Consider the following 57,671-nt stretch of genomic DNA (forward strand, 5'->3'; position numbering starts at 1 on the left):
ATCTCCAAGCATTAAAACGGTTCGACCATTGAGCTCTTCGACATCAAGAAACTCCAACCCAGCCCACTCGTGATCACTCGGTACCGCGAGCGTTAGTGGCTCATCATAGAGCTCTATTTCTTTAAACGGTGCTGTCTCTGCTACCGAGGCTAATACTAAGCAGTCTAGTTTGCCATCTTGCAGCTTTCTCACCAAATCATGGGTTTGAGATTCATGCAAATACATCTCAAGCTCTGGATAGGTGGCTTTTAACTCGGGAATAATTCTCGGCAGTATGTAGGGGCCAATGGTTGGAATGAAGCCGATTTGCATTGGGCCAACCATTTCACCACTTTGCCCGCTGGCCATATCTTTGAAGCGCTTCACTTCCGAAAGAATCACTCTTGCTTGCTCTACCAGCTGCAAGCCAGATTCAGTAAACAGCACTTTACGACTATTTCGCTCTAACAGCGCACTGCCTATCTCTTCTTCCAGTTTACGTATTTGTCCACTCAATGTTGGCTGGCTAACAAAGCAAGACTCTGCCGCTTTGCGAAAATGCTGGTGCTCAGCCAGTGCTACCAAATATTCTAAATCACGAATGTTCATATCTGCTATTACTCAGTTCAAATTGAAAGACATAACACCTTCAATAGTCCTATTTGTTCTAATAGAACGTACCTATTGAAACGATAGCACCAAACGATTATCCCTATCAAAGGAAATTGACAATAATGGCTACAACAAAACAGAGCACAGCTTCACACTGATAAGACTCATGCCATATTCAAAGCTTAAAGGTAGGAAATAATTATGTTTGCATCTAAAGAAGGTCAAAATGTACCACAAGTCACTTTCCCTACTCGTCAAGGTGATGCTTGGGTAAACGTAACGACTGAAGAGCTTTTTAAAGGCAAAACAGTCATTGTATTTAGCTTGCCTGGTGCGTTCACACCAACGTGCTCTTCAAGCCATCTGCCACGTTACAACGAACTATTTCCTGTATTTCAAGAACATGGAGTTGATGAAATTCTATGTGTGTCCGTCAACGATACGTTTGTAATGAATGCTTGGAAAAATGACCAAGAAGCCGACAACATCACCTTTATTCCTGATGGTAACACGGAGTTTACCGATGGCATGGGTATGCTTGTTGACAAAAACGACCTAGGCTTTGGCAAACGTTCATGGCGCTACAGCATGCTGGTGAAAGATGGCGTCGTCGAGAAGATGTTCATTGAAGCTAACGAGCCAGGCGACCCGTTCAAAGTGTCTGACGCTGACACTATGATGAACTACATTGCGCCTGACTATAAAACGCAAGAGTCAATCACTGTATTTACTAAACCGGGTTGTCCGTTCTGTGTGAAAGCGAAGCAAACACTTATTGACCACGGTTTGAATTACGAAGAAGTCATGCTAGGTAAAGATGCAACGACGGTAAGCTTACGAGCAGTAACAGGCAAGTCGACCGTTCCACAAGTCTTCATCGGTGGTAAGCACATCGGTGGCAGTGAAGAACTGGAAACTTACTTGGCTTAATTCCTTAGTCGTCTTCCAAAACCATAGTTAATTTCCGAAACCTTAATCAATTTCTGAAATAAGCTACCTAGTGTGTCGGGCGCTAGCTAGCTTTCTCGACGTCTACTGCTCAAGTGATAAGCCAAATTACTTCTCAGCGGCTACCACAGAGATTTCAACCAATAGCGCTTCACGCGCCATATCACCAGTTACACATGCGCGAGCAGGTGCATGACCTTCAGGTACCCATGCATCCCACACTGCATTCATCGCTTGGAAGTCTTGCATATCTTTAAGGTAAATTGTCGCTGAAAGCATATGCTCTTTATCACTTCCTGCTTCAAGTAGCAGAGCTTCAACTTTATCCAGCATGGTTTGAGTTTGTTCTGTAATACCTTGCTCTGCATCTGCGCAAACTTGACCACAAAGGTAAATTACACCGTTATGTTTTACGATGCGGCTCATGCGTTGCTTAGTTTGTTGACGTTCAATCATTTTGCTCACTTTCATCTTTAATTGCGATATTCTATAAGGGTGTATATTACCCAATAAGCAACTTTCATGACATGTAAAACGTGTGATAAATCGGGCTGGTTTTGGAAAAAAATCGGTCGCTGCAAACGCTGTATGGATCAACTCACATCGCTATCTGTTTTATGTGGCGTGGTGTGGTGGTTCACCTGTCGTGATACTCCATTGAGCATTGAATCCATTGCATTAATCATGGCTGGCTTTGCTTTTAATGGCCTGCTATTTCTGCACCTTTTGATGAAATTCATCGTAATTCCTTTTCAGCAAAACCAACTTGGTGAGAAAGAAGGCAAAAAAAACTCCAGCACTTCAGGCAAGCACTAGAGTTTTATCGTCAGCCCAATAAAATTAGCCAAGCTATGTAGCAGTTTGATGACGGCTTATTGAAGCTTTTTTGACGAAGCTGTTCTTAAGCACGAAACTTTGATGTAAGACTCAGAACAATAAACAAGAATGATAAAAAGAAAAAAGCCCCGCAGCCAATGTCGGTTGCGGGGCCTTCTTAGATTCTTCTAAGAAAAAGCAGTGGTACTAATTATGACTACCGCTTTTCTTATTAGTTCCTTAAAAACAGGATCTTTTTTTAAGTTTATTTTTTTAACCACTTATTCAATCGCTTACATAATGAACACATTGAATTTAGGCGACGTTTACTTTCGCAATGATCTGTTCAACTAGGTTCACTTCCAGTGCGACTTCATCACACGCATGTTGACGAGGACACTGATCACAATCTTTCAGAACTTTCTCTGGCAGCAGCGACTTCGACGTTGGAATAAAGCTGTGCTTCATAAAGAACTCAGGGGTACGCGTTAGGACAAAGACTTTCTTAATGGCCATTTGTCGTGCTTTCTCAACTAAGTGTTGAACAATGGCTGTACCTTGACCTTGGCCTTGCCAACCTGCTTCGACACCAAGTGAACGTATTTCAGCTAAGCCGGAATCATAAACGTAAAGTGACGCACAACCTGTAACCTCACCATGGTGCTCGGCCACCGCAAACGAACCAATATCGCGCACCAGCTCATTACGTGAACGAGGTAGGTTTTCACCCATGTTCGCCCAGTAAGCGACCATACCCTCTAAGGATTCAATATCAGTCAAACGTGCCGCGCGCACTTTAACCGCTGACGTATCACGTTGAGCTAAACGTTTATCCGCTTGATCAACCGCGTAAGCCACTTGCTTAGGTGACACGCCACCCAATGCACTCCGTTTTTCCAAACAAGAATCAATGGTCAATATGTCATAAACATCTTCTTCTATTACATCAGAGAACTCTTTAAGTTCAGCTATTGAGAGCTCTTCCAGTGCACAACCTTTGGCAATCGCACCGACAACCGCTACACCCACGATATGGTGTGCTTCACGGAATGGAATATTCTTAGCAACCAAGTAATCCGCTAGCTCTGTAGAGTTTGCATAACCCTGTTTTGCAGCTTCTAGTGTACGCTCACCGTTGACTTTAATACCTTCAAAACATAACGCTGCCATTTCCATACAATCGTTCCAAGTATCAAGCGCATCAAATAGCCCTTCCTTGTCTTCTTGCATATCTTTGTTGTAAGCCAGTGGCAATGCTTTTACTGTCATCATCATTGAGGCTAATGAACCATATACACGGCCCGTTTTACCACGGATAAGCTCAAGCGCATCTGGGTTTTTCTTTTGTGGCATCAACGATGAACCTGATGTCACTGTGTCCGCTAACTCGATGAAATTTGACTCACCTGAGTTATAGAAAATCATATCTTCCGCTAAACGAGAAAGGTGAAGCATAGAGATAGAAGCAATCGACATCAGCTCCATCACATGATCACGGTCGGATACTGAATCAAGCGAGTTACGCGTTGCACGGCGGAACCCTAAATTATGAGCCAGCTCTTCACGATCCATAGGGTAAGCAGTACCAGCAAGTGCGCCTGAACCTAGCGGACAAGTATCAAGACGCTTAATCGCATCACTCAAACGAGAGTAATCACGCTCTAACATTTCAACATAAGCCAAGCACCAATGAGCAAACGTCACCGGTTGTGCACGTTGAAGGTGAGTGTAGCCAGGAAGAACGGTTCCTTGGTGCTCTCTCGCAACTTCGACCATTTTCGCTTGAAGACGATCGAGGCCAATAAGCAGTTGTTGACCCTGCTGACGACACCACAATTTCAGGTCTGTTGCGACTTGATCATTACGCGAACGGCCAGTGTGCAGCTTCTTACCTAAGTCACCCACTTTGCCAATCAGTTGCTGTTCAACCCATGAGTGAATGTCTTCCGCATCAGAACGTAGGATCTGATTGGGATCTTCCATCACTTCGAGTTTTAATTCGTTAAGCGCAAGCTCTAGTTTTTGCTGCTCTTCTTCACTCAGAACATCCACAGACTGCAGCGCTTTTGACCATGCAATCGAGCCAACAATGTCTTGCTCAGCCAATCGGTAATCAAAGCGAAGTGAATCGTTAAAGTCTTTGAACCTAGTGTCTGCTGCTTGGGTAAATCTACCGCCCCATAATGCCATTGTGTCTCTCCTAAATGCTCAGTATCTACTGCTTGTGCAACGATCGTCTCTGATTAAATTCAGCTTCTCTTTTTGTATGATTCAAAGTTACAGCAATTGAATATAAAAACAAGGTAAAAATGCAAATATTCCACATAATTATTCATTTATTTCGTATTTAAATGCGATAAAAGAAAAGCCCACCTGCTATAAGGTGGGCTTTATCAATAATCGTTACTTTCAAATAGCCTTCAAGCTGATTTAAAAACGACTCTCTAAGTTTGTTTACTTCGCTCTTTTCACTTCATTCAGCGCTTTAATTCTGCTTGAAAGCGAGTAAAGGCGGATGAAACCTTCCGCGTGGCTTTGGTCGTAAACTTCATCTTCACCAAAGGTTGCAAACTCTTCACAGTACAAGCTGTTTTCAGAACGTTTCTGAGTCACTGTTGCGTGACCTTTGTAGAGCTTAATCACGACTTCACCATTCACATCTTGTGCTAGCTCTTCTGTAGCTGCAAGAATAGATTTACAAAGTGGCGTGAACCAACGGCCATCGTAAACAAGGTGAGAGGCTTTAACACCAAGCTCTTCACGGAATTCAAATGCCGCTTTATCCAACACAAGCTGCTCTACCGCACGCAGTGCTTCCATCATGATGGTGCCACCCGGAGTTTCGTAGCAGCCACGTGATTTCATACCAACCAGACGGTTTTCAACGATATCAATACGGCCAACACCGTGCTTAGCGCCTTTTTCATTCAGATAAACCAACGCGTTGTATGGGGTCATCTCTTCACCGTCAACGGCTACAACTTCACCTTTTACAACTTTTAGTGTGACTGATTCTGATTCATTTGGTGCTTTTTCTGGATCAACCGTCCAATCCCAGCAATCATCATTTGGCGCATTCCATGTATCTTCTAGAACACCACCTTCGGTTGAGATGTGCCATGCGTTTGCATCACGAGAGTAGATTTTAGTCAGTGACGCAGTACAAGGAATATTACGCTCTGCAAGATAATCAAGACACTCTTCACGGCTCACTAGATCCCATTCACGCCAAGGAGCGATAACATGAAGATCCGGTGCGAGTGCAGCGAATGCGCCTTCAAAACGAACTTGGTCATTACCCTTACCTGTACAGCCATGACAAAGTGCATCTGCACCAACTTTACGTGCCACTTCAACTTGTGCTTTAGCAATGATTGGACGCGCCATTGATGTGCCTAGTAAGTATTTGCCTTCGTAATACGCGCCTGTTTTAAGTGTTGGGTAAATGTAATCCGCCACCATCTCTTCTTTCAGGTCTGCGATGTAACACTCAGATGCACCTGATGCTTTCGCTTTTTCTTCAATGCCTTCTAGCTCATGTGCACCTTGGCCAACATCTGCTACGAACGCGATAACTTCACAGTCGTAGTTCTCTTTAAGCCACGGGATAATCACTGAGGTATCTAGACCGCCAGAGTATGCGACAACTACTTTTTTAACTTGAACTTTGCTCATTTTCTTTCTCCAGTTTCCTTGCGCTGCGCTTGGCGGTCAGTGCTAAGGTTTCCATTTAAAATTGATAATCTCTATTCCCACGCTTATGCGTAAGATTATAATAAATTTAGTTATTTAGGTAAAAACAGGGTTCCTATACACTCTCCTGCAAATAATTTTGCAAGCTTCTCAGGGTATCGCCATGTCGCGACTTGAATAGAGCGACCTAAATCATTCGCCGCTTCCAGTGCCGCTTCTACTTTAACGATCATGCCATCAGTGATGACTTGCCCTTTAATCAGTGCCTCAGCTTGCTGTTCAGTTAGGCTTTCAATGAGATGACCTTTACCATCTAACACACCGCTCACATCAGAAAGAAGAACCAGTTCAGCATCAAGAGCGCCAGCAACCGCAACGGCTGCTTGGTCTGCATTTACATTCATTAACTGGCCTTGTTGAGTAAGACCAATAGAGCTAATAATGGGCAGTGCACCTGTATTTAAAATTGCTTGTAGCACCGTTGAATCACCAGGCACTGCTTTACCTACCGCCCCAAGTTCAGGGTTAAGCTCTTCAACCTGACATAATCCACCATCAGCCAAACTTAGACCGATAGCATTTAGACCATCTTTAATTGCCTGTCCTTGTAGCAATTTATTCGCAGTTCCAGCAAGAGCACCTGCAATCACAGGAATTTGCTCGTAAGGCGTAACACGTAGACCGTTCTTTTTAACCGTTTTCAGGTTCAACTGAGCCATTAAGTCATCCACCAAATAACCGCCACCATGAACAATAACGATTTGTCGTTGTGCTTGCTGCTGATAAGTTTCAATTGCGGCAAATAGCTGACTCAATGTATCACTGCACGATAACGCAGCTCCGCCTAACTTAATCACTAATGGCATCGTTTGGTTTACTGTCATGACTGTTCCTTACTGCGTCTGTCTTGTCTCGTTAACTTTCTATTTCAATGACCGCTACTTTAATCACTTTTGCATTAAAGTAAGGCCGTCAATTGATCAAATCCGTAGTGGATATTTAAGCACTGCATCGCCTGGCTCGACGCCCCTTTCAATAGGTTATCAATCGCGGATACGACGATGATATGCTCACCTTGAACCTTCCAACCTAAGTCGCAAAATGGGGTGAATTCTACGTTCTGTATTCTTGGCATCTGTTCATTAAGCAAACGTACTGCAGGCTTACCTTCATAAGCACTGCTGAAAGCTTGATTAACCTGCTCAGCAGTCACACCAGAAGCCAACTTCATGGTAGTGGTCGCTAAGATGCCACGTTTGAAATTACCTAGGTGTGGCGTGAAGATCACATCACGGCCTAAATGACTGGCAATTTCAGGTTGATGACGATGAGCAAACACCCCATAAGGCTGTAGGCTCACTTCGCAAAAGCTATTCACCATTGTTGCTTTACGCCCTGCCCCTGTCACACCACTGGTTGCGTTAATTACAGGCCATTGATTAAGGTCGAGTAATCCCGACTCAACTAAAGGTTTAATCGCTAACTGTGACGCTGTTGGGTAACACCCGGCGACTGCAACTAACTGAGCTTGCTTAATCGCCTCTTCATTCCACTCCGCTAAGCCATATGCCGCATTGTCTAGCCACGCTGCGTGCTGATGTTCAAATCCGTAATACTGTTGGTAAAAGCCTTCACCTTTCACTCTAAAGGCACCAGAAAGGTCAAACACTTGGCAGCCACTTTCTAGAAACACTGGGGCCAAGTCGTGGCTCACTTCATGAGCGGTTGCTAAGAAAACAACATCACATTCCGCCGCGGCTTGCTGCACATCCACTAAAGGCTGCACAGGCATATCAACAACGCCAGCGAGCTTACCGTGTAGCTCTGCAATATTTTTGCCTGCGTCAACACTGTTGGCGGAAACGTATAAACCTGATAGCGTAAGCTGTGGATGTTTTTGCACCATGACAGCCAGTTCCGCTCCGGTATAACCGCTTGCACCTATAATTGTGGTTTTTAGTATTTCAGTGTGTGACATCTACAACTTCCAAGTTAAGGCTCTAGTTCATACTTAAAGCAAATTGACTATTAATTTTAAAAAAACCGCTTTATTTGATTTTTTATTCATAAATAATGATTTAATATGTGTTTTACCCTCTTAACGTATTTCTGTCAACAGTAGAAGTGAAGATAATATGCAATTACCCAGTTTTCTTGAGGTCTATGAAGGCCTAATTTCAACCTCTTCAATCAGCTCAACCGATCCGAGCTGGGATGAAGGTAACAGTCAGGTAATTGAGAAGCTCGCCACGTGGCTCAAAGATATCGGCTTTGAAGTCACGGTGACTGAAGTCGAAAAAGGAAAGCACAACCTGATTGCTAAAAAAGGCACAGGGAAAGGTGGATTGCTGCTAGCAGGCCACAGCGATACTGTGCCATTCGACGATGGACGTTGGAACTTTGAGCCCCATGCACTGACTCAAGCTAACGATCGCTTTTACGGCTTAGGTACAGCTGATATGAAAGGCTTTTTTGCCTTCATTATAGAAGCGGTTAAAAAAGTGGATTGGAGTAAGCAAACTAAGCCTCTGTATGTCTTGGCGACCTGTGATGAAGAGACCACTATGCTTGGGGCACGTCACTTTACTGAAAACGCGCCTTTTAAACCTGATTACTGCATCATCGGTGAGCCAACAAGTTTAGTTCCGGTTCGAGGCCATAAAGGGCATGTCGCAAATGCAGTGCGCATTACCGGAAAATCGGGTCACTCTTCTGATCCCGCGCTTGGGGTTAATGCTATTGAGATCATGCATGAAGTGATGTTTGCGCTGATGCAACTGCGCGACCGATTGATCAAAGAGTATCACCACCCGGGGTTTGCTATCCCAAGCCCAACACTTAACCTTGGTCATATTCATGGTGGTGACAGTGCAAACCGTATCTGTGGCTGTTGTGAGCTTCACTACGATGTGCGTCCACTACCGGGGATCAGTCTAGATGGCCTTGATAACATGCTGCGCTCATCACTGAAAGAAGTGGAAGCGAAATGGCCAGGTAGAGTTGAAATAACACCACTGCATGAGCCAATTCCTGGCTATGAGTGTGAGCATGATCATCCATTCATTGCAGGCGTTGAGTCTATTTGTGAAACCCCATCTGAGACCGTAAACTACTGTACTGAAGCGCCTTTCTTGCAGGAACTTTGCCCGACGTTGGTATTAGGCCCAGGTTCCATCGATCAAGCCCACCAGCCCGATGAGTTCTTAGCGTTTGAATTTATCGATCCGACAATTAATATTCTGTCCAAATCTATGTACAAGTACTGCTTTTAACTCAAAGGGAACACACTTACTTGTCTAGAAATCGGCAAAACCGTGCGAGTTTTCAATCAACTAGCACGGTATCCCTGCCTAAAGTTGTAATAAAATTTCAGTAATTCATTTATCAATAGGGTTATTGCCTTGTTTACATTCACACACATAATAAATGCAAACTAATGCTGCAATGTTTGACTCTTACTAGCATTTTTCGCTAGATTATCTACTAATGAAGGAACACTGGATGTAATTTTTTTACAAGGCAGGATGAAAAATGAACGAAAAATACGCTGCACTCACAAGTAACGTAAGCATGCTAGGCCGCTTGCTTGGCAACACCATCAAGGATGCACATGGTGACGTTATCTTAGAGAAAGTTGAGACAATTCGTAAGCTTTCTAAATCAGCAAGTGCAGGCAATCAATCTGATCGTGACACTTTGATTGAAGAAATTAAAAGCCTACCTAATGAGCAACTCACACCTGTTGCACGCGCATTTAACCAATTTCTCAACCTGACTAATATGGCTGAGCAGTACCATACGATTTCACGTCACTGTGAAGAGCATGTCTGTGAACCTGATGTTCTTCAGAGCTTATTTTCTAAGCTTAGCCAAAACGAAATCAGCAAGCTTGACACTGCACAAGCGGTTCGCGATCTTAATATCGAACTCGTACTTACTGCTCACCCTACAGAAATCACCCGTCGCACCATGATCAACAAGCTGGTTAAGACGAACGAGTGCTTATCTAAACTAGAGCTAACCGACCTCTCTCATAAAGAGCGCCAGAAAACGGAACGTCGTTTAGAGCAGTTGATTGCGCAAGGCTGGCATTCCGATGTGATTCGTAAGCAGCGCCCTACACCACTTGATGAAGCAAAATGGGGCTTTGCCGTTGTTGAAAATTCACTATGGGAAGGGGTTCCAGAGTTTTTACGTGAGCTTGATGAGCGACTAGAAAACTATCTAGGTGAGGGTCTACCGATTGATGCACGTCCGGTGCATTTCTCATCTTGGATGGGTGGCGATCGCGATGGTAACCCATTTGTCACGCACACGATCACACGTGAAGTGATGCTGCTTTCTCGCTGGAAAGCCGCTGACCTTTACCTTGGTGACATCAATGAGCTCGTCACTGAACTGTCGATGACAAAGTGTAATGACGCAGTTCGTGAACTAGTCGGGGACGATCAACACGAACCTTACCGCGCCGTACTGAAAGATCTTCGTGCTCTTCTTAACGAAACGCTAGAAGTATTAGACGCAAAAATTAACGGCCAAAAATTAGCGGTTAAGGCGCCACTGCAACATATCGACCAACTGTGGAAACCTCTGTACGCTTGTTACCAGTCTCTTCATGAGTGTGGTATGGGCGTTATCGCAGACGGATCTCTACTAGATACTCTACGCCGTATTAAAGCGTTTGGTGTGCACCTTGTCCGCTTGGATATTCGCCAAGAGAGTACACGTCACTCTGATGTGCTTTCAGAGTTAACACGCTACTTAGGTATTGGCGATTACGATCAATGGAGCGAGCAAGATAAGGTTGCGTTCTTAACCAATGAACTGAGCTCTAAACGCCCACTTCTACCACGTGATTGGGAACCTTCTGCGCCTGTTAAAGAAGTTCTCGATACCTGTAAGATTGTTGCCTCTCAGCCGCGCGAAGCCTTTGGTGCCTATGTCATTTCAATGGCACGTACCGCGTCTGATGTCCTTGCTGTACACCTACTGCTACAAGAATCTGGTTGTCCTTACCGCATGGACGTGTGTCCACTGTTTGAAACGCTCGACGATTTAAACAACGCTGAAGCGGTTATTAAGCAGCTTCTCGATATCGATCTGTACCGTGGCTTTATTCAAAACCACCAAATGGTAATGATCGGTTACTCTGACTCAGCGAAAGATGCCGGTGTGATGGCGGCTGGTTGGGCGCAATACAGTGCCATGGATGCATTAGTTAAAGCGTGTGAAATAGAAGGTATTGAGCTGACTCTATTCCACGGTCGCGGCGGTACTGTTGGTCGTGGTGGTGCTCCTGCGCACGCGGCGCTTCTTTCTCAGCCACCAAAGAGCTTAAAAGGCGGGCTGCGTGTAACTGAGCAAGGTGAGATGATTCGCTTTAAGCTTGGTCTACCTGATGTTGCGGTTAATAGCTTCAATATGTATGCAAGTGCAATCTTAGAAGCGAACCTTCTTCCGCCTCCAGAGCCAAAGCAAGACTGGCGTGATCTGATGGATGTGCTTTCAGAGGTTTCTTGTGAGTCTTATCGTAATGTCGTTCAAGGTGAAGCGGACTTCGTTCCTTATTTCCGTCAAGCAACACCTGAGCTTGAACTGGGTATGCTACCTCTTGGCTCTCGTCCTGCAAAACGTAACCCGAATGGCGGTGTTGAAAGCTTACGTGCTATTCCATGGATTTTCTCATGGAGCCAAAACCGTTTGGTACTGCCAGCATGGTTAGGGGCAGGTGAAGCGATTCAATACTCTATTGATAAAGGTCACCAAGAGCTGTTAGAGGCGATGTGTCGCGAATGGCCATTCTTCTCAACTCGCCTAGGTATGTTAGAGATGGTTTACTCAAAATGTAATATCGAAATCTCTCGTTACTACGATGAACGTCTTGCGGATCCATCATTACTGCCACTGGGTGATCGTCTGCGTGATCAGCTACAAAAAGACATCAAAGCAGTACTAAATGTTGAGAACAATGAGAACCTAATGCAAAGCGACCCATGGGGACTTGAGTCTATTCGCTTGCGCAGCATTTATGTTGAGCCATTAAACATGCTTCAGGCGGAATTGCTGCATCGAACTCGTCAAATGGATGAGCCTTGTGCAGAGCTCGAAGAGGCATTGATGGTTACCATTGCTGGTATCGCAGCAGGCATGCGTAATACCGGGTAGTCATCGAGCCTTAGCGTATCGTTCGACTTAACAGTTCTATGAATCTAGCGATACGTTTAATGAAATAAGTAAAAGACAGTACGAAAGCGTGCTGTCTTTTCTATTTACATCGTCTAGAAATTCAGTAAATTATCAAACCAAAGCTCAATAAGGAGACAAATAGACCCACTAAAACAGAATAATATTCCGATTATAAAATCTTATTGAGTCATTTATCAGTTTTTGCCACAAATCCTCCCTTCTATTCCACTTTATGCTTATATTTAGATATACTACTGCACCACTGCGATAACACACATATACTAATTATCTCGCAGTATTCAAAACAACTCAGGTCTGCCTAGGTGATAAACGGCTTTAAAAAGGTGACATAACCAACACGATAAAGTTGGTGCTGTTTAAACATAGAAATAATAAGTGCCACGAAGCACAACCAATGTTTAAACATCGTTATTTGTAGTTTATTTGACCTATTTGGATTTAAGACATGTCATTACCACACGTAATCCTCACTGTACTTAGTACACGCAACGCAACCGGATACGATATCACCAAAGAGTTTTCCTCTAGCATCGGCTATTTTTGGAAGGCTAGCCACCAGCAAGTGTATCGTGAACTCAATAAAATGGCTCAAAATGAGCTTGTAAGCTGTGTTCTTGAACCTCAAGAAGGTAAACCTGACCGTAAAGTCTACTCCATTACCGATGCGGGTCGTGGTGCTTTAGGCGACTGGTTTGATCAACCAACAGCGCATCCAACCGTTAGGGATGAGTTTTCAGCGAAATTGATGGCTTGTTCAGTGCAAGATTCCGCACCTTTCCACACTCAGCTTAATGAGTTAGTGGCTGAATCTCACAAGCTTGTTGCGCACTATCAAGAAATTGAAGCGGCATACTACGCAACGCCTTCTACTCTTGATAAACAGCAAAAACTAGAGCGTCTAACATTGCGTCGAAATCTGCTACTTCGCCAAGCATGGTTAGCATGGGCTGAAGAAGTACTGGTTGAGCTAGACTCGCTGTAAGGCAGAAGCTCGCTGCTACTTGCTAGTTGAATATTGGCTTGACGATCGAATAAGCCTTACAATCTAAGGCGAATTTCATACACGCTAAAAGCTTGCTGTAACGGCAAGCTTTTTTGTATCCAATGCCAGCTAAGAAGATCATTCTTTTAAGCACCTCGTAATTTTACAGACAGTATTCGAATTTAGATAAGGCCAGCAAAAGGACCACTCTATATCACCACTCAAATTACCCTCACTAATGATTGTTCTAAGAGCATCAAATACAAAAAAGACCAGCTGTGTTCGCAGCTGGTCTTTAATTTATTCTTCTTCACTAAGTATCTTTTTAGATACCATCACCACCGATAAAGCTTTGTGATTTACCGTTGAATTGCTGGTCCATATCCAATGAGGGTTTATCTGTCTGAGGTCGCCCAACAATCTTAGCTGGAATGCCCGCCACGGTTGTATGCGCAGGTACCGCTTGCAATACCACTGAGCCAGAACCAATTTTCGCGCCCTCACCCACTTCGATATTACCCAGTATTTTTGCACCTGCACCAATCATCACACCTTCACGGATTTTAGGGTGACGATCACCGCACTCTTTTCCGGTACCACCAAGTGTTACGTCTTGTAAAATCGACACATCGTCTTCAACAATGGCCGTTTCACCAATCACTATACCGGTAGCGTGATCAAGCATGATGCCACGACCTACTTTTGCCGCAGGATGAATATCCACTTGGCAAGCAACTGAAATTTGATTTTGTAAATAAGTGGCAAGTGCAAAGCGACCCTGTTTCCACAGCCAGTTTGCTACGCGATAACCTTGAAGCGCATGATAACCTTTAAGATAAAGAAGCGGCAGTGAGTACATTGCAACCGCAGGGTCACGATTCACCGTCGCACAGATATCGCAAGCAGCAGCGCCACCAATCTCAGGGTCGGCAGCAAAGGCTTGCTCGACCACTTCTCGAACTGCCATGGCTGGCATGGATGGCGTCTTTAACTTATTGGCAAGGATATAGCTTAGCGCGGCGGATAAACTATCATGATTAATGATGGTGGCATGGTAAAAACTGGCCAGCATAGGCTCTTGCTCTGATTGCTCACGAGCTTCTCGCGTAATGGCTTTCCATACCTTCTTTTTTTCACAGTGTTTCATTAATCAATCCCTATTCCTAAGCGAACGTCTTTTTTGTCTTAATCAATCCGATGACAAAAATCGCCTCTATTTCCCTTCAGACTTCTTATCTCTAGCCAGCAAATCTTGCGCTGCTAAGCGTGCATCTTTCCCTTGATACAGTACTTGGTAGATTTGGTCAACAATTGGCATCTCTACGCCCATTCGTCCCGCTAACATCCATACCTCTTTGGTGTTGCGATAACCTTCCACCACCTGACCAATCTCTTCTTGCGCGAGATCGACATCCTTGCCTTCACCCAAAGCTAAACCAAAGCGGCGATTACGAGATTGGTTATCAGTACAAGTTAGCACCAAGTCACCTAGCCCTGCCATACCCATGAACGTTTCAGGTTGCGCCCCAAGAGCTACACCTAGACGCGTCATTTCAGCAAGACCACGAGTGATTAATGCAGTACGAGCGTTTGCACCAAAGCCGATGCCATCAGACATGCCCGCACCAATGGCAATCACGTTCTTCACTGCGCCGCCAAGCTGCATGCCGGTAAAGTCGCTGTTAGCGTATACACGGAAGGTTTTGCTACAGTGAATCTTCTCTTGAAGATCAGCAACAAACTCAGCATCAGGTGAAGCAACAGAGATAGCCGTTGGCATCCCCATAGCCAGTTCTTTCGCAAAGGTTGGTCCTGATAACACAGCTAATGAATAGCCTTCACCCAAAACTTCATGAGCCACTTCCTTTAATAGACGTCCCGTTTCTGGTTCAAGACCTTTGGTTGCCCAGCAGATACGAGTATCTTCACGAAGATGAGGTTTAACGCTACCAAGTACAATTCCAAACACATGGCTTGGTACGACAACCAGAAGATCGCGACTTGCTTGAACCGCTTTTTCGACATCTGACTCGACAATTAAGCTCTCTGGGAAATCGATACCTGGTAGGAACTCATGATTAGCACGATCCGCTTCTAATTGTGCCATGTGCTTAGGTTCATGACCCCAGATAACAACGTTAGCACCGTTTCGAGCAAGAGAAATAGCCAAAGAGGTACCGTAAGAACCCGCACCGATAACGGTCATGGCGATCTCTTTTCCATACGCATTATTTACTTTTGAATCTGTCATTACTTTGCCCGATTATCTTTAGTTTTCTAAAAAAGAAAGTGTGTAGAAAGGTGGTTTACTTAAAAAGTGGCTTATAAAAAGTGTCTACTCGTAAAGCTTCAAAACACTTTGTATAAACAACATTTGGATTATCTAGTAAAGCTCAACCATTCTAAACAAAAAATGCACATCGCATCGTTTTAATTTGATGCTTTGTGCATTCTTTTCAATACGTCATCAAACAAACGTATTTTCACCATCATCGCCACTACAATCCAGTTATAGCAGCGACTATTAGGCGATTCGATTAAGCCTCTGTAGAAGCTTCGCCGTCTTTAGCTTGTTGCTGAAGGTAGTTCATGAACAATGCATCAAAGTTAACTGGTGCAAGGTTTAGTTGAGGGAACGTACCTTTAACCACTAGGCTAGAAATTGTTTCACGAGCGTATGGGAACAAGATGTTCGGGCAGAATGCGCCTAGACAATGTGCAAGTTGACCCGCTTCCATGTTTCCAGCAGTGAAGATACCACCTTGCTGTACTTCACATAAGAATGCTGTGTCGTCTGCGTTCTTAACCGTTACCGTTAAACGTAGAACCACTTCGTAAGTGCCTTCACCAAGCTCACGGCTTTGCGTATCTAGGTCAAGCTTAACATCTGGCTTCCACTCTTTTTGAAACATTACTGGTGAGTTCGGCGCTTCAAAAGAGATGTCTTTTAGGAAGATACGTTGGATAGCGAAATCTTGTGCTTGTTCTTGTGGTGCTGCTTCAGCCATGTTGGAAATCCTTAAATTCGGGTAATTAATTCTGTCATTGAGACTAACCGAGGGATGTGACATTGCGTAATCAAATCTGCAGTTTCGTGGAAACTATCACATCTCTATGCGATAAGTGCTGCCAATTTAGGCAACACTCAATCAAGCAAGGCTTGCTATAACTAAGTTGAGCTTACTTTTTACCACGAACAAGCGGTAAGTTAGCATCACTCCAACCAGCTAAACCATTCTTAAGAAGGTTTACATTTTCAAAGCCAGCTTTAGCAAGTAGGTTAGCGCTCTCTGCTGCTGTTTGACCTGTCTTACATACCACAATGATTGGGTTAGATTTGTACTTTTCAAGGCTGCTTAAGTTACCCGCTTTGATATCTGACGGTAAAATGTGAACTGCGTCAGTAATGTGGCCCTTTTTGAACTCATCTTTAGAGCGAATATCAACCACAACGCCATCTTCACGATTCATCAGTAGCGTTACTTCACCCGCGGTAATCTCTTTATAAGCTGCGGTTGCTGCTTTTACAAAGCTCATAATTAAAGCGATAAAAAGACCTACCCATACCAAAGATAGGATCATATTTTGTTGGAAAAAATCGGTATATTCTTGCATATCCTGCGCTCTTACTGTTTAGGGCTTAAAATTCAGTCAGGAGTATAGCGAGGAAGCGACAAAGAGGCTAGTGAGTATAGGCTTCAATTGCAACTAGACGTGAAGTCAACAAGCTCTGCTCGGCCATTTAATAGAAAACCATGATAACGCGCCTCTACAATTTGATAATCCAGCCTAGGTGAGTAGTAGTAGGTAATCTTATCCGCTCCGCTCTGCTTAACTGGAATAACGTCCATATCGCCCCATCTTTCGTACTCTCTCACTTGAGATGCCAATACCTCATATTGGTATGCTTCTATACCATCCGACGCCTGACGCACCAAAGAGAAGCTCTTTTTCTGATCGATTAGATTCTGCCTTATCTGCATGGTGATGGTATCAATATCGCGAAGTGGTTCATCATCGCTCTCATATCGATGCTCTTCACCGTTAAGCATCACTAAGGAATGGTTAACAGAGTTAGGAAAAGAGACCAACATGTCACGCTTACGAAAGCCGGTGACCTTTTGATGGAAAGATTGAGTCAACCACACCCCCTCTTCTAAGACCATTTCAGAGCTTTGGGTATACGATGATCCAATACCTAAAATACTTGCACGGCTTCGGCTTTTGGCAGTGACTACCTCAGCTAGCCATTGCTCATTTTTTCTCATGTAGCCAGTGCTAATGCCGGATAGGTAGAGGTTATATTCTAGTACCTTGATACACAGAGATACTGCTGTCGCATTTGCTGAAAATGAAGTACCAAAGAAAAGCACGAAAAAAACAAACTGCATTAGTAGTAAGCGTAACGACATAAACACGTCAGGTATCGCCTTCAAATATTGAGAATCGTTCAAAGTCGCTATATTACCCCCTATTCCTTTTCTCTTCTTAAGAATCGAGATCCACACCAACCTTATACTTATCTAGATATACCTATTTTGAAACACTAAACGAATTTGATATTCAATACAGTGAATACTCAATTCGTTACATTTTAATACGCACTATTACTTTTACATTTTAACTACCATTAAATAGACTTTCCTTGTGTGTAAGTTTTTTATACACCTTGGTAAGAATGATTGAATGTTCAAGGAATCATTATGAAGAAATCAGCTATTGCGCTATTGACGACTATCGCTTTCAGCGGTGCTGTAGTAGCAGCTGAAACGACAACAACTGCTGCCGCTGCTGGTAGTACTGAAGCTGCCGCTGCTGCCGCTGTTGGTACTGTAGCACCTACAGCTGTTGCAGTAACTGGCGCTCTTGTGGCTGGTGTTGTTGTTGCAGCAAGTAACTCAGGTTCAGGCACATCGACAACTGTTACAGCGACTCGTTAATCTGAACCATTAAAACAACCGCTTCGGCGGTTGTTTTTCGTATACCTATTTAAGAATATTTTCCGCATGAAAATCGCACTACGGCTCATCACTCTTTTACCTTTTACTTTTCTATTAGGTTGCACACAAAACGCACAAGATCTATCTGATTCTTTTTCTCTTGCTTTATTTGGCCATAACTCCCCAACGCTAACGCAAGAAAATGTAAATAGCATTCCATACGCCAGTAAAATTATTGAGTATGGTGACAACTCAAAAGCACTCATCGTTTTAGCTTGGGTTGAAGCAGGGTCCAATGATGCACCTAATACTCTCAAGTGGTTATCCGCAAGCAATGAGATGGTGGTAACTCAAGCCGGTCGAATAACAAAGACAGCAAACTTTCCTAATTCAAATCTGATAGCCCTTCAATCTGAAAAGCGAGACCCGCTTGCTCGTGGCCTTCACTTATCAACCACGCCACACCACTGGTCATATACCATTTCTTGGCATCCGGGCTACCACATTCAGTATGAGGCTCAATCTCGTTTCAAGGTGTTAGGAGAAGTAGAAAAGCAACTTCCCTTCGAAACAAAAACCTTACTGCATATAGAAGAAGTAGTATCAATACCAGTCATTGAATATCAATCGAGTAATCACTACTGGCTTGATCCTGAATCAGGAAAGGTCATTGCCAGTGAGCAGACGATAATTCCTAATGGCGTCACCATTAAACTTTCGACTGGGAAGTCATACCAGCAGGAGGTAATTCAATGAACAAGCTTTTAACTTCTTGGCTTATTAATCTCATTATCATATTAAGCGCTACAGGCTACGCTATTGCATCTGAAACTACCATTACAGTCCAACACAGTAATAAACAGCCTATTTCCATCACATTTGAACACGCACCAAGGGTTGACTCAGCCATATTAACGGCCACCAACCACCATCACCTTAGCTTGATGGATATCGATTGGCTACAGTCGAAGTTATTTGATAACACAGCTCCTTTTAGCTTAAAAGGAGAAACCCTAAGCTCTATTCGAGAACAAGAAGCTAGAGCTAAAGGCAAAGATAAACCTTACTGGCAAGCGCTCTCTACACAATTTCAAGAGTGGCACTTTTCAGCCAGAGTAATGACTCCCCTCGACCCAGATACAACTCGATTAGATGTGAATAAGAACCCACGTCTAAGAGGGCAGTATCAGTTATATCTTCGTGACATAAGTGCCGAACCGACAATTAACGTCTTAGGATATGTTAAGCAGCCTAGAACACTGCCTTGGTACCCTAGAAAAAGTGCGGTGGATTACTTAGAAATTACTAAACCTATCAGTAGCAGCCATAGCTCCGTGTGGGTAATTCAGCCTGACGGCCAAGCATTTGAATACCCTATCGCCTATTGGAATTATCAATTTCATAATATCGCACCAGGAGCGATCATTTATGTGCCAATGCCACTCAATTTAGTAGGCAACAAAAGCACGACGAACAAAGACACCAACCAGTTAGTTATAGAACTATTAACGCACAAACTCCCATTATGAAGAAACTCATGGATTCAAGTTCACTCCGCTGGTTAACACCTCTTGGAGCTCTAAGTTACGTACTCTCGTCTCCGCTTATTGCTGACGAATTTAGCCCTCCAAAATTGAAACACTCCTACACTGATTTTGGTGGTGTAGGATTAATTCAAATGCCATCAGCGCGTATGATGCCCGAGGGGGAGTTTAGTGCGGCCGCAACCAATAATGATGAGTATCTGCATTACACAGCTACCCTCCAGCTATTTCCTTGGTTAGAGGCCACAATTCGATACACTCAAGTTCACGATTTACTGTACAGCTCTGATCCTGGTTTTAGTGGTAAAACGAAATACACTGATAAATCGATGGATGCCAAAGTACGCTTAATTGAAGAGAGCTACTGGTTGCCTGAGCTATCTGTTGGCTTCCGAGATTTTGGTGGCACAGGCCTTTTTGATGGTGAGTTTGTTGCGGCAAGTAAACACATTGGCCCCGTAGATCTAACATTAGGTGTTGGCTGGGGCTATTTAGGCAACAGAGCAAACCTAGCTGGGGACAAATCACTCTCCGTTGATTGTGGGCGCGATACCGTTACACAAGGCCGTGGTGGTTTGGTTAATGGTGAAAGGTTTTTTTCCGGTTGTGTGTCTTTGTTTGGTGGAATGGAATACCAAACTCCACATGAACCACTGCGCCTAAAAGTAGAATACGACGGTAACGACTACAACAGTGACTTTCCTTCTACTCGCGGGGGCATTGACATGACCCCAGCGACACCTTGGAACTTCGGTTTGGTTTACGGGTTAACCGATTGGGCTGATCTTCGCTTAAGTTACGAACGTGGTGATACTTTTACCGCAGGAATCACTATGGCTACTAACCTTTCTAGCCTCAAACCAAACTGGGTAGACCAACCAAGGCCGAGTTATCAACCTGTAGACAGAAAAAAAGAGTTAACAGATAAAGAGTGGAATGAGCTTACTTCTGAAGTTGCGCAAGTTGCGGGATATAACGAACTAACCATCTATCATGATGACGACGCCGTTATCATCGAAGGTGAACCAGTTAAATACCGAGACCCAAACGAAGCACACCATAGAGCCGCCTTAGCTCTAGCTAACTCAGGTATTGATGCAAACCGCTATCACATTATTGATACTGCACATCACCAACCTATGCAAGAGACTGTCATCAATGCAAACGCGTTTAAACGAGTAGCTGATAACGACTATCCTGACTCCAACTTTAAGGATGCTAGTTACACAAAAGGTTCAACCGTTGAGGGGCACAATACGAAATCAAGCATTAACGAACCCTTCTACTATGGCTTTTCACCAGTACTCCAGCAATCCATTGGGGGTTCTGAAAATTTTTACCTATACGCCGTTGGTGTTAGTGCTGATGCAAGCTATGAACTTGGTTCAAACTGGCGAGCCTCTGGCAGCCTCTATGCAAACCTCTTTGATAACTATGATAAATATAAATATACCGTGCCACCTGATGGAACCGATCTAAAGCGAGTTCGAACTCTATCCCGTCAATACTACGACCAGTTTTTGCGTGTCGATAACCTGCAACTGACTCACTTTGACCGTTTTCAGGATAGCATTTATACCCAAGCTTATGGCGGCTACTTAGAAGCGATGTTTGCCGGTGTCGGTACTGAGCTTATGTATCGACCATTTGGAAAAAACTGGGCAATCGGCGCAGATATTAACTATGTAATTCAGAGAGATCCGGATTCAACCTTTGGTTTATTTACAGAAGAGCGCCATTTAGATGAACAAACCGGTCGATACTACAGTGTTCAAACCGGAACCTTTACAGGTCATGCAACTCTGTATTGGCAACCTAAATTTTGGTCTCTGATTGACAATACGTTACTTAAAGCCAGTGCAGGCCAGTATCTAACAGAAGATATAGGCATCACACTGGACTATTCTAAACAGTTTGATAGTGGCGTCACTGCTGGCGCGTTTATTACCAAAACTAATTTGTCTGCTGAAGAGTTTGGTGAAGGCAGCTACACCAAAGGCTTCTATGTTTCTATTCCACTGGACCTAATGACAGTGAAACCAAGTCGTGAACGAGCCACGATATCTTGGTTACCTCTCCAACGAGATGGCGGTCAAATGTTAAATCGCAAATACCACCTTTACGACACCACAGATATCCGTTCACCGTGGAACACGAAACCCTCAAAATAAATGCATAACCTTTTGTGACCCTGCTTCAGGGGCGAGTTCTTCGCTCCTGAAACTCTCTCTATTGATATTTGACTCAAAATCACAAATCTATTGATAAAATCATAAATAATCACACTTTCATTACATTTCCATCGCCAATGTGACGTTAATCATCTATGGTTTCATTAGATATGGAACATCAATAGAAAGAAGAGTGCGCATTCCTTCTCTAAATAATTCAAATATCCGAGACCAATGAGTCATGGAGGAGAGAAGATGCATACAATTCGAACGATATTTATCGTTATTTTTAGCTCATTGATCTTAGCTGGCTGTGTTCACAGCAATGGTGCAACGACAGCGGCAATAAAACACCCCGACATTAATTATGAATTCCTCGGCGTCCCTATTCTTTTTCAAGGCTACGGCACGAGCGTTCCTATCAGCAACGAGTTAAGCCTTACTGCTGCACACGTTGCTTCGCTTAGCTACAACAAGGTTATTGCCTACCACCCACAATGCGATATCGCCCTTATACAATCGGACAATACACTTGATTCTTTATCTCCGCGTGGATTGGTTTTTCCAGGAGAATCAGTAAAAGCATTTGGAATGGATGCCACTGGAGACGTTATTACCAGTGATGGCATTTATCATCTTGACCTAAACTTTGTGAATGACAAAAACTATGCCGAGTGCCCTGCAAGTATTACTGACGCTGCAATACAAGGTGGAATGAGTGGTGGGGGTGCTTACAATGAAAAAGGGGAATTAGTAGGGATCCTCACGGGGATCGCCGATAAAAGAGACACTCGTCTTCTTTCTGGTGAGCCGTTGGATATTGAACGCTTGAGTATCTTTGTTCCGACACAATTCCTTGAGCCTTGGTTAAATGAGCATATGACTCGCTACTACCGAGAGAACGTCTCAGTTGCACAATCAACGATACCAAAGAAAACCATAAAAACGTTGCCTGAAAAGAAACAGCTTAAGTAACCTACATTAACGTTTTTATGTTAAAGAAGTGGCTATGCACGGTGGCTACTTCTTATCATTCAACTCACCTTTTCCCACACTATGCCCTAGGAAATGAAAAAGCCGTTACCTCATCAATGTGCTGACAATCCAGAGCCAACATAACCAAGCGATCAATTCCTAACGCAACACCGGCGCAGTTAGGAAAGCCAGCTTCCAATGCTGAGACCAAATTCAAATCAATTGGCTGCTTAGCTAAGCCCATCTCAAGGCGTTTATGATTATCTTGCTCAAAGCGTGCGAGTTGCTCTTTGGCGTTATCCAGTTCGTGAAAACCATTGGCTAGTTCAATGCCTTTGAAATAGACCTCAAAGCGATCAGCAACTCGCTTATCTTTGGTGTTTATTTTTGCTAAAGCCGCTTGCGATGCAGGAAAGTCATAAACCATAGCAGGTGCATTCTGGCCTATCTTAGGTTCAATGCCGATACAAAACAAAAGCTGTAGTAACGTATCTCTATCTTGTTCATTCTCTGCGATATCACTTAAACCAAGCTTATTTGCTGCCTCTTTCAAAGTATCCATTGAACCTTCCAACGGGCATACACCTAAAACATCAATAAATGCTTGTTGATACGTTATCTTTTTAGCCCCTTGGCAACCCAAAACTTGCTGTAATAGTTCATCCATTTCATCCATCAGCTGATGATGGTCAAAATCAACACGATACCACTCCAACATAGTGAACTCTGGGTTATGGTAACGACCGTTCTCTTCATTACGAAAAGACTTACATATCTGATAAATACAGCCGCTGCCAGCCGCTAATAAACGCTTCATGTGGAATTCTGGGCTGGTCATGAAATAGAGTTGACGACCGTGCGCATAGTCAGGCCCAACAAACGTTGTTTTGAACGTATGCAGGTGAATATCGGTCACCGTTGCGTGACTCATTGCGGGTGTGTCCACCTCAAGTACGTCTCTATTGGTAAAAAACTGACGGATAGTAGCCACAATACTGGCACGCTTTCTAAGTTGCTCAATAGTCGCACTTGGTTGCCAAGTTTGCTCTGTCATTCTCTGGTCATCTCACTCATTTTATACTGGCTCTATTCTAGCGATAAACACTGACCGCTAACATCCTATTTATCGCCGATTTTCTTCTCTTCGATTCCGTGCAGTTTTTAGTCAAGCCATTGGGAATGGTGACATCAATCACACAAAATAGAATAAGTATGCTCATGTTTGCATTTCTGATGAAAAAGCCTGACTGAATCAATTTATTCGTCATTCTGCTCTTCTAAACTGGCTTGGTCGTCAAAAGGCACTCTTGATATTTTGCTTGATAAAGCACGTTTAGAATCAAGGCCTAATATCAATATAAAGACTCTAGGGGCAGCAAGTTAGCGAACCTAGCATTCAATAATAACAATCACTCACTGGAGGATAACTGTGCAAACTATTACCACAGATATCGCGGTCATCGGCGCTGGTGGCGCTGGTCTTCGTACTGCTATTGCGGCTGCGGAAGCAAACCCTGACTTAGAAGTCGCACTCATTTCCAAAGTTTATCCTATGCGCTCCCATACGGTTGCCGCAGAAGGTGGATCCGCAGCTGTTATCAAGGATGAAGACAGTCTAGACAATCACTTCAACGATACTGTTGGCGGTGGTGACTGGCTATGTGAACAGGACGTTGTTGAATATTTCGTTAAAAACGCAACCCGTGAAATGATCCAAATGGAGCAATGGGGTTGTCCGTGGAGTCGTAAAGAGAATGGCGAAGTTAACGTTCGTCGTTTCGGTGGGATGAAAGTAGAGCGTACATGGTTTGCCGCAGATAAAACCGGCTTCCACATGCTTCACACCCTATTCCAAACCTCAATGAAGTACAGCCAAATCAATCGTTTTGATGAGTACTTTGTGGTTGATCTTCTTGTTGAAGATGGTGAAATCCAAGGCCTTATTGCTATTCATATGGCGGAAGGCGAGCTTATTACTATTCGCGCTAAATCCGTTGTTCTTGCAACAGGCGGTGCTGGTCGTGTGTATCACTGTAATACCAACGGCGGCATCGTAACGGGCGATGGCATGGCGATGGCCTATCGTCACGGCGTACCACTGCGTGATATGGAGTTTGTTCAATACCACCCAACCGGTCTACCGGGGACAGGTATCTTGATGACTGAAGGTTGTCGTGGTGAAGGCGGGATTATCGTCAACAAGAATGGCTACCGTTACCTACAAGATTACGGCATGGGTCCTGAAACCCCAGTCGGCGAGCCTAAGAATAAATACATGGAACTGGGTCCGCGTGACAAAGTATCCCAAGCGTTCTGGCATGAGCAGCAAAAAGGCAACACCATCAAGCACCCGCTCGGTGATGTGGTTCACCTTGATCTACGCCACCTTGGTGAAGAGTACTTGCAAGAGCGTCTACCGTTCATCTGTGAGCTATCAAAAGCATACGTGAACGTTGATCCAGCCAAAGAACCAATTCCAATTCGCCCTACCGTTCACTACACCATGGGTGGCATTGAAACCAATGGCGATTGTGAAACTCAAATCAAAGGTTTATTCGCGGTCGGTGAATGTGCCTCTGTCGGTCTTCACGGTGCTAACCGTTTAGGTTCTAACTCTCTCGCTGAGTTTGTTGTCTTTGGCCGCGTTGCAGGTGAAAACGCAGTGAAGCGCGCTGAAGAATTCAAAGGCTGGAACGAGGAGTCTATTGATAAACAAGTGAAAGCCGTTGAAGCACGCATTGCTGCTATCTTGGCTCAAGATGGTGATGAGAACTGGGCGGATATCCGAACTGAGATGGGTCACACCATGGAAGCGGGTTGTGGTATCTACCGCCAAGAAGATCTGATGCAAGCGACAATCGATAAGATCACTGAGCTTAAAGCACGCTACAAAAACATTGGCATTAAAGATAAAGGTAAAGTCTTTAATACAGACCTTCTTTACGCAATTGAAGTGGGTTACGGCCTTGAAGTTGCTGAAGCTATGGTTCATTCCGCAATTCTACGTAAAGAGTCTCGTGGGGCTCATCAACGTTTAGATGAAGAGTGTACTGAACGCGATGACGTCAATTTCTTGAAGCACTCTTTGGCTTATTTCCAAGAAGATGCCGCGCCAAACATCGATTATCGTGATGTCACCATCACTAAGTCTCAACCGAAAGCGCGCCTATACGGTGAAGCTGCTGAAAAAGCGGCGGCAGAGGAAGCTGCTCAAGAAAAACAGAAAGAGGAGCAAGAGTAATGCCTGCGAATCGAATTCAAAAAATAGACATACTGCGCTATGACCCAGCAAAAGACAGCGAGCCGCATAAGCAAGCGTTCGAGATTCCATTTGACGATACCATGTCAGTGCTCGATGCGATTGGTTACATCAAAGATAACCTAGACAAAGATCTCTCTTACCGTTGGTCTTGTCGTATGGCAATCTGTGGTTCGTGTGGAATCATGGTCAATGGCGTACCAAAACTGGCTTGTAAATGCTTCTTACGTGATTACCCTGACGGTTTAACCATTGAACCTCTTGCTAATTTCCCAATTGAGAAAGATCTGATTGTTGATATGACGCCATTCATTGAGCGTCTTGAAGCGGTTAAGCCTTATATCCTTGGTAATGATCGCACTCCAGAAGATGGCACCAACATTCAAACGCCTGAACAGATGGCGAAATATAAGCAATTTGCTGGCTGTATCAACTGTGGCCTGTGCTACGCAGCCTGTCCTCAGTTTGGTTTGAACCCAGAGTTTATTGGCCCTGCAGCATTAACGCTTGCACACCGCTATAACCTAGATAGCCGTGATAACGGTAAGAGTGAACGCATGGGGATCATCAATGGCGACAACGGTGCATGGGGCTGTACGTTTGTCGGTTACTGCTCTGATGTTTGCCCTAAAAACGTTGACCCTGCTGCTGCGGTAAACCAAGGCAAGATTGAATCTTCAATGGATTTTGTCATTGCAATGCTAAAGCCTGACGGAACAAAACAGAAAGAGGAGGCATAAGGATGAGTAATCGTAAACCTTACGTTCGTGAAATGAAGCGTACTTGGTGGAGCAATCACCCTTTCTACCGCTTCTATATGTTGCGTGAAGCAACAGTGCTACCTCTGATCTTATTTACACTGTTTCTTACAGTTGGATTAGCGTCATTGGTCAAAGGCCCTGAAGCATGGGGAACATGGCTAAGCTTTATGGCAAACCCTATAGTCGTTGCCATTAATATCGTTGCTCTTGCCGGAAGCTTACTTCATGCGCACACCTTCTTTGGCATGATGCCGCAAGTCATGCCACTTCGACTGAAAGGCAAACTTATCGATAAGAAAGTGATTGTATTGTCTCAATGGGCAGCGGTAGCGTTTATCTCACTCATTGTACTCATCATCGTTTAAGGAGCATATTGTGGTTACAAACAACTATAAAGTGAACAAAACCCCAAGCCGCTCTGATGAGCCTATCTGGTGGGGATTGTTCGGTGCGGGTGGTACATGGTTTGCCATGATCACGCCTGTAACCGTATTGGTACTCGGAATTCTTGCACCACTGGGAATCATTGATGCGGAGGCTCTTAGCTATGAGCGTGTCAGCAACTTTACCACCAGCATCATTGGCGCGCTATTTATCATAGGAACACTAGCATTACCGATGTGGCATGCAATGCACCGACTACATCACGGTATGCATGATCTCAAGATTCATGCTGGCGTTGTGGGTAAGATTGGCTGCTACTTCTTCGCGGCAATGATCAGTGTACTTTCCATCATCTTTATTTTGATGATTTAGTGCCTAGCTAGAATCTATTTCTCTTCAAAGTTAAACCACCTACGCTCTTGCTAGGTGGTTTTTTCTTTTCTGTTCTGCTTTTCCAAAAGTCTCTTCTTTTTATTCCAGCCTGATAAGAATCAGTTATGAGCGTAATAACTATCTTTTCAATTGTACAGTGTACACAATCCGTCACATCGAATTGAACGGCGTTCAATTAATTATTTAGACTAACTTTACGAGATTGAAAAATGAAAAAAGTAATTGGTTTGGCTCTACTTGCTGCAGTTTCTGCTCCTTCTGCATTCGCGACTTCTGTTAACTACTTTGCCGGTGGTGGTTTTGGTTCTCATTATTCTGAAATGAAGGGGTATGGTACGACATTAGATGACCGTACTGGTGCATTTCACATCCGTGGTGGTGCATACATCAACGATGTTCACCGTGTAACACTAACAGGTAACTTCGCTGGCGATGCTGAACTATTTTCTGCTTCAGGTAATGTTGCAGGTGATGATATCTCAATTAACGGCGAGCTGAATCAAAATGAATGGTTGGCATCATACGACTATGTTCATGCTATCAATAATGAGTTTTCGGTATTTGGCGGTGTCAGTGCTGGCTTTGTCAAAAATAAGACCACTATCTCATGGGATATAAATGGGACTCCAGATTCAGACTCTCATAGTGAAACTGACTTTGCAGTTGGCGCTCAAGTGGGTGTTCAGTACACGTTAACCAAAGAACTATCTATTGATGGTACTTACCGCAATATGGGTAAATCTTTGAATGAAGATGGCATAAAAGTTACTGGTAGCGAATTCGCTATTTCTCTGGACTATCGTTTCTAATTATCCAGTTTAGTCTATTGGACTTTAGCTCTTGAATTAGAAATAAAAAGGGTTGGCACTATGCCAACCCTTTCTCGTTCTTATCTAATTGAGCAATTATTCGTTAAAGAATAAAGCGGCTGAGATCTTCATTTTCAACCAACTCACCTAAACAGTCTTTCACATACTTAGCATCAATAGTTAAGCTTGTGCCTGCTTTGTCTGTTGCTTCAAATGAAATCTCATCCATCAAACGCTCCATGACCGTATGCAGACGACGCGCACCAATGTTTTCAGTCGTTTCATTCACATGCCATGCGGCTTCAGCAATTTGCGTAATGCCATCTTCAGTGAAGCTAACGTCTACATCTTCCGTTTTCATTAGCGCAATATATTGCTCTGTCAGTGACGCTTTCGGCTCGGTTAAGATGCGCTTAAAGTCATTACTTGAAAGTGCTTCCAGCTCTACACGAATAGGTAGACGTCCTTGAAGCTCAGGAATAAGATCAGATGGCTTAGACACTTGGAATGCACCTGAGGTAACAAACAAGATGTGGTCAGTTTTTACCATGCCATGCTTAGTTGAAACTGTGCTGCCTTCAATCAATGGTAGTAGATCACGCTGAACACCTTCACGTGACACGTCTGGGCCTGAGCTGTCACCGCGCTTACAGATCTTGTCGATTTCATCGATGAAGACAATACCGTTATTCTCTACATTGTAGATAGAGTTCTCTTTCAGCTCTTCTTGATTAACCAGTTTTGCCGCTTCTTCTTCTGTTAATGCTTTAAAAGCGTCTTTGATTTTTAGCTTACGCTTTTTCTTGGTATCGCCCGCTAAATTCTGGAACATCCCTTGAAGCTGATTGGTCATCTCTTCCATGCCAGGAGGAGACATGATCTCTACGCCCATTTGCGGCGCGGCAACATCAATTTCAATCTCTTTGTCGTCGAGCTTACCCTCACGTAACTTCTTACGGAAAATTTGACGAGTGTTCGATGATGTATCTGTTGATTTATCGCTCTCACCCCAAGCGTCACGCGCTGGTGGTAATAGAGCATCAAGAATTCGCTCTTCAGCCTGCTCTTCAGCGCGGAATTGCACTTTTTCCATCGCCTGCTGATGCGTCATTTTAATCGCCACATCGGTTAGGTCACGGATAATGGTTTCAACTTCTTTACCCACGTAGCCCACTTCAGTGAACTTAGTCGCTTCTACTTTAATAAAAGGCGCATTCGCCAGTTTCGCCAGGCGGCGAGCAATTTCCGTCTTACCCACACCTGTTGGGCCAATCATAAGAATGTTCTTTGGTGTTACTTCAACGCGCAAGCTCTCTTCTAACTGCATTCGACGCCAGCGGTTACGCAGTGCAATGGCGACTGAACGTTTAGCTTGATCTTGACCAATAATGTGGCGGTTAAGTTCGTGAACAATTTCACGAGGAGTCATTTCAGACATATTGTTTTCCTTAAAACGGTATCACTTACTATTTTTGTTTTTGTTCTGCTTTATCCAACTTAATGGCAGCAATTACTCCGCTTTAGCGGCAAGAATATCAGCAGGAATTTCTAGTTCTTCAATAGTATGGTGTTGGTTAGTGAAGACACAGATATCGCCAGCTATCTTCAGTGATTTTTGTGCAACTTCTAGTGCGTCTAATTCGGTATTTTCTAGTAGTGCTGTCGCCGCAGCTTGAGCAAAGTTACCACCAGAGCCAATCGCAATCAGATCATTCTCAGGCTGAACCACATCGCCATTACCTGTGATGATTAATGATGCTGTCTCATCAGCAACGGCCAGTAGCGCTTCAAGCTTACGAAGTGCGCGATCGCTGCGCCAATCTTTCGCCAATTCAACCGCCGCTTTCGTCAGGTGACCCTGATGCATTTGTAGCTTGCTTTCAAAACGCTCAAATAGAGTAAATGCATCGGCTGTACTACCAGCAAAACCAGCGAGAACCTTGTTGTTATATAGGCGGCGTACTTTTTTAGCATTACCTTTCATTACGGTATTACCAAGCGATACTTGTCCATCTCCCGCGATAACGACTTTATTATTTCGACGTACAGATACAATGGTAGTCACGAGTAGGGCCTCTTATTCTTAAATAGGGAATTACCCAATGATATGCGGACTGAATAATCAAATTTCAAGTCATTAGCAAAGCGAGGTTCTCTTTTTGAGCACTGTACGATTAGAAACAAACTGCAACAAAAAAGATGGCAAATCACGATTTTAAAAACCTTCAAGAAAACAGGCAGATAAATTTTGTTCACGCTTCGAAGTTAATACCACTTAAGTAGTAACCAAACAATCGTGATATGGGTAACATTATTATTGCCATTCTTCCTCGAGAATCTAAGGACAAAATTATAAAAAGATAAGGGATTATTTTGAAAGCACAAACATTGGGCGGCTGCCACTCTCATACTAAAAACAAAGATTACCAATCACTTGCTCGCCACCTTGAACTGTCTGGCGGAAGCACAGTTGCAACGCTACTGGACTCGGCTTCCACTTATGTTAGCGGTTCGCCAATAAAGGTGATGAAAGAGATGCATAATCACGGTTATATCGATTTGAACAATAACAAGGTTCAACTTTCAACGAACGGTGCTAAGCGCTTTTTGATAAAGTAATTGGATGTTTAGATATGAGAAAGGCGATTCACTTGAATCGCCTTTTTATTTGTTTCTCTTTCGTGATTTTTAGAAAAGTGAGAGAAATTCAGAGCTCTATTGCGCCTGCTTCCAAATCGCGCAAGGCTCTATCTTGGCACGCTGCAATTTATGCCTGTCTCGCTCTGCATCACGCTTAAGTGTATAAGGGCCTAAAACAACACGATACCAACTGCTGCCCTCTTTCTTCCTGACTTCACTTTGAAGACCCTGGAAGGCGATATTCGCTTTACGCTCTTCAGCCTGGCTAGAGAGTTTAAACGCACCACACTGCATAATATATGGAATCTCAGAGACTACTTGCTCTTTCGCCTCAACCTCTACTTTTCGATTGGGCAGAGAGTCAACATAATCCCATTTTTCTTCCGGTGGTTTTGGTAACGCCGTTGCTGGTTTTGCTTTCGGCTTTGGCTTCACAACCGGTTTAGTGACTTGCGTTGGTGGTTCAGGGTCATTGCTGAGTGTATAAAGCCCATAGCCAAACGCCCCCAGTAAAATGAGTGCAATTAGCCCACTCCGCCAAGGTTTTCTTCCTGATGGGCGCTTTTTCGACGCTTTACCGCCAGTCGATTTTTTACCGCCTCGACCACGCTTTACATAATCTTTATTTGCCACGATTGAATATCAACATTGAAATCTCAGCACACATGGTAATTCAGTTTCATGAGGGATAACAGTACAGAAATGGAAGCAGCGCACCAATATGCGCTGCCAGATCGTTAGTTTTTCGTAAGAAATTACATCACACGCGGGGGCGCGGCACTTTGCCTCACGACCAGGTGCGTCTCAAGTAAGCGAGAGCCAGCACGTACATCATGCCCTCTAAGAAGCTCGAGCATCATTAACATCGCTTGGCGACCTATCTCATATCGAGGTTGCGAGATGGTCGTCAGTGGTGGATCGCTGTATTGAGCAAACTGAATATCATCAAAGCCGACAACAGAAAGATCTTGTGGCACTCGCAAGCCTAGCTTTTTCGCTTCTTGAATGGCGCCAATGGCCATTACGTCACTATGACAGAAAATCGCAGTTGGCGGCTCAGGGAGCGCGAGTAATTGACGAACGGCTTTTGCGCCGGCTTCAAACGTAAAGTCACCATAAGCAGTATACGTCGGGTTCATCATGATGCCGCCACGTCTTAATGCTTGCTGATAACCTTGATGGCGGAACTGACACAAGACCGCATGTTGAGGGCCAGAAATTTGTGCGACGCGTTTATGGCCCATTTGAGTTAAGTAATTCACAGCCTCAAATGCGGACGTTAAGTTATCAATATGAACCGTTGGAAGCTCTAGTTCAGGCGCAAATTCACATGCCATCACCATAGGTGGAAGGTTTTTCTGCTCTGCTTTGCTCACATCAAAAGGAAGATCGCTACCAAGCAGCAACATACCGTCAGCTTGCTTAGTGAAAACGAGATTTACAAAAGAAGATTCGCGTCTTTTTTGTTGTGAACTGTCGCCCAGAAGAACGAGATAACCGTGCTCCATCGCCGCATCTTCAATACCACGAATAATTTCAGAGAAATAAGGGTCGCAAATATCAGGGACAATGGTAACAATGGTTTTTGATTCATTTCGGCGCAAGTTGCGCGCCAAAGAGTTTGGTGAATAACCAGCTTCCAAAACAGCATCTTCAACACGCTTACGTGTCGACGAAGAAACTTTTTCCGGATTCATCAGAGCTCGAGACACAGTGGCGGTTGAGACTCCTGCAAGCTGGGCAACATCCTTCATTGTCGCCATATTTTTAACCCTCTTTTCCTTTGTATACAGCCATGCTGCATTGCATATAATTAAAGTTTTTATGGCGAACTGATGTTCACTCTTATTTTTCTATGTTCTGATAGTTTATTCATTTCTAAACATAAAGTTACGGTGAGATTAACACATTTTGCATTAGATGCGTGATGTGCCTCACAACTCATTCGTTTGTCATTTTCGAACTTAGTTACAAGTCACAGTTTGTCGCGTCCCTGACTACATCCATTTAACTTAAATCTTGCGGTTCTATATCAATTGACCAACGAACTTTCTTCGCTGCAGGAAGTAACTGAATAGCAGGTTTGGCACTCATTAGTAGCTTTTGCATCAACGAGCGAACCTCTGTTTGTAACAACAATTGCCAACGATACTTCCCTGCTCTTTTTGCCAAAGGCGCAGGCGTTGGGCCAAGTACCATGCAATATTCGTCAAATAACGGATGTGCCTCTAACGTATGACGAACCTGACGTAAAAACTCTTCCACCAGCTGATTGTCATTCGCTTCAGCTCTAAATAACGTTAAGAAACTATAAGGGGGAAGGAGCGCCATTTTGCGCTCTTGTAATGCCGTTTTGGCAAAGTGCCCATAACTTTGATGAAGTAGTGCTTGCAACAATTCATGCTCAGGGTGATGGCTTTGTAAAATGACTTCTCCTGGCTTGCTTGCGCGCCCCGCTCGCCCTGCCACTTGAATAAACAGCTGAGCTAATCGCTCAGAAGCCCGGAAGTCACTGCTGTAGAGTGAGCCATCAACATCCAATAAACCCACTAAGGTGACATCGGGAAAATGATGCCCTTTGGCCAGCATCTGAGTACCAATTAAGATCTGATATTCACCACGACGAATCGACTCTAGCGCATTTTCTAAGCTGCCTTTTCGGCGAGTGCTGTCTCGGTCAATCCGTATGGTTTTGTATTCTGGGAACAGCTCTAATAGCTGAGTCTCTAGCTGCTCTGTTCCCACACCAACGGTCACTAGGTTAGTTGAACCGCAACCATGACACTGATGAATCACCGACTCTTGTGAGCCACAGTGGTGACAGCGAACTTCTCGACTATGTTGATGGAAAGTATAATACGCATCACAACGGTTACATTCAGCGATCCAACCACACTCATGACACATTAAAGCGGGAGAGAAACCGCGGCGGTTGAGAAAGAGCATCACCTGATTACCAGCATTGAGATGACGCCTCATTTCAGCGATGAGTGGTGCTGATAAGCCCCCTTCCAAGTAAAGACCTTTGATATCTAACACGCGATGTGTAGCGGGTTTCGCCACACCCGCTCGTTGAGTTAGCGTTAAGTGATGGTACTTACCCGTTTGTGCATTATGCAGCGTTTCAAAGGCAGGGGTCGCTGAACCAAGTACGATTGGGATTTGATCTTTATTGGCGCGCATGACCGCAACATCACGGGCGTGATAACGAAGTGAGTCTTGCTGTTTGTAGGAACCATCGTGTTCTTCATCAACAATGATGATGCCTAAATCGGAAAAAGGCGTTAACAGAGCAGAACGTGTGCCAATAATAATGCCTGCTATACCATCACGAGCAGACAGCCACGCGTTCAGTCGTTCTGTCTCATTAAGCCCTGAATGCATGACAGCGACAGGAACATTAAAACGTTTTTTGAATCGATTGATCGTTTGTGGCGTTAAACCAATTTCAGGAACCAGTACCAATGCCTGACGCTTTTTCTCTAATACTGGCTTAATCATGTTGAGGTAAACTTCGGTTTTTCCTGAGCCTGTTACCCCTTCGAGTAAATAACAACCGAAACCCGGATTACTGTTTACGGTTGCTATAGCGATGGCCTGTTCTTCGTTCAGCTTCGGCTTATCGACATCCGCCTCTATCTCTCTTGGCCATGTTTTTCGAGTTGGCTTTATCTCTTGGCTTTCAATCCACGCTTTGTCTTGTAACGTTTTTAATACGCTACTGGTGATCTCTTGATCAAGAAAGGACTGATGCGATAAAGGGCCATGCTCAAGCATGTGCATCACTTTGGCTTGTTTGACTGCTCGGCCAAACCCTTGCATTAATTGATCTCGCCCTGCCGCCGTTAACCGCCATTCAACTAACGAGGTAAAATCTGCAGGTTTGCCTTTTTTAAGTGCCGTCGGCAGTGCATTCGCCAAAGTGTCACCCAGTGGGTATTGGTAAAACTGACTGCACCAATGCAATAAGCTATACAGTTTTTCAGGCCACACTGGCGCGGCATCCAATACCTTGTAGATAGGCTTTAACTTCGAGACGTCAAATTCAGACTCGCTGACCATCGCCGTCACAATACCAATTTGACTTCTTGGCCCAAAAGGCACACTGACTCGCCCACCAATCACAGGAAAAAGGTGATTTGGAATGAGATAATCAAATTGTTTGTCCAGCGGAACGGGCAAAGCAACTCGGGCAATCGATGGGCGCATAATCGGTAGGCAACTTTTAACAACGACAAGAAACCACAGTCTAAATGATTGCTATCTATAGAGGGAAGCAAAAAACGTTTAAAAAAGTGGCGAAATAATTAGCAAATCTGTTGATCCTCAGGCTTGGATTCATTACTATACTGCGCCTTAGGATAAGGCTTGTTATGTCTTAACGGTATTTATTTCCGAGATGAGTAACATTATTATCCCATTTATTTTTTAACTACGTGTGGTGTCCGGCATAGACTCGGATGGCGACGCGGCCCAATTTGAGGTTATCCCATGAAAGCTGGAATCCACCCAGAATACAAAGCAGTAACAGCTACTTGTTCTTGCGGCAACACTTTTGAGTTCAACTCAACGCTAACTAAAGAAGCAATCCACCTAGACGTATGTGACAAATGTCACCCATTCTACACTGGTAAGCAACGTATCGTAGATACGGGCGGCCGTGTTGATAAGTTCAACAAACGTTTCGGTGCTCTTTCAAGCAAGTAATAGCTTTTGCTATACCGAATTAAGAAAAAGGACGCTCAGGCGTCCTTTTTTGTTTCTCTCAAACCACATTTCTTCCCTTCCCTCTTTTCTATTCCTATTTGACACCATAGCTAATAATTTTATTTTATCTTTACGTTAAAGTATTTTATCGTAAACAAGCTCAACTACTTAGTTTGTTCAAACTTGATCTGGTCTTATCAGCAGTCTATTCACTTCCAGCAATGATATGAGTCGCATTCTTACCTAGGCAGGTTGACTTACATCCTTTAGAATAGTGCTCCCCCTTTAGTCACATTTTCGATGAGTACACGCACCTATGTCCGATGACAACCGTCAAGAAAACTCTGCTGAGTTATCTGCACAAGAAGCCTTCCGTCAACAAGCTCTTGATTACCATGCCTTCCCTAACCCAGGTAAAATTGCTGTCGCATTAACGACACCTGCTGATTCTGCTGAAGATTTAGCGCTAGCCTACAGCCCGGGTGTTGCTGAACCTGTTCGTGAAATCGCACAGAATGTCGATAACGTCTACAAGTACACAGCAAAAGGAAACATGGTCGCAGTTATTTCTAACGGTACGGCTATTTTAGGTCTGGGTAACTTAGGGCCTATCGCTTCGAAACCTGTAATGGAAGGTAAAGCACTGCTATTCAAACGCTTTGCTGGCCTTGACTCTATCGATATCGAAGTTAAACACCGCACGATTGATGAGTTTGTCGATACGGTTGCCAACATCGCCGATACGTTTGGTGGCATCAACCTAGAAGACATCAAAGCACCCGATTGTTTTGAAATTGAGCGTCGTCTAATTGAACGTTGTGATGTTCCTGTTTTCCACGATGACCAACACGGTACCGCAATTGTTACTGCTGCAGGCATGCTTAACGCGATTGAACTTCAAGGTAAAAAGCTAGAAGAGGCAACCATCGTTTGTCTTGGTGCTGGCGCTGCGGCTGTTGCGTGTATGGAGCTTTTGATTAAGTGTGGCGCAATGCGTGAGAAGATCTACATGCTTGACCGTAAAGGTGTCATCCACACTCGTCGTGACGACCTAAACGAATACAAACAGCTTTTCGCTAACAACACCGATAAGCGTACGCTTGAAGATGTGATTGAAGGTGCTGATCTATTCTTAGGCGTATCTGGCCCGAACCTACTTCCACCAGAAGCGTTAAAATTGATGGCAGACAAACCTATCGTGTTCGCATGCTCAAACCCAGATCCAGAGATCAAACCTGAATTGGCGCACGAAGTACGCAGTGACCTAATTATGGGTACTGGTCGTTCTGACTACCCGAACCAAGTAAACAACGTTCTATGTTTCCCATTCATTTTCCGTGGTGCACTAGATGTACGTGCAAGCGAGATAAATGATGCAATGAAACTGGCTGCTGTTGATGCGATTCGTGAATTAGCGAAAGAGCCAGTACCTGCTGAAGTATTAAAAGCAGCGGGTGTTGATAGCCTTAAGTTTGGTTCTGGTTACATTATTCCAAAACCAATGGACCCTCGCCTTCTTCCACGCGTAGCGAAAGCTGTGGCTACAGCGGCTGTTGAATCAGGCGTATCACGCATTGAAATGCCGGCAAACTACATGGAGTCTTAATCGACTTTCTTTTCTTAAAGTATTCTAGGCATTAAAAAACCGCAGTCTTTTTATAAAGTCACTGCGGTTTTTTTATTTCTGTACCGTTTATTTATGTACAGCAAGCGATAGTCTTACTGTGCTAACTACATAATTAATATAGTAGCTAGCTAAGCCTTTTTTTATTCTTGGTCGTAGGCTTCAAATTCAATTCCCATCTCAGTCATCAACGCTTTCACTTCAGCGGGAATATCATCAGGGCGATCTTTACGTAAATCTTCATCGGTTGGAACTGGCTGTCCAGTATAAGCATGTAAGAATGCTTCACATAGCAGTTCGCTGTTTGTCGCATGGCGCAAGTTATTAATCTGACGACGCGTACGCTCATCGGTCAATACTTTCAATACTTTAAGCGGAATCGATACTGTGATTTTCTTTACTTGTTCGCTTTTCTTTCCGTGTTCCGCGTATGGACTAATGTATTCACCATTCCAGTCTGCCATTGCGCACCTTCGTTTTTTATTGTGTGTAATTTGGGTCAAGACGCAATTTTAGCCGGATTCAAGTCTATAAGCAAAGACATATAGACGTCTAGAAGTGTTGACGTCTTCATTTTTGAGAAGTAAAGTGTAAAAAATAGCAGTGGGAATAACATATAGCTAATGTAAGAAAACAGAGCTAACTTGGTCGGTTGGATAACCAACTATAGTACATTTCCCTACTAATAATTATTTCAAAGTCGTCAGTATCGTTAAATAAAACGATAAACAAGCGCAGTCATACACAAAGGAAGGACTTATGAGCACCCGCAAACCAGCCACTATCGCCGTTCGTACTGGTATCGAGTCAGACACACAACACCATGCCGTTGTGCCACCAATTTATCTCTCGACTAACTACGGGTTTCCAGCTTTCGGTGAAGTGCCTAAGTATGACTACACGCGCTCAGGTAATCCAAACCGTGGTTTATTAGAGACTGCTCTATTTGAGCTTGAATCTGGCAAAGGGGCGGTAGTCACCAACTGTGGTACGTCAGCTCTTAACCTCTGGGTTTCTGCATTTATCGGACCTGATGATCTTATTATTGCACCACACGACTGCTATGGTGGAACTTACCGCTTATTTAACACGCGCAGCCTTAAAGGTGATTTCAAGGTTGAGTTTGTTGACCAGTCAGATACTGAAGCCTTTGATGCCGCTATCGCTAAAAAACCAAAGCTGATTCTAATTGAAACGCCATCAAACCCTTTAGTTCGCGTTGTCGATATTGAACGAACCTGCCAAAAAGCAAAAGAAGTGGCTGCTTTAGTCGCTGTCGACAATACCTTTTTGACACCTGTGTTCCAAAAGCCTTTAGAGCTGGGTGCGGATTTTGTTATCCACTCTACAACCAAGTACATCAATGGTCACTCTGATGTGATTGGCGGTGTTGTCATCACCAAGACAGAAGAGCATGCAGAAGAGCTTGCTTGGTGGGGCAACTGCATTGGCGCGACCGGTACACCGTTTGATAGCTACATGACCCTGAGAGGTATTCGCACACTGGGTGCACGTATGCGCGTTCACGAAGAAAGTTCTCAAACCATTCTTGCTGAACTACAAAAACAAGAGTTAGTAAAAGTGATCTATCACCCAAGCCTTGAAAGCCACCCTGGCCACGACATTGCTAAAAAGCAGCAGTCAGGTTTTGGCTCTATGTTGAGCTTTGAGTTTGGTGGCTCATTTGAGCAACTCAAGTACTTTGTTGGCGAGCTTGAACTGTTCTCCCTTGCGGAATCCCTTGGTGGTGTGGAAAGTCTAATTTGTCACCCTGCATCCATGACTCACCGAGCAATGGGCGAAGCCGCTCTTGCTGAGGCAGGGGTTTCTCAGCAGCTATTACGTTTGTCGGTTGGTTTAGAAGATGCGGAAGATTTGATTGCCGACCTACAACAAGCTTTTGCTAAAACAGCAAAATTCACGTCTGAATCTAACCAGCAAGAGGCCTAATTAATGACTGTTTCACGTCAACTCCATAAGTTTGGTGGCAGTAGCCTTGCTAACCCAGAGTGTTACCTACGCGTTGTAAACATTCTAAAAGAGTACTCAGGCAACGAAGATCTCGTCGTCGTGTCCGCTGCGGGTAAAACGACAAACCATTTAATTGCATTTGTTGATGCGCTTTCAAAAGATGGTCGCATTGCTCATGAAGAGCTTCAATCGCTACGTCAATTTCAAATCGACCTGATTAATGAATTGCTCACTGGTGACGCTCAAGCACAACTACTTGCCCAGCTTAGTGATGAATTTAGCACTCTTGGCGAACTCACTGCGCCTTTAACAGAAGCGGAACGCTCTGCAGTATTAGGTCACGGTGAAGTCTGGTCTGCTCGCTTACTTGCGGCGCTACTGTCACAACATCAATTAAGCGCTGTATCTCAAGATGCACGTTCATTCTTACGCGCTGAATCAGGAACTCAACCTGAAGTGGATCGCGCAAGCTCTTACGCATTAATCAAAGACGTGCTTGCCCAACATACTCACAACCGAGTCGTGATCACAGGCTTTATGGCACAAGATAGCCAAGGCCATACCGTACTGCTTGGTCGTAATGGCTCTGACTACTCTGCGACGGTCATCGGCGCATTGGCTGAAGTCTCGCAAGTAACAATTTGGAGTGATGTCGCGGGTGTTTACAGCGCCGATCCTCGTATCGTTAATGATGCCTGCCTGCTACCTCTATTGCGATTAGATGAAGCAAGTGAACTAGCCCGCTTAGCTGCGCCAGTACTTCATAGCCGCACACTACAGCCTGTGGCTCAAAGCACCATGGATCTTCACCTTCGCTGTAGCTATCAGGCAGAATCAGGCTCTACGCGCATTGAGCGTGTTCTTGCTTCAGGTCGCGGTGCGAAAATCATCACCTCGCTTGATGAAGTACTTTTGATTCAACTCTCTTTTTCGCACAGCCATGACTTTGAACGTATTGAAACAGAAGTTCTGCAAAGCTTGAAACGCGCTCAACTTGAGCCACTAGCGTATGAAGCTCAAGCTGATCAGTATCAACTTCGCCTTGCTTATACCGCTGAAATTGCCAGTGGCGCTTTAAGCCACCTGCAAGACGCTGCCATTGAAGCGGAAATCAAACTCAAAGAGGGTTACTCACTGGTTGCCGCCGTTGGTGCTGGCGTGACTAAAAACCCAAATCACTGCTACGGCTTTTATCAGCAGCTGAAATCATCGCCTGTTGAGTTTATTTCTGAATCTCAATCAGGCTTAAGCCTCGTTGCTGTTACTCGCAAAGCTGAAGTCACGCCTTTGGTAAACTCAATTCATGCACAATTATTCCAAGCGCAAAAACGAGTGGCTATTGCTCTATGTGGTAAAGGCAATATCGGCAGTAGTTGGCTAGAGCTTTTTTCTGCGCAAAAGAGTGAACTGGAAAAACGCCGAGGCATGAGCTTTGACCTTGTCGCTGTCGTTGACAGCCAAACCTATTGGTTTGATGACCAGGGAATTGATGCGGCAAGCGTAGAGAAACGCTTTAACGATGAGTCGGTCGCGAACAATGGTCAGGAATGGATCGAGCGTCTTGGCGCAATTCAAGGCTATGACGATGTGATTGTGCTTGATGTCACGGCAAGTAAGGTTTTGGCTAACCAATACCTTGATATTGCAGCGCAAGGCATGCACCTTATTTCTGCAAATAAGGTAGCCGGTTCGGCTTCTAGCCAGTACTACAATCAAGTTCAAGATGCATTTAGTAAGATTAACCGTCACTGGTTATACAATGCGACAGTAGGGGCAGGCTTGCCAATTAACCACACAGTGCGCGACCTGCGTGAGAGTGGCGATGACATTCTGGCTCTATCAGGTATCTTCTCTGGAACGCTGTCGTGGTTATTCCAGCAATTTGATGGTTCTGTTCCCTTTAGTGAGTTAGTCGATTTAGCGTGGCAGCAAGGTTTAACTGAACCTGATCCGCGCGCTGATCTTGATGGTTCAGACGTTATGCGAAAGCTTGTTATCCTAGCTCGCGAATCTGGCCTTGAAATAGAACCTGAGAATGTAAAAGTAGAATCATTGGTGCCAAAAGAGCTTGCTGACCTACCACTGGATGACTTTCTTGATAAAAGCGCATTGCTAAGTGAAATCCTAGCAGAGCGTTTAGAGAAAGCTCAGCGTGAAGACAAGGTACTTCGATACATTGCAAGGCTTGAGAAAAATGGCTCGGCCACTGTAGGTATTGAAGCCCTACACAGAGAGCACGCATTGGCGAACCTTCTCCCTTGTGACAACATCTTCGCCATTGAGAGTAAGTGGTATAAAGACAATCCACTGGTAATTCGTGGACCTGGAGCAGGCCGTGAAGTCACAGCTGGTGCGATTCAGTCTGACTTAAATCTCCTTTCTGGGTTGTTGTAACTTTTTGCTCGAACATTTTAAGGTTACCTAAAATATAAACGAGTTAGATACCCGTCTAACTCGTTTCATCTATCTCTTCCTCCCTTGCTCTCTCTAAAGCCACCTATTGCTTTTGTTACAACTTCAAAAGCGATTATTATTTGCTAGTATTGGAACTCAGATAAGTCACTGTTAGACTCCTTACTATCTTCCCTTAAACAGCAAAAAATTATGTTCAACAAAATTCTAGTCGTCTGTGTGGGCAACATCTGCCGTTCACCATCTGGTGAATATTTACTTAAATCCCTGCTCCCCAATAAGCTCATAGACTCTGCTGGGGTTGGTGCTTTAGTAGGAAAACCTGCGGATAAAATGGCAACGCAAGTAGCATCAGATAATGGTATTGACCTTACAGATCACATAGCACAGCAGTTAACTCGCGAGCTTTGCCAAGAGTATGATTTGATTCTTGTCATGGAGAAAGGCCATATAGAAGCCGTCACCAGTATTGCCCCTGAAGCGCGTGGTAAAACTATGCTATTTGGACACTGGATAGGGCAAAAGGATATCCCCGATCCGTATAGACAAAGTCGAGAGGCATTTGACTTCGCCTATCAGTTGATTAAAGAGTCAGCAGAAAGTTGGTCGAAAAAGCTATAAGCCCCTTCTAACCATGACACTTTGTGTGGTATATTTCGTCGCCGATAAATATGCACGCAGACAGATATCAAACTGGTTATTTCGTGACCCAATTTGATTGCTAATGTGATCTTTAACACATTAATACTGCTGATATCCTTATCAGGCGTAGCTTACCTACTATCGCTTCACGGAAGAAAAAACGATTTATCAAGGATAAGCATCGACAGAGATGCACTTTGAATGTTTGACAGCACGTAGAGGCTATAATCTAAGGGCGGTAGCGAAAGTTACAAAGGTTACATTCTCTTACATTTGTAACGATATCTTAAGCAAGAACCTTAGATAAACACCTACTCTTAACCACTTTCGTGGTTTTACTCTAGAAAAATATAATGATGCTAACGATAGCTTTTCATAGCTTATCGCGGATTCGTGCATTCTCAGTTTTGAAGACACCACTTTTTTGGCTAATGAGCCAACAATACCTTAGACGTATAAAAATATGCTAACTATTAAAAAGATTCTAATCAGCAGCGTGGTTACTACTATGCTTGCTGGCTGTGCAGCGCCTGGTTCCAACCTTAGCCTAAGTGACAAAAATATTATAAACGAAAGTGAAGAGAGTGGACTAGTATCACAAATTAATGTGCATCCATTAACAGCTGATAAAGTGAATGGATTTAAAACCCCTGCAGTCATCTCTCAAACTAACCCTGCATTAGATGCAGAAATATCTTTATATGAGTACCAAATTGGCCCTGGCGATATTCTAAACATCACCATTTGGGATCACCCAGAACTGACTATTCCGGCTGGTTCATACCGAAGTTCAACAGAAGCAGGGAACTGGGTTCATGCTGATGGAACCATCTTCTACCCTTACATTGGCTTGGTTGAAGTTGAAGGTAAAACGGTAACCGAAGTACGTGAAGAGCTAGCATTAAGATTAAAAGCATTTATTGAAAGCCCACAAGTAGACGTGAATGTTGCCTCTTTTCGCTCTCAAAAAACCTATGTGACTGGTGAAGTCAATAAACCAGGTCAACAACCCATTACGAATGTTCCGTTAACCATACTTGATGCCATTAATGCCGCTGGCGGAATGGCGTCTGATGCGGACTGGCGAAACGTGACTCTCACCCGAAATGGACAAACAGACCAACTCTCTTTATATGCCTTAATGCAGCGTGGCGATCTAACCCAGAACCGCCTTCTTCGCCCAGGTGATATTGTTCATGTTCCTCGAAATGACGCTCAAAAAGTATTTGTAATGGGTGAAGTGAACGACCCACAACTGCTTAAAATAGACCGAGCAGGCATGAGCCTAACTGAAGCGCTAAGCCATGTGGGTGGCATTAACGAACTTTCAGCTGATGCGACTGGCGTTTTTGTTATAAGAGGCAATGCAACCCGAATAGATGTTTTAGGTGAGGAGCAGCCCATCGCTGATATTTACCAACTGAATATTCAAGAAGCCTCTGCCCTTGTGATTGGTACAGAGTTTGACTTACAGCCATACGACATCGTTTATGTGACAGCCAGCCCTATGGGGTTATGGAACCGTGTTATTGCACAGCTTCTACCAACCATCAACGGCTTTAATAACCTCACTGAAGGCGTAAATAGAGTCCATAACTGGTAAGTCCCATTTAAAGCCCTTCCCCACTCTTTGTTATGCGCAGTTATCTGTTAAGACAGCTGCCCTGCTATACACAATTATCCTACTGAGTAGTAAATAGAGAAATTATGAGCACTATTTCAAACCAACAACCTAAAAATAACAGCGATGTGATTGATCTGGGCAAGCTGTTTGGTCTTTTAATCGATGGACGTTGGATCATCGTTGCTGTGACCTTTCTATTTGCAACCGTTGGTATTGCTTTTGCTTTGCTTTCCACGCCCATTTTTAAAGCAGATGCTCTTATTCAGGTTGAACAAAAAAGTGGTGGTGTATCGTCTTTATTAGGTGACGGCCTTGGTGATATGTTCGCGCAAGAGTCATCAGCCACCACGGAAATTGAGCTGATTAAATCTCGTATGGTGTTAGGCCAAACCGTTGATAAACTGAATTTAACCACTATTGCTACCCCAAGCTATTTTCCTTTTATTGGTAAAGGGCTTGCAAGATTAATGGGCAATCAAGCCTATATTGATGTTGGCCGATTAGAGCTGCCTGAACGTTGGTTCTATCAACAAGATCAAAGCTTAGTGTTAGTTCAAACTGACAGTGTCAACCAAACCTTCGATCTGCTTGACTCAGAAGAGCGCGTATTACTGCAAGGTAAGGTTGGCGAGTTAGCACAAAGCGAAGGCTATAAACTGTTTGTAACTGAGCTAAATGGACAACTAGGGCAAGAGTATTCTATATCTCAAATTGCGCGTATTGATGCGATTAACCGACTGCAAGGTTCATTGGCAATTTCAGAGCGCGGAAGACAAACGGGGATTTTACAGCTTTCATTAGAAGGCGAGCACAAGCCTACTATTGAACGTATTTTGAATGATATTAGCCAGAACTACTTTTTACAGAATGTTGAACGTCAATCAGCTGAAGCAGAGAAAAGCTTAGATTTTTTAAAAAGCCACCTACCAGATATTAAAGATAGTCTGACCATTGCTGAAGATACGCTTAACCAGTTTCGCCAAGAGAACGAGTCGGTCGATTTGGGGTTAGAAGCACAATCAACGCTAAGAGTGACGGTTGAGCTAGAAAAACAACTAAACGAGCTGACCTTCAAAGAGAGTGAAGTGAGCCAACGCTACACCAAAGATCACCCAGCTTACCGATCGCTACTAGAGAAGCGCCAAACGCTACTTAACGAGCGTGAGCGTTTAAATAAACAAATTCAACGACTGCCAAAAACGCAGCGTGAAGTGTTGCGTATGACGCGTGATGTTGAAGTGAATCAGCAAATTTATGTACAGCTGCTTAATAAAGTTCAAGAGCTGAATATTATGAAAGCAGGTACTGTGGGGAACGTTCGCATAGTTGATAACGCGCAATCGTACACTCACGCTGTTAAGCCTAAGAAGCCGCTTATTGTTGTTTTAGCAACGTTACTGGGTGGCATGCTAAGTGTCGCGTTTGTTCTTGCTAAAGCCGCTTTCCATAAAGGGGTAGAGTCGCCAGATGAGATTGAAGCAATAGGCCTTCCAGTATACGCAAGTGTGCCTAAATCGGATTTGCAGATTCGCATGAGCCAAGATGCAAAGCGTAAGAAAAAATCTGGTGCAATACTGGCAGAAGAGAACCCTGCGGATTTGTCAGTAGAAGCGCTACGCGGTTTAAGAACCAGCCTTCACTTTGCGATGATGGAAGCGAAAAACAACGTACTGATGATCTCTGGCCCTGCGCCAAACATTGGTAAATCGTTTGTCTCTTCTAACTTTGCAGCTGTCGCGGCGAAAACAGGCCAAAAAGTTCTGCTAGTAGATGCTGATATGCGCAAAGGTTACCTACAAAAAGAGTTCAATCTAGATTGGGACAACGGCCTTTCAGAGTTACTTAGTGGCAAACAAAGCACCGAGAAAGCCATTAAGAAGACCCAGATTGAAAACCTAGACATTATTACCCGTGGGCAAATACCGCCAAACCCTTCAGAGCTTTTAATGCACCCTCGCTTTAAAGAGTTTGTTGAATGGGCTTCTGATAATTACGACCTAGTGATTTTAGATACCCCGCCAGTACTAGCGGTAACTGACCCAAGCATTGCAGGCGCATTAGCAGGTACCACACTAATGGTGGCTCGCTTTGGCCAAAACACTGTGAAAGAGATTGAAGTAGCTAAAGGGCGTTTTGAACAGTCAGGCATTGAAGTGAAAGGGGTAATTTTCAACGCGGTTGAAAAGACAGCTTCTAGCTCTATGGGTTATGGTTACTATAACTATGCTTATTCGAGTGATAGGGATTAGGCCATCTATTAAAAAGTGAAACGACTTTGAAAGCGAGCATCAAACACAAAAGAGCGATGTGTACAATGGGTTCTGAGTACCTTTTGAAGGTACTGACAAGCCTTTATTGACGGGGATGTTCATGATTTTTCCGGGTGAAGTAATTAGCTTGAGTTTCCCATTCAATTATTGTGCTATTAAAGTAGGTTATCATGACAAAAATAAATAGACGACAGCTCATTATCTTTTAACTTTTAACTTTTAACTTTTAACTTTTAACTTTTAACTTTTAACTTTTTGTAAGGCTAGAATGATAGAAAAATTAATCTTAAAATTTCACAGACTTAGATTTAGATTATTATATGGTTATCGTAAGGCAACTAAATGCCATATATACGGAAACTTTTCAATAATCAAGCCTTCTAATTTCATGTTTGGTGAGAACTTAAGCGTTAATGACTTTGTATACATCAATGCTACAAATAAAATATATGTAGGAGATAACGTATCATTATCAGCAGGAGCCAAATTATTATCAACCAAGTTAAACTTTAGTGATGATAAAAATATATTTGAGCATGTAAGTTCTAATATTAGTATTGGCGATAATGTTCAAGTTGGATCTGGGGCAATTATATTACCTGGAGTGAAAATTGCTGATAATGTCATAATAGGTGCTGGATGTGTCGTAACTAAAGACATTAAAGTTTCAGGTGTATATACCGGAATCCCGGCAAGAAAAATAAAGTGAAAAAATTAATAAGAAATATTATTTACCTTTCAGGAGTGAAAGGCGTCGACTTTATTATTCCGTTATTAGTTTTACCTTTTGTTTTAAAACATATCGGTCTTGAACAATACGGAATATTTAGTATTTGTCTTGTTTTTTTTAATTTCGGAATATCGCTTGCTGACTTTGGACATAACCTTACTGCGATAAAAGAAATATCAGAAAAAGATAAGAATGGAAATGCCCAGGCCATAAATCAAACTTTATCTTTTAAACTAATATGTTCCATTACTATTGTAACTATAGCGTTTATAGTTTCTCTTTCACTTGAGAACATTCCATCCACTATTGTTGCTATATTTTCACTTGCATTAATTTCAGAATCTTTATCTCTTGCCTTTTACTTTCAAGCCAAACAAGAAATGAAAGCTATTTCAATGGTTCAACTTTTTAGTAGAATCCTATCTACCGGTCTTGTTTTTATACTAGTTAATAATCAAAGTGATTTAGTGCTATATTCTGCTTTGCATGTCATGCCAAATGTAATTAATACTGTCATTATATTTTTTATGTTTTGCCGTGTGAAAGATCAGCGTCAAAAATTTAGATTTAATATTAATTTTGGCCGAATAAAAAAAGGGTGGAATATTTATTCATACCAAATGTTAAGTGGTTTGATTTTACCAATGACATCGTCTTTTATTGCAAGTGTATTTGATATAAAAGCAGTTGCTCTTTTTTCGATTTGCCAACGCATAGTTTCCTCAATGTATAGGCTCTTTGAACCTGCGGTAATTGCAATTTTCCCATACTTTTCTCGACTGTCAAAAACGGATTATTACAAATTTAAATTCCATAGCTTTATTGTTATGACTTCATTTTTTATTTGTTCTTTATTTATTTCAGTACTTTTAAATTCTTTGGGGAATGAAGTGCAACTGTATATAAATGGTGCTGTTTTTTCAAATAATGACAATAAATTATACTTTTATATGGCCTTTTTGCTTGTGCCTATGGTGATGAATTTGATAACAACACGATTACTCATCGTGATTGAAAAGGAAAAACTAATTTCTAAGGTTTTACTTATTAGTTTCATATTAATATTTTTGTCACTCTGCATTGTGTATATGATAGAACTTTCTTTACCTTATGTAAGCATATCATTGTTAGTAGGTTATTTATTTACCATGATTGTAACGATCAATATATATATTAGGAGTTTAAAGTAAAATGGAACGAAAAAAACATTTAATCTTTTGCAACTCTTTTTCTAAAGGTGGTGGGGAAAGAATAGCTGTTAATTTAGCAAATGGATTTTACAAATCAAATGAAGACGTTATCCTTTTTTCAATTGAAAACAACCAAACCTATAAAAGTGAAGATGGTATAAAAACCATAAGAAATCCATTTGCGACTAATATGCCAGTAATAGGAAAGTTAATCAATAATTTTTCAGCGTTACTCTATCTTATCTACATTGTTAAAAAACATAACATAGACGTAGTCATTAGTCATTTATTTAGAGCAAATTATATAAATATAGTAGCATCTTTTTTTTCGAAGCATACATCTATGGTTGTTACACATGGGTCTATTCTAAAGTATTTAAATGGAAAGATATCTTCAAAAATCAATCTCATTTTAATTAAAAAATTATACCCTTATGCCACAATAAAAGTTTTCTTGACTGAGCGAATGAAAGAAGACTATATAGATTATGTGGGTAATTATGACAATTACGTTATTGCAAATTGTTATGACCTAAACGAAATTAAGAATTTATCTAAGGTCAGAATTAATGACTGCCCCTTTGAACCGAAAGAGTATTTTATTTTTGTTGGTCGGTTTCATTCGGTAAAGAGGATAAATGATATATTAACTGCTTTTTCAAATAACAATCTAAATGTTTTGCTATTAGGTAACGGAGATTTACTGGAAGAATTTAAAAACAAATTTGGTAGCAATAAAAGAATCTGTTTTTTAGGGGAGAAAAAAAATCCGTTCCCATATATAAAAAATGCCAAAGCAACATTGCTAGCTTCAGAATCAGAGGGATTTCCAAATGTTCTTATTGAATCATTGAACTTAGGGGTGCCTATCATTAGCTCTGACTGTAGAACTGGGCCAAGAGAAATTCTTAAGATTAATGCGAAACTAAGCCGAAATAAAGGGGACTATATCATTAATGATATTGGAGCGATTTTTAACGTTGGTGATACCTTAGGCTTAGAAAATATTTTAATAAATTTTAATACATTTACTTTTAACTTTGACTGCATGGAAAGTAAAGTAATAGAGTATGATATAAAACAAATATCTAAAAGTTATTTGGGACTTTCCAAGTGAGATTTACACCGTTTAAAAATATAAGATCATTAGGAGACTCAGAAGCTTCCTATGATGAATTATATAGCTCATTTTATCTTCTATCTGTAGTTTTAGTTCCTATCTTTTATACATTCATTATTTTCCCTTTTTATAATAATGAAAGTTTATATCTAACATTTGCACTAGAAAATACAATATTCAATATTATAGTAGTATCTACATTTTTATTCTTGACAAGGATACGAGCTAAATTTGAATTCAATAGATTGAAAACAAAGTCTATTGACTCGCTTTACCTAATTATCACCCTATATACAATGATAAGCTTTATCTACCTTTTGGGGAATATAGCAACTTTAGGGTTGGAGTTTTATTCTGGTTGTCACTACTGTGGGCCAGTACCTTTTTTAGGTTGGGGCACGTTGAAAATTGTATTTTTCGATTTATCTGTTGTATTGATAATGTTGAGCCCGTTGGTTTATAGGCTTTATATAAGAAGAAGGATATTTATTATATTCTATATCATAACATTATCAGGGGTTCTTGCTTTTTTCTTAACTGGATCATATCGGAATCAAATATTACCAATATTATTTTGCTTCTTTGTTATTTTAATTTACAACTGGAAGTACAAAAAAGCCGCAATGTTTTCTATGTTATGTATCTCGCCTGTTCTAGCAATTGCCTATGCATTTAATCATTATTTTTCAGGCCAAGATACAGCCATTACACTCTATGAATATTTCAGCATGAATGAGTTTTTTTCTAATTATAATAACTTTATTATTTTATCTGATGGGTTTTCTTTGGATCTACCTTTTCCTGGAGCGAGTTATCTAGGCCCTATCCTACATCGACTTTCTGGGTTTATGGACACTGGTTTTCAATCATCAGCGGGCCAAATGGCCGCTTTTATGGGGACTGGTATTGGCTATGGATTTTCTCCACTGCTAGAGTCATTATTGAATTTTGGCGACTTTTTCTTTATAGGCGCAATTATAATAGGTTGTCTTCACTCGGCCATATCTAACCTTATTTTTTCAACTCAAAATAAATTATTAGCATGTGTGGTTTTTGGCTTGGCTGTTTTTTTTATTTTTAATATAAACAGAGTGGATTTCACTGCTGCGTTTAATATTTTTTTCCATAAAGTATTTTTTTTAATTCCCATCTATATTTTTGTTGATTTTAAAAGGGACATTTACCAGTGAAAGATAAGATCTCAATATTACTATCTATATACGAAGAGCCGCTGGCATGGATCAAGTTAGCGATTAACTCTATCTTAGAGCAAGAGGGGAGGGACAATTTTTTTTCTATTGAACTGATTATTGTGTGTGATAACCCTTCACTTTCTAATGACACTTTATTCCTAGAGTACTTCCAAGAGATAGATTCAGATGTGACATTAATAATGAATAAGGCTAATTTGGGATTGGCTCAGTCTTTAAATATTGCCTTTAAAGCTTCTACAGGAAATTATATAGGTAGGATGGATGCTGATGACATTTCATATTTGTCCAGATTGAGTAAGCAATTATTTTTTTTAAAGGATAACGAAGATGTAGACTTGGTTGGAGCTGGAATTAACCGGATTAATGAAGAAGGAGATACGTTAGGTGTTTCTATACTAAGTAGGGATTTCAATTTTCTTCTACCAAAATCTAAAGCACGATCTATTTGTTTTCATCCTACTTGGCTAATGAAACGTGAGCTGTTTGTCGAAATGAATGGGTATCGAAATTTTCCAAACTCACAAGATTTTGATTTTATACATCGAGTTATTTTATCGGGAAGAAAAATATCTAACGTTGAAGAACCTTTGCTATTTTACAGAATAAATGAAAACTCAATCTCACTGAGAAACTCTTATAGACAAAGGAGGTGTCAAAGATATTGCCTTGAAAATCTATATGGTGCTCAAGAGTATAATGAACATGATATGAAGTCATTTATTAACAAAAATAGCATAGGTAAATATCTACATGGTATAAGCCATAAGATATACATGAGAGGTATGTCGAAGAGGAATAATATATATAAGTTTTTTTTCGTCACCATATCCTGCTGCTTATCTTACGAACAATTTTTATACGTAATAAGGCTTATAAAGCATAATAATTAAGAGCAAACTGGCGATAATTCACCGTTATAAGGCATATATTTAAACCTGCTGACGGAAGAAACCAGCTTTAAAGCTGGGATATAATGAAGGCAGAAAAAGCGAACCATGGTAACAACTACCTTTCGCAAGTGCTGCAGGTCAAGAGGCTTCGTAACCTTGTTCTGCTTTAGATAAAGGAATAAAAATGAAATATTTAGTAACAGGTGCTGCCGGTTTTATTGGTAGTGCCGTAGTCGAGCAATTAACAGCAAAAGGTCATCAAGTCGTTGGTATTGATAATCTTAATGATTATTACGATGTCGCATTAAAACAAGCTCGTCTTGATCGTACTCAACATGCTAATTTTTCTCTTGTTCAATTAGATATCGCAGAACGTGATGATGTGGCTAGTTTATTTAAAACAGAACAATTTGACCAAGTTATTCACCTCGCCGCACAAGCAGGCGTTCGTTATTCAATTGAAAACCCACACGCTTATGCTGATTCTAACTTAATAGGTCATTTGAATGTTCTTGAGGGATGCCGCCAGAACAATGTTAAACACTTAGTTTATGCTTCTTCTAGTTCTGTTTATGGGTTAAATGCTAAAACCCCTTTTGCTACCTCAGACTCTGTCGATCATCCTGTATCTCTCTATGCAGCAACGAAGAAATCTAACGAGTTAATGGCACACAGCTATTCTCACCTATACGATATTCCAACAACAGGTCTACGCTTCTTTACTGTTTATGGTTCATGGGGTCGCCCTGATATGGCACCGTTTATCTTCACTAAAAAGATTTTAAATGGTGACACCATCGACATTAATAACAATGGCGATATGTGGCGCGACTTCACACATGTTGACGACATCGTAGAAGGGATTATTCGTATTGCTGACGTAGTCCCTACTCGAAACAGGGATTGGACTGTTGAAACTGGCTCGCCAGCAACTAGCTCCGCTCCTTACGCTGTTTATAACATTGGCCACGGATCTCCAATTAAGTTAATGGACTTTGTACAAGCCATTGAAGATGAACTAGGCATTGAAGCGAAAAAGAACTTTCGCGAAATGCAGCCGGGTGATGTTTACCAAACTTACGCAGATACCACTGACCTATTTGAAGCTACGGGTTATAAACCCAAAGTTGGCATTAAAGAAGGTGTGAAAGAGTTCATTGATTGGTATCGTAGTTATTACAATCACGAGGCAAAATGAAAACTGTTGCAATAACGTCTAACACCAGTTGGTATCTTTATAACTTTCGAAAAAATACCATATTGGCACTGCTTAATGAAGGTTATCGAGTTTTAGCCATCGCCCCTAAAGACGACTACTCAAAAAAGCTTGAGGAACTTGGGGCTGAATATCACCATATCGCCATTGATCAGGGTGGTACAAACCCTGTTAAAGACATCAGCACCTTCTTTGGCTTCGCAAATCTGTATCGAAAACTACGTCCTGATGTGGTTTTGAATTTTACGCCTAAAAATAATATTTACAGCACATTGGCTGGGCGTTTGTTTGGCGCAAAGTCGATCAATAATATTGCAGGTCTTGGCATGGTGTTCATTAATGAAAACACTACCGCTAAGTTAGCTCGCCTTCTGTATAAAATTAGCCAACCAAAAGCACACACTATCTTCTTTCAAAATGATGATGACAGAGCGCTGTTCTCAAAACACAATTTAGCACCAATGGACATTACTGACCGAGTACCTGGATCTGGTGCCGATTTATCGCGTTTTACTATTACCCCTAGTGATGATGATGGTGTTACTCGCTTCCTTCTTATCGCAAGAATGCTTTATGACAAAGGCATTGGTCACTACGTTGAAGCAGCGCGTGAACTTAAAGCAAAGTACGGCGATAAGGTTGAATTTCGATTATTGGGTTTTTTAGATGTGAACAACCCATCAGCTGTCTCAAAGCAAGAAATGCAATCTTGGGTTGATGAGGGCATTGTGAACTACCTTGGCGTATCTGATTCTGTAGAAAACGAAATCGCACAGGTTGATTGCATGGTTCTCCCTTCCTTTTATCGAGAAGGTGTCCCTAAATCTTTGCTTGAGGCTTGTGCTATGGGGAAACCTATTGTCACGACAGACAACGTAGGCTGCCGTGAAACAGTCGACGATAATATTAATGGTTATCTGTGTGAGCCAAAAAGTACAGAAAGCCTTATCGAAAAGTTAGATGCAATGATTAATCTTCCCCATACAGAGCGCTTACAAATGGGTGAGAAGAGTCGTGAAAAAGTTGAGAAAGAATTTGATGAGCAAATAGTGATCAACAAATATTTGCAGGCCGTCAGAACCGCTATTAAATAGGTAAGAAGAATGAAAATCGCAATTGCAGGTACGGGCTATGTTGGCCTATCAAACGCTATGTTATTGGCTCAGCACCACGAAGTGGTTGCTGTTGATATCATTGCTGAAAAAGTTGAGATGCTGAACAATAAGCAATCTCCTATCGTTGACTCAGAAATTACTGACTTTCTAGATAACAAAACACTCAACTTCACTGCAACATTAGATAAAAAATCAGCTTATAAAAATGCTGAATTCGTTATTATCGCTACCCCTACTGATTACGATGTTGAAACCAATTACTTCAACACTTCATCAGTAGAAGCCGTAATTAAAGACGTCATGCAGATTAACCCAGACGCTGTCATGGTGATTAAATCAACGGTGCCTGTTGGTTACACGCAGCGTATAAAACAAGAGCTTGAGTGCGAAAACCTAATCTTCTCTCCAGAATTCCTACGCGAAGGTAAAGCACTGTACGACAACCTCCACCCTTCTCGCATTGTTGTGGGCGAGCGATCTGAGCGGGCTAAAGTTTTTGCTAACCTGCTATTGGAAGGCGCTGTAAAACAAGATGTTGAAATCTTATTCACTGACGCAACAGAAGCAGAAGCGGTTAAGCTATTCTCTAATACTTACTTAGCCTTGCGTGTTGCCTATTTTAACGAGTTAGATACCTACGCGGAAACGCACGGTCTTGACACACGTCAAATCATTGAAGGTGTTAGCTTAGACCCACGTATAGGCAACCACTACAATAACCCATCCTTTGGTTACGGTGGCTACTGCTTGCCAAAAGATACTAAACAACTTCGTGCAAACTATTCTGATGTACCAAATAACATCATTGGTGCAATTGTAGATGCCAACACGACACGTAAAGACTTCATCGCTGACTCGATTATCAAGACAAACCCAAGACGTGTGGGTATTTACCGCTTGGTAATGAAATCAGGTTCAGACAACTTCCGTGCATCGAGTATTCAAGGCATCATGAAACGTCTTAAAGCGAAAGGCATCGAAGTTGTGGTGTTTGAGCCTGAACTAAAAGAGAAAGAGTTCTTCCGCTCGCTCGTACTCTCTGACTTTGAGCAGTTTAAATCAAGCTGCGATGTGATCGTCTCAAACCGCATGGCCGAAGAGCTGGCTGATGTGGCAGATAAGGTCTACACACGCGACCTGTTTGGTAGCGATTAACCCTCTAAGCTTGCTATCTAAAGCATAAATAATAAGGCAGCCTTAATCTTACAGGCTGTCTTTTTTAGTCCACAAGATAATTTCTAATTGCTGATTTTTATAAAAACAACTCAGTACCGTTAAGGCTTTCCTAATGATTAAAAAATGTCTATTCCCTGCCGCTGGCTACGGCACACGCTTTTTACCTGCCACTAAATCCATGCCCAAAGAGATGATGCCCGTGGTGAACAAACCACTGATTGAATACGGTGTCGAAGAAGCCATTCAAGCGGGTCTGAATGGCATGTGCATTGTTACCGGTCGTGGTAAGCATTCCATCATGGATCACTTTGATAAAAACTACGAACTAGAACATCAAATCAGCGGCACAACCAAAGAAGATCTATTAATTGATATTCGCGACATTATCGACAGCGCAAACTTTACTTACATCCGCCAAAAAGAGATGAAAGGTCTGGGTCACGCTATTTTAACTGGCCGCGAATTAATTGGTAACGAGCCGTTTGCTGTGGTACTAGCGGACGACTTATGTGTGAATGAAGAGCAAGGAGTATTAGCGCAAATGGTGGCGCTACATAAACAGTTTCGCTGCTCGATTGTTGCGGTTCAAGAAGTCCCAGAAAAGGAAACGCATAAATATGGCGTGATTTCAGGCGAGATGATCAAAGATGACATTTTCCGAGTAGACGATATGGTTGAAAAGCCAGAGCAAGGTACTGCGCCAAGTAACCTTGCGATTATTGGTCGCTACATTTTAACCCCTGATATCTTCGAGCTGATCGAACAAACTGAACCTGGTAAAGGTGGTGAGATTCAAATTACCGATGCCCTACTCAAACAAGCGCAAGCTGGCTGCGTTTTAGCTTACAAATTCAAAGGCAAACGTTTTGATTGCGGAAGTGTTGAAGGTTACATAGACGCCACCAACTACTGCTTTGAAAATATGTATAAAGCAGGTAAATAGCTTTAAAAAAGTTCATTGACTAAAGGTACTGTCATCAATAGCAGTGCCTTTTTCTTTTCTGAAGTATTAAAGAATTCAAGCCAAAGGGAAGGTAATACTGAAAGGTTCAAACAGAAGGGGAAATAGTTAAAGCAATCTTGTAACAAGACATGTCCCAAGCAATGAATCGTACTATGCCTGATGATAATATGCGCAGCGCAACTACTATAGCGATAGTTTATTGATAAACAACACATTATAACAAAAAACGTGATAGCCATTCCTATAAAAATACAGGCTTAAATTTTTACTACTCTGTCTTTAAGTTTTAGATATCTAGTGATCTAAAAGAAAGGCCGAGATCTTGGTTCATTAAGGTTGAACATGATCCTCAATAATTTTTTAGATCTTTCTATTCTATTCTGTTTCTCATTTATCACACTATTCATCTATCGAAAGTTGGCTCGAAAGATTGGATTAGTTGACAAGCCTAATGCAAGAAAGCAGCACCAAGGAAGTGTTCCGTTAGTTGGCGGACTATCTATCTGCACCGCTTTATTATTTTATATCTATTTTCATATTGGCTTTGCTCCACGATCCATTATTTACTCCATGAGTGTCTTACTATTGGTGCTAGTAGGTGTGATAGACGATAAGTTTGACATCTCTTTCAAAGTTAGACTTGCTGTTCAGGTAGGTCTATCTGCCATAATGATGTTAGCAGCGAACTTGAAGCTTCAATTTGTTGGTGATGTCCTCAGTATGGGCAGTATTCACCTTGGCATCTTTTCTTATTTTATTACTGTTATAGCTGTAGTTGGGGCAATTAATGCCTTTAACATGGTAGATGGCATTGATGGCTTGTTAGGCGGTTTAGCGGTTGTCACGTTTGGCGCGCTAAGCATCATCTTATACCTCGCTGGTGCAGAAGAGTTTGGCTTTCTGTGTATCGTCATCATTGTTTCTATATTACCTTATATAATGATGAACCTTGGCATTCTTGGACGCGAAAGAAAAGTATTCATGGGTGATGCGGGAAGTATGTTAATTGGTTTCACTGTCATTTGGTTTATTTTGATTGCCACTCAGGAAGAAGCAATTCAAATTATGCGGCCTATCACTGCATTATGGCTCATAGCGGTGCCTCTTATGGATATGGCTGCTATCATGTATCGCCGTATTCGTCGGGGAGATTCTCCATTTAAACCCGATCGTGAACACTTACATCATATTTTCCAGCGATTAGGTTGCACACCAAGGCAAACTCTCGCCATAATTTGTTTGATTGCAGCAGGCTTCGCGGGCTTTGGTATTTGGGGTGAGGTAAATCAAGTGCCTGAGCCTATTATGTTTGCTTTGTTTATTGCAGCATTCGTTGCATATGCGGTTTGCTTATCTCACATTTGGGTGATTACCTCTAAGCTTAGAAAACTGTTTCGTGTAGAGTCCTTACGGACATTTAAAAAAGTGACTCGTTAAGTTCGGCAGTAAATAAAATAGGGTATTTACCGTATAAATACCCTATTCTTTCTTGCCAGCTCTTTTGCCTCTTCCTCTCTGTTTCCACCTTTTTTAATCCTTCTTATTACCTACTTTTATTCCTCTTGAATTCCACTAATCATTCACATGAGAAAAATTCATAATCACACTGTTGACATTAAATCGTATTCATTAGATCCTGTAGACATATAGACGTCTAAACGTCGATTTTAAAGTTTGGTGATTAAAGCAATCA

The 57,671-nt window shown here is 42.4% G+C and carries 51 protein-coding genes (1 of these 51 only partly in view); 33 read left to right on the forward strand and 18 right to left on the reverse strand.

Features of this window, described 5'->3' with window-relative positions:
• A protein-coding gene (gene oxyR / locus KP803_RS07775; protein ID WP_248008261.1) for a DNA-binding transcriptional regulator OxyR crosses the window boundary here: on the reverse strand, nt 1-588 show its 5' portion. It extends 303 nt beyond the left edge of the window; 588 of the gene's 891 nt are visible here — the first part of the coding sequence; its start codon is at nt 586-588; its stop codon lies off the left edge, out of view.
• A gap of 204 nt (nt 589-792) precedes the next feature.
• On the opposite strand from oxyR, the gene KP803_RS07780 reads away from it, so the two are divergent.
• The gene (locus KP803_RS07780) at nt 793-1,521 is read left to right on the forward strand and encodes a redoxin family protein (protein WP_248008262.1); all 729 of its coding nucleotides are present in this window, start codon (nt 793-795) and stop codon (nt 1,519-1,521) included.
• Nucleotides 1,522-1,647: 126 nt separating this feature from the next.
• Here the strand turns inward: KP803_RS07780 and KP803_RS07785 are convergent, their stop codons facing one another.
• Nucleotides 1,648-1,995, reverse strand: coding sequence for a RidA family protein (locus KP803_RS07785; protein WP_248008263.1), 348 nt, complete (start codon nt 1,993-1,995; stop codon nt 1,648-1,650).
• A 66-nt stretch (nt 1,996-2,061) separates the two neighbouring features.
• On the opposite strand from KP803_RS07785, the gene KP803_RS07790 reads away from it, so the two are divergent.
• Nucleotides 2,062-2,355 carry a DUF3624 domain-containing protein gene (locus KP803_RS07790; RefSeq protein ID WP_248008264.1) on the forward strand — a complete coding sequence of 98 codons (294 nt, stop codon included), beginning with the start codon at nt 2,062-2,064 and terminating at the stop codon, nt 2,353-2,355.
• Nucleotides 2,356-2,670: 315 nt separating this feature from the next.
• Here KP803_RS07790 and argH read toward each other — a convergent pair whose 3' ends face one another.
• From argH to argC, 4 genes are all read right to left on the reverse strand, one after another.
• On the reverse strand, nt 2,671-4,545 hold the full coding sequence (gene argH, locus KP803_RS07795; protein ID WP_248008265.1) for an argininosuccinate lyase: 1,875 nt from the start codon (nt 4,543-4,545) through the stop codon (nt 2,671-2,673).
• 264 nt (nt 4,546-4,809) lie between these two features.
• Nucleotides 4,810-6,030, reverse strand: coding sequence for an argininosuccinate synthase (locus tag KP803_RS07800; protein WP_248008266.1), 1,221 nt, complete (start codon nt 6,028-6,030; stop codon nt 4,810-4,812).
• A 110-nt stretch (nt 6,031-6,140) separates the two neighbouring features.
• Nucleotides 6,141-6,932 (reverse strand): acetylglutamate kinase, encoded by a 792-nt coding sequence (argB, locus tag KP803_RS07805; protein ID WP_248008267.1) that lies wholly within the window; start codon nt 6,930-6,932, stop codon nt 6,141-6,143.
• A gap of 74 nt (nt 6,933-7,006) precedes the next feature.
• Nucleotides 7,007-8,011, reverse strand: coding sequence for an N-acetyl-gamma-glutamyl-phosphate reductase (gene argC / locus KP803_RS07810; RefSeq protein ID WP_248008462.1), 1,005 nt, complete (start codon nt 8,009-8,011; stop codon nt 7,007-7,009).
• A gap of 172 nt (nt 8,012-8,183) precedes the next feature.
• Here argC and argE point away from each other — a divergent pair, with 172 nt between their 5' ends.
• The 3 genes from argE to KP803_RS07825 all read left to right on the forward strand — a co-directional run bounded on the left by argE (nt 8,184) and on the right by KP803_RS07825 (nt 13,237).
• On the forward strand, nt 8,184-9,320 hold the full coding sequence (argE, locus tag KP803_RS07815; protein WP_248008268.1) for an acetylornithine deacetylase: 1,137 nt from the start codon (nt 8,184-8,186) through the stop codon (nt 9,318-9,320).
• Between the two features lie 259 nt (nt 9,321-9,579).
• The gene (gene ppc, locus KP803_RS07820) at nt 9,580-12,213 is read left to right on the forward strand and encodes a phosphoenolpyruvate carboxylase (protein ID WP_248008269.1); all 2,634 of its coding nucleotides are present in this window, start codon (nt 9,580-9,582) and stop codon (nt 12,211-12,213) included.
• 487 nt (nt 12,214-12,700) lie between these two features.
• Nucleotides 12,701-13,237 (forward strand): PadR family transcriptional regulator, encoded by a 537-nt coding sequence (locus tag KP803_RS07825; protein WP_248008270.1) that lies wholly within the window; start codon nt 12,701-12,703, stop codon nt 13,235-13,237.
• A gap of 325 nt (nt 13,238-13,562) precedes the next feature.
• Here KP803_RS07825 and cysE read toward each other — a convergent pair whose 3' ends face one another.
• The 5 genes from cysE to KP803_RS07850 form a co-directional block, all read right to left on the reverse strand.
• A complete protein-coding gene (gene cysE, locus KP803_RS07830; protein WP_248008271.1) occupies nt 13,563-14,384 on the reverse strand; it encodes a serine O-acetyltransferase in 822 nt (273 codons plus the stop codon).
• Nucleotides 14,385-14,450: 66 nt separating this feature from the next.
• Nucleotides 14,451-15,488: an NAD(P)H-dependent glycerol-3-phosphate dehydrogenase gene (gene gpsA, locus KP803_RS07835; protein ID WP_248008272.1), complete on the reverse strand. Its 1,038-nt coding sequence runs from the start codon at nt 15,486-15,488 to the stop codon at nt 14,451-14,453.
• A 286-nt stretch (nt 15,489-15,774) separates the two neighbouring features.
• A complete protein-coding gene (gene secB / locus KP803_RS07840) occupies nt 15,775-16,245 on the reverse strand; it encodes a protein-export chaperone SecB (RefSeq protein WP_248008273.1) in 471 nt (156 codons plus the stop codon).
• Between the two features lie 172 nt (nt 16,246-16,417).
• Nucleotides 16,418-16,852, reverse strand: coding sequence for a rhodanese-like domain-containing protein (locus KP803_RS07845; RefSeq protein WP_248008274.1), 435 nt, complete (start codon nt 16,850-16,852; stop codon nt 16,418-16,420).
• 83 nt (nt 16,853-16,935) lie between these two features.
• A complete protein-coding gene (locus KP803_RS07850; RefSeq protein ID WP_248008275.1) occupies nt 16,936-17,691 on the reverse strand; it encodes a hypothetical protein in 756 nt (251 codons plus the stop codon).
• A 249-nt stretch (nt 17,692-17,940) separates the two neighbouring features.
• Here KP803_RS07850 and KP803_RS07855 point away from each other — a divergent pair, with 249 nt between their 5' ends.
• The 5 genes from KP803_RS07855 (at nt 17,941) to KP803_RS07875 (ending at nt 22,867) form a co-directional block, all read left to right on the forward strand.
• Nucleotides 17,941-18,177 (forward strand): hypothetical protein, encoded by a 237-nt coding sequence (locus KP803_RS07855; RefSeq protein WP_248008276.1) that lies wholly within the window; start codon nt 17,941-17,943, stop codon nt 18,175-18,177.
• 66 nt (nt 18,178-18,243) lie between these two features.
• The gene (locus KP803_RS07860) at nt 18,244-18,933 is read left to right on the forward strand and encodes a YjbF family lipoprotein (RefSeq protein ID WP_248008277.1); all 690 of its coding nucleotides are present in this window, start codon (nt 18,244-18,246) and stop codon (nt 18,931-18,933) included.
• Nucleotides 18,930-19,706, forward strand: coding sequence for a capsule biosynthesis GfcC family protein (locus tag KP803_RS07865; RefSeq protein WP_248008278.1), 777 nt, complete (start codon nt 18,930-18,932; stop codon nt 19,704-19,706). Before KP803_RS07860 ends, KP803_RS07865 begins: the two co-directional genes overlap by 4 nt.
• 8 nt (nt 19,707-19,714) lie before the next feature.
• The gene (locus KP803_RS07870; protein ID WP_427916928.1) at nt 19,715-21,892 is read left to right on the forward strand and encodes a YjbH domain-containing protein; all 2,178 of its coding nucleotides are present in this window, start codon (nt 19,715-19,717) and stop codon (nt 21,890-21,892) included.
• A 255-nt stretch (nt 21,893-22,147) separates the two neighbouring features.
• Nucleotides 22,148-22,867, forward strand: a complete 720-nt coding sequence (locus tag KP803_RS07875; protein WP_248008280.1) for a S1 family peptidase — start codon at nt 22,148-22,150, stop codon at nt 22,865-22,867.
• Between the two features lie 79 nt (nt 22,868-22,946).
• Here KP803_RS07875 and epmA read toward each other — a convergent pair whose 3' ends face one another.
• Nucleotides 22,947-23,921 carry an elongation factor P--(R)-beta-lysine ligase gene (gene epmA / locus KP803_RS07880; protein ID WP_248008281.1) on the reverse strand — a complete coding sequence of 325 codons (975 nt, stop codon included), beginning with the start codon at nt 23,919-23,921 and terminating at the stop codon, nt 22,947-22,949.
• Between the two features lie 375 nt (nt 23,922-24,296).
• Here epmA and frdA point away from each other — a divergent pair, with 375 nt between their 5' ends.
• The 5 genes from frdA to KP803_RS07905 all read left to right on the forward strand — a co-directional run bounded on the left by frdA (nt 24,297) and on the right by KP803_RS07905 (nt 28,473).
• Nucleotides 24,297-26,108: a fumarate reductase (quinol) flavoprotein subunit gene (gene frdA, locus KP803_RS07885; protein WP_248008282.1), complete on the forward strand. Its 1,812-nt coding sequence runs from the start codon at nt 24,297-24,299 to the stop codon at nt 26,106-26,108.
• Complete coding sequence (locus KP803_RS07890) at nt 26,108-26,866, forward strand: succinate dehydrogenase/fumarate reductase iron-sulfur subunit (RefSeq protein WP_248008283.1); 759 nt, start codon at nt 26,108-26,110, stop codon at nt 26,864-26,866. Before frdA ends, KP803_RS07890 begins: the two co-directional genes overlap by 1 nt.
• Before the next feature lie 2 nt (nt 26,867-26,868).
• On the forward strand, nt 26,869-27,252 hold the full coding sequence (gene frdC / locus KP803_RS07895; protein WP_248008284.1) for a fumarate reductase subunit FrdC: 384 nt from the start codon (nt 26,869-26,871) through the stop codon (nt 27,250-27,252).
• A 10-nt stretch (nt 27,253-27,262) separates the two neighbouring features.
• Nucleotides 27,263-27,643 carry a fumarate reductase subunit FrdD gene (gene frdD, locus KP803_RS07900; RefSeq protein WP_248008285.1) on the forward strand — a complete coding sequence of 127 codons (381 nt, stop codon included), beginning with the start codon at nt 27,263-27,265 and terminating at the stop codon, nt 27,641-27,643.
• 230 nt (nt 27,644-27,873) lie between these two features.
• A complete protein-coding gene (locus KP803_RS07905) occupies nt 27,874-28,473 on the forward strand; it encodes an outer membrane beta-barrel protein (RefSeq protein ID WP_248008286.1) in 600 nt (199 codons plus the stop codon).
• A gap of 103 nt (nt 28,474-28,576) precedes the next feature.
• On the opposite strand, the gene hslU is transcribed toward KP803_RS07905, so the two are convergent.
• Both hslU and hslV read right to left on the reverse strand, forming a co-directional pair.
• Entirely contained in the window at nt 28,577-29,911 is a 1,335-nt protein-coding gene (hslU, locus tag KP803_RS07910) for an ATP-dependent protease ATPase subunit HslU (protein ID WP_248008287.1), read from the reverse strand.
• Nucleotides 29,912-29,983: 72 nt separating this feature from the next.
• Complete coding sequence (gene hslV / locus KP803_RS07915) at nt 29,984-30,538, reverse strand: ATP-dependent protease subunit HslV (protein ID WP_248008288.1); 555 nt, start codon at nt 30,536-30,538, stop codon at nt 29,984-29,986.
• Nucleotides 30,539-30,846: 308 nt separating this feature from the next.
• On the opposite strand from hslV, the gene KP803_RS07920 reads away from it, so the two are divergent.
• Nucleotides 30,847-31,092, forward strand: coding sequence for a hypothetical protein (locus KP803_RS07920; protein WP_248008289.1), 246 nt, complete (start codon nt 30,847-30,849; stop codon nt 31,090-31,092).
• 96 nt (nt 31,093-31,188) lie between these two features.
• On the opposite strand, the gene KP803_RS07925 is transcribed toward KP803_RS07920, so the two are convergent.
• From KP803_RS07925 to priA, 3 genes are all read right to left on the reverse strand, one after another.
• Complete coding sequence (locus KP803_RS07925) at nt 31,189-31,746, reverse strand: SPOR domain-containing protein (RefSeq protein ID WP_248008290.1); 558 nt, start codon at nt 31,744-31,746, stop codon at nt 31,189-31,191.
• A 122-nt stretch (nt 31,747-31,868) separates the two neighbouring features.
• Complete coding sequence (cytR, locus tag KP803_RS07930) at nt 31,869-32,906, reverse strand: DNA-binding transcriptional regulator CytR (protein ID WP_282437226.1); 1,038 nt, start codon at nt 32,904-32,906, stop codon at nt 31,869-31,871.
• 214 nt (nt 32,907-33,120) lie between these two features.
• A complete protein-coding gene (priA, locus tag KP803_RS07935) occupies nt 33,121-35,322 on the reverse strand; it encodes a primosomal protein N' (RefSeq protein WP_248008292.1) in 2,202 nt (733 codons plus the stop codon).
• 282 nt (nt 35,323-35,604) lie between these two features.
• Here priA and rpmE point away from each other — a divergent pair, with 282 nt between their 5' ends.
• Both rpmE and KP803_RS07945 read left to right on the forward strand, forming a co-directional pair.
• A complete protein-coding gene (gene rpmE, locus KP803_RS07940; protein ID WP_248008293.1) occupies nt 35,605-35,820 on the forward strand; it encodes a 50S ribosomal protein L31 in 216 nt (71 codons plus the stop codon).
• A gap of 316 nt (nt 35,821-36,136) precedes the next feature.
• Nucleotides 36,137-37,426 (forward strand): malic enzyme-like NAD(P)-binding protein, encoded by a 1,290-nt coding sequence (locus tag KP803_RS07945; RefSeq protein WP_248008294.1) that lies wholly within the window; start codon nt 36,137-36,139, stop codon nt 37,424-37,426.
• Between the two features lie 161 nt (nt 37,427-37,587).
• On the opposite strand, the gene metJ is transcribed toward KP803_RS07945, so the two are convergent.
• On the reverse strand, nt 37,588-37,908 hold the full coding sequence (metJ, locus tag KP803_RS07950) for a met regulon transcriptional regulator MetJ (RefSeq protein ID WP_248008295.1): 321 nt from the start codon (nt 37,906-37,908) through the stop codon (nt 37,588-37,590).
• 295 nt (nt 37,909-38,203) lie between these two features.
• On the opposite strand from metJ, the gene KP803_RS07955 reads away from it, so the two are divergent.
• The 15 genes from KP803_RS07955 to wecA all read left to right on the forward strand — a co-directional run bounded on the left by KP803_RS07955 (nt 38,204) and on the right by wecA (nt 57,415).
• Nucleotides 38,204-39,394, forward strand: coding sequence for an O-succinylhomoserine (thiol)-lyase (locus KP803_RS07955; protein ID WP_248008296.1), 1,191 nt, complete (start codon nt 38,204-38,206; stop codon nt 39,392-39,394).
• A 3-nt stretch (nt 39,395-39,397) separates the two neighbouring features.
• On the forward strand, nt 39,398-41,809 hold the full coding sequence (locus tag KP803_RS07960) for a bifunctional aspartate kinase/homoserine dehydrogenase II (RefSeq protein WP_248008297.1): 2,412 nt from the start codon (nt 39,398-39,400) through the stop codon (nt 41,807-41,809).
• A gap of 210 nt (nt 41,810-42,019) precedes the next feature.
• On the forward strand, nt 42,020-42,448 hold the full coding sequence (locus tag KP803_RS07965; protein ID WP_248008298.1) for an arsenate reductase/protein-tyrosine-phosphatase family protein: 429 nt from the start codon (nt 42,020-42,022) through the stop codon (nt 42,446-42,448).
• Nucleotides 42,449-42,932: 484 nt separating this feature from the next.
• Nucleotides 42,933-44,072, forward strand: coding sequence for a polysaccharide export protein (locus KP803_RS07970; protein ID WP_248008299.1), 1,140 nt, complete (start codon nt 42,933-42,935; stop codon nt 44,070-44,072).
• 104 nt (nt 44,073-44,176) lie between these two features.
• The gene (locus KP803_RS07975; RefSeq protein ID WP_248008300.1) at nt 44,177-46,342 is read left to right on the forward strand and encodes a polysaccharide biosynthesis tyrosine autokinase; all 2,166 of its coding nucleotides are present in this window, start codon (nt 44,177-44,179) and stop codon (nt 46,340-46,342) included.
• A gap of 289 nt (nt 46,343-46,631) precedes the next feature.
• On the forward strand, nt 46,632-47,072 hold the full coding sequence (locus KP803_RS07980) for an acyltransferase (RefSeq protein ID WP_248008301.1): 441 nt from the start codon (nt 46,632-46,634) through the stop codon (nt 47,070-47,072).
• Nucleotides 47,069-48,283 (forward strand): oligosaccharide flippase family protein, encoded by a 1,215-nt coding sequence (locus KP803_RS07985; RefSeq protein WP_248008302.1) that lies wholly within the window; start codon nt 47,069-47,071, stop codon nt 48,281-48,283. Before KP803_RS07980 ends, KP803_RS07985 begins: the two co-directional genes overlap by 4 nt.
• A 1-nt stretch (nt 48,284) precedes the next feature.
• Nucleotides 48,285-49,400, forward strand: coding sequence for a glycosyltransferase (locus KP803_RS07990; RefSeq protein WP_248008303.1), 1,116 nt, complete (start codon nt 48,285-48,287; stop codon nt 49,398-49,400).
• A complete protein-coding gene (locus KP803_RS07995) occupies nt 49,397-50,593 on the forward strand; it encodes a hypothetical protein (protein ID WP_248008304.1) in 1,197 nt (398 codons plus the stop codon). The genes KP803_RS07990 and KP803_RS07995 overlap by 4 nt, the downstream gene beginning before the upstream one ends.
• Nucleotides 50,590-51,507: a glycosyltransferase gene (locus tag KP803_RS08000; protein ID WP_248008305.1), complete on the forward strand. Its 918-nt coding sequence runs from the start codon at nt 50,590-50,592 to the stop codon at nt 51,505-51,507. Before KP803_RS07995 ends, KP803_RS08000 begins: the two co-directional genes overlap by 4 nt.
• A 184-nt stretch (nt 51,508-51,691) precedes the next feature.
• Nucleotides 51,692-52,705, forward strand: coding sequence for an NAD-dependent epimerase (locus KP803_RS08005; protein ID WP_248008306.1), 1,014 nt, complete (start codon nt 51,692-51,694; stop codon nt 52,703-52,705).
• Nucleotides 52,702-53,817 carry a glycosyltransferase family 4 protein gene (locus tag KP803_RS08010; RefSeq protein ID WP_248008307.1) on the forward strand — a complete coding sequence of 372 codons (1,116 nt, stop codon included), beginning with the start codon at nt 52,702-52,704 and terminating at the stop codon, nt 53,815-53,817. The genes KP803_RS08005 and KP803_RS08010 overlap by 4 nt, the downstream gene beginning before the upstream one ends.
• Nucleotides 53,818-53,826: 9 nt before the next feature.
• Nucleotides 53,827-54,993 (forward strand): nucleotide sugar dehydrogenase, encoded by a 1,167-nt coding sequence (locus KP803_RS08015; RefSeq protein WP_248008308.1) that lies wholly within the window; start codon nt 53,827-53,829, stop codon nt 54,991-54,993.
• A 133-nt stretch (nt 54,994-55,126) separates the two neighbouring features.
• Nucleotides 55,127-55,957: a UTP--glucose-1-phosphate uridylyltransferase GalU gene (galU, locus tag KP803_RS08020; protein WP_248008309.1), complete on the forward strand. Its 831-nt coding sequence runs from the start codon at nt 55,127-55,129 to the stop codon at nt 55,955-55,957.
• A 363-nt stretch (nt 55,958-56,320) separates the two neighbouring features.
• Nucleotides 56,321-57,415, forward strand: coding sequence for a UDP-N-acetylglucosamine--undecaprenyl-phosphate N-acetylglucosaminephosphotransferase (wecA, locus tag KP803_RS08025; protein WP_248008310.1), 1,095 nt, complete (start codon nt 56,321-56,323; stop codon nt 57,413-57,415).
• Nucleotides 57,416-57,671 lie beyond the last annotated feature (256 nt).

It is taken from the genome of Vibrio amylolyticus (assembly GCF_023145695.1).
Taxonomy (GTDB): Bacteria; Pseudomonadota; Gammaproteobacteria; order Enterobacterales; family Vibrionaceae; genus Vibrio; species Vibrio amylolyticus.

Excerpts from the sequence above, each read along its gene's own strand:
- KP803_RS07780 (WP_248008262.1), top strand. The coding sequence starts at position 793 with ATGTTTGCATCTAAAGAAGGTCAAAATGTACCACAAGTCACTTTCCCT.
- KP803_RS07785 (WP_248008263.1), bottom strand. The coding sequence starts at position 1,995 with ATGATTGAACGTCAACAAACTAAGCAACGCATGAGCCGCATCGTAAAA.
- KP803_RS07790 (WP_248008264.1), top strand. The coding sequence starts at position 2,062 with ATGACATGTAAAACGTGTGATAAATCGGGCTGGTTTTGGAAAAAAATC.
- argH (WP_248008265.1), bottom strand. The coding sequence starts at position 4,545 with ATGGCATTATGGGGCGGTAGATTTACCCAAGCAGCAGACACTAGGTTC.
- KP803_RS07800 (WP_248008266.1), bottom strand. The coding sequence starts at position 6,030 with ATGAGCAAAGTTCAAGTTAAAAAAGTAGTTGTCGCATACTCTGGCGGT.
- argB (WP_248008267.1), bottom strand. The coding sequence starts at position 6,932 with ATGACAGTAAACCAAACGATGCCATTAGTGATTAAGTTAGGCGGAGCT.
- argE (WP_248008268.1), top strand. The coding sequence starts at position 8,184 with ATGCAATTACCCAGTTTTCTTGAGGTCTATGAAGGCCTAATTTCAACC.
- ppc (WP_248008269.1), top strand. The coding sequence starts at position 9,580 with ATGAACGAAAAATACGCTGCACTCACAAGTAACGTAAGCATGCTAGGC.
- KP803_RS07825 (WP_248008270.1), top strand. The coding sequence starts at position 12,701 with ATGTCATTACCACACGTAATCCTCACTGTACTTAGTACACGCAACGCA.
- cysE (WP_248008271.1), bottom strand. The coding sequence starts at position 14,384 with ATGAAACACTGTGAAAAAAAGAAGGTATGGAAAGCCATTACGCGAGAA.
- gpsA (WP_248008272.1), bottom strand. The coding sequence starts at position 15,488 with ATGACAGATTCAAAAGTAAATAATGCGTATGGAAAAGAGATCGCCATG.
- secB (WP_248008273.1), bottom strand. The coding sequence starts at position 16,245 with ATGGCTGAAGCAGCACCACAAGAACAAGCACAAGATTTCGCTATCCAA.
- KP803_RS07845 (WP_248008274.1), bottom strand. The coding sequence starts at position 16,852 with ATGCAAGAATATACCGATTTTTTCCAACAAAATATGATCCTATCTTTG.
- KP803_RS07855 (WP_248008276.1), top strand. The coding sequence starts at position 17,941 with ATGAAGAAATCAGCTATTGCGCTATTGACGACTATCGCTTTCAGCGGT.
- KP803_RS07860 (WP_248008277.1), top strand. The coding sequence starts at position 18,244 with ATGAAAATCGCACTACGGCTCATCACTCTTTTACCTTTTACTTTTCTA.
- KP803_RS07865 (WP_248008278.1), top strand. The coding sequence starts at position 18,930 with ATGAACAAGCTTTTAACTTCTTGGCTTATTAATCTCATTATCATATTA.
- KP803_RS07870 (WP_427916928.1), top strand. The coding sequence starts at position 19,715 with ATGGATTCAAGTTCACTCCGCTGGTTAACACCTCTTGGAGCTCTAAGT.
- KP803_RS07875 (WP_248008280.1), top strand. The coding sequence starts at position 22,148 with ATGCATACAATTCGAACGATATTTATCGTTATTTTTAGCTCATTGATC.
- epmA (WP_248008281.1), bottom strand. The coding sequence starts at position 23,921 with ATGACAGAGCAAACTTGGCAACCAAGTGCGACTATTGAGCAACTTAGA.
- KP803_RS07890 (WP_248008283.1), top strand. The coding sequence starts at position 26,108 with ATGCCTGCGAATCGAATTCAAAAAATAGACATACTGCGCTATGACCCA.
- frdC (WP_248008284.1), top strand. The coding sequence starts at position 26,869 with ATGAGTAATCGTAAACCTTACGTTCGTGAAATGAAGCGTACTTGGTGG.
- KP803_RS07905 (WP_248008286.1), top strand. The coding sequence starts at position 27,874 with ATGAAAAAAGTAATTGGTTTGGCTCTACTTGCTGCAGTTTCTGCTCCT.
- hslU (WP_248008287.1), bottom strand. The coding sequence starts at position 29,911 with ATGTCTGAAATGACTCCTCGTGAAATTGTTCACGAACTTAACCGCCAC.
- priA (WP_248008292.1), bottom strand. The coding sequence starts at position 35,322 with ATGCGCCCATCGATTGCCCGAGTTGCTTTGCCCGTTCCGCTGGACAAA.
- rpmE (WP_248008293.1), top strand. The coding sequence starts at position 35,605 with ATGAAAGCTGGAATCCACCCAGAATACAAAGCAGTAACAGCTACTTGT.
- KP803_RS07945 (WP_248008294.1), top strand. The coding sequence starts at position 36,137 with ATGTCCGATGACAACCGTCAAGAAAACTCTGCTGAGTTATCTGCACAA.
- metJ (WP_248008295.1), bottom strand. The coding sequence starts at position 37,908 with ATGGCAGACTGGAATGGTGAATACATTAGTCCATACGCGGAACACGGA.
- KP803_RS07955 (WP_248008296.1), top strand. The coding sequence starts at position 38,204 with ATGAGCACCCGCAAACCAGCCACTATCGCCGTTCGTACTGGTATCGAG.
- KP803_RS07960 (WP_248008297.1), top strand. The coding sequence starts at position 39,398 with ATGACTGTTTCACGTCAACTCCATAAGTTTGGTGGCAGTAGCCTTGCT.
- KP803_RS07965 (WP_248008298.1), top strand. The coding sequence starts at position 42,020 with ATGTTCAACAAAATTCTAGTCGTCTGTGTGGGCAACATCTGCCGTTCA.
- KP803_RS07970 (WP_248008299.1), top strand. The coding sequence starts at position 42,933 with ATGCTAACTATTAAAAAGATTCTAATCAGCAGCGTGGTTACTACTATG.
- KP803_RS07975 (WP_248008300.1), top strand. The coding sequence starts at position 44,177 with ATGAGCACTATTTCAAACCAACAACCTAAAAATAACAGCGATGTGATT.
- KP803_RS07980 (WP_248008301.1), top strand. The coding sequence starts at position 46,632 with ATGATAGAAAAATTAATCTTAAAATTTCACAGACTTAGATTTAGATTA.
- KP803_RS07990 (WP_248008303.1), top strand. The coding sequence starts at position 48,285 with ATGGAACGAAAAAAACATTTAATCTTTTGCAACTCTTTTTCTAAAGGT.
- KP803_RS08005 (WP_248008306.1), top strand. The coding sequence starts at position 51,692 with ATGAAATATTTAGTAACAGGTGCTGCCGGTTTTATTGGTAGTGCCGTA.
- KP803_RS08010 (WP_248008307.1), top strand. The coding sequence starts at position 52,702 with ATGAAAACTGTTGCAATAACGTCTAACACCAGTTGGTATCTTTATAAC.
- KP803_RS08015 (WP_248008308.1), top strand. The coding sequence starts at position 53,827 with ATGAAAATCGCAATTGCAGGTACGGGCTATGTTGGCCTATCAAACGCT.
- galU (WP_248008309.1), top strand. The coding sequence starts at position 55,127 with ATGATTAAAAAATGTCTATTCCCTGCCGCTGGCTACGGCACACGCTTT.
- wecA (WP_248008310.1), top strand. The coding sequence starts at position 56,321 with ATGATCCTCAATAATTTTTTAGATCTTTCTATTCTATTCTGTTTCTCA.